General features: G+C 62.1%; 45 protein-coding genes and 4 tRNA genes (2 of these 49 cut by a window edge). 30 read left to right on the top strand and 19 right to left on the bottom strand.

What is annotated here, in order from left to right; genetic code table 11:
* Positions 1–1,514: the 5' end (the start) of an ATP-binding protein gene (locus tag AC1IN8_RS18225; RefSeq protein ID WP_479760021.1), read on the bottom strand. 2,077 nt of this gene lie to the left of the window's left edge; the window shows 1,514 of its 3,591 coding nt (coding positions 1–1,514); its start codon is at positions 1,512–1,514; its stop codon lies off the left edge, out of view.
* Positions 1,515–1,519: 5 nt separating this feature from the next.
* Positions 1,520–2,143: a response regulator transcription factor gene (locus AC1IN8_RS18220; protein WP_319914307.1), complete on the bottom strand. Its 624-nt coding sequence runs from the start codon at positions 2,141–2,143 to the stop codon at positions 1,520–1,522.
* A 586-nt stretch (positions 2,144–2,729) separates the two neighbouring features.
* On the opposite strand from AC1IN8_RS18220, the gene ecpA reads away from it, so the two are divergent.
* The 5 genes from ecpA to AC1IN8_RS18195 all read left to right on the top strand — a co-directional run bounded on the left by ecpA (position 2,730) and on the right by AC1IN8_RS18195 (position 8,863).
* Complete coding sequence (gene ecpA, locus AC1IN8_RS18215; protein WP_342059255.1) at positions 2,730–3,302, top strand: common pilus major fimbrillin subunit EcpA; 573 nt, start codon at positions 2,730–2,732, stop codon at positions 3,300–3,302.
* Positions 3,303–3,362: 60 nt separating this feature from the next.
* Positions 3,363–4,022 carry an EcpB family pilus assembly chaperone gene (locus tag AC1IN8_RS18210; RefSeq protein ID WP_319914309.1) on the top strand — a complete coding sequence of 220 codons (660 nt, stop codon included), beginning with the start codon at positions 3,363–3,365 and terminating at the stop codon, positions 4,020–4,022.
* A 79-nt stretch (positions 4,023–4,101) separates the two neighbouring features.
* A complete protein-coding gene (locus AC1IN8_RS18205) occupies positions 4,102–6,549 on the top strand; it encodes a TcfC E-set like domain-containing protein (RefSeq protein ID WP_479760002.1) in 2,448 nt (815 codons plus the stop codon).
* 2 nt (positions 6,550–6,551) lie between these two features.
* Positions 6,552–8,174, top strand: a complete 1,623-nt coding sequence (locus AC1IN8_RS18200) for a hypothetical protein (protein ID WP_479760000.1) — start codon at positions 6,552–6,554, stop codon at positions 8,172–8,174.
* Between the two features lie 14 nt (positions 8,175–8,188).
* The gene (locus AC1IN8_RS18195; protein WP_479759999.1) at positions 8,189–8,863 is read left to right on the top strand and encodes a fimbria/pilus periplasmic chaperone; all 675 of its coding nucleotides are present in this window, start codon (positions 8,189–8,191) and stop codon (positions 8,861–8,863) included.
* 40 nt (positions 8,864–8,903) lie between these two features.
* Here the strand turns inward: AC1IN8_RS18195 and leuE are convergent, their stop codons facing one another.
* Positions 8,904–9,542, bottom strand: coding sequence for a leucine efflux protein LeuE (leuE, locus tag AC1IN8_RS18190; RefSeq protein WP_319916358.1), 639 nt, complete (start codon positions 9,540–9,542; stop codon positions 8,904–8,906).
* Between the two features lie 222 nt (positions 9,543–9,764).
* Between leuE and AC1IN8_RS18185 the strand changes: the two genes are divergently transcribed.
* Complete coding sequence (locus AC1IN8_RS18185) at positions 9,765–10,985, top strand: MFS transporter (RefSeq protein WP_479759997.1); 1,221 nt, start codon at positions 9,765–9,767, stop codon at positions 10,983–10,985.
* A gap of 186 nt (positions 10,986–11,171) precedes the next feature.
* Here the strand turns inward: AC1IN8_RS18185 and AC1IN8_RS18180 are convergent, their stop codons facing one another.
* Both AC1IN8_RS18180 and ftnA read right to left on the bottom strand, forming a co-directional pair.
* Complete coding sequence (locus tag AC1IN8_RS18180) at positions 11,172–12,356, bottom strand: BaiN/RdsA family NAD(P)/FAD-dependent oxidoreductase (RefSeq protein WP_479759995.1); 1,185 nt, start codon at positions 12,354–12,356, stop codon at positions 11,172–11,174.
* 153 nt (positions 12,357–12,509) lie between these two features.
* Positions 12,510–13,034, bottom strand: a complete 525-nt coding sequence (gene ftnA / locus AC1IN8_RS18175; RefSeq protein ID WP_479759993.1) for a non-heme ferritin — start codon at positions 13,032–13,034, stop codon at positions 12,510–12,512.
* A 209-nt stretch (positions 13,035–13,243) separates the two neighbouring features.
* Here ftnA and AC1IN8_RS18170 point away from each other — a divergent pair, with 209 nt between their 5' ends.
* A complete protein-coding gene (locus tag AC1IN8_RS18170; RefSeq protein ID WP_479760019.1) occupies positions 13,244–15,019 on the top strand; it encodes a GGDEF domain-containing protein in 1,776 nt (591 codons plus the stop codon).
* A gap of 230 nt (positions 15,020–15,249) precedes the next feature.
* Here AC1IN8_RS18170 and fabV read toward each other — a convergent pair whose 3' ends face one another.
* On the bottom strand, positions 15,250–16,437 hold the full coding sequence (gene fabV, locus AC1IN8_RS18165; RefSeq protein WP_479759991.1) for an enoyl-ACP reductase FabV: 1,188 nt from the start codon (positions 16,435–16,437) through the stop codon (positions 15,250–15,252).
* Positions 16,438–16,869: 432 nt separating this feature from the next.
* Here fabV and AC1IN8_RS18160 point away from each other — a divergent pair, with 432 nt between their 5' ends.
* Complete coding sequence (locus AC1IN8_RS18160) at positions 16,870–17,304, top strand: universal stress protein (protein WP_025325220.1); 435 nt, start codon at positions 16,870–16,872, stop codon at positions 17,302–17,304.
* A gap of 191 nt (positions 17,305–17,495) precedes the next feature.
* Entirely contained in the window at positions 17,496–18,509 is a 1,014-nt protein-coding gene (gene trpS / locus AC1IN8_RS18155) for a tryptophan--tRNA ligase (RefSeq protein ID WP_479759990.1), read from the top strand.
* Here the strand turns inward: trpS and AC1IN8_RS18150 are convergent.
* Positions 18,488–19,447 carry a LysR family transcriptional regulator gene (locus AC1IN8_RS18150; protein WP_139437056.1) on the bottom strand — a complete coding sequence of 320 codons (960 nt, stop codon included), beginning with the start codon at positions 19,445–19,447 and terminating at the stop codon, positions 18,488–18,490. The genes trpS and AC1IN8_RS18150 overlap by 22 nt on opposite strands.
* 90 nt (positions 19,448–19,537) lie before the next feature.
* On the opposite strand from AC1IN8_RS18150, the gene AC1IN8_RS18145 reads away from it, so the two are divergent.
* Positions 19,538–20,437 carry a DMT family transporter gene (locus tag AC1IN8_RS18145; RefSeq protein ID WP_139437058.1) on the top strand — a complete coding sequence of 300 codons (900 nt, stop codon included), beginning with the start codon at positions 19,538–19,540 and terminating at the stop codon, positions 20,435–20,437.
* Positions 20,422–20,583 carry a hypothetical protein gene (locus AC1IN8_RS18140; protein ID WP_005326376.1) on the top strand — a complete coding sequence of 54 codons (162 nt, stop codon included), beginning with the start codon at positions 20,422–20,424 and terminating at the stop codon, positions 20,581–20,583. The genes AC1IN8_RS18145 and AC1IN8_RS18140 overlap by 16 nt, the downstream gene beginning before the upstream one ends.
* Before the next feature lie 118 nt (positions 20,584–20,701).
* On the opposite strand, the gene AC1IN8_RS18135 is transcribed toward AC1IN8_RS18140, so the two are convergent.
* The gene (locus AC1IN8_RS18135; RefSeq protein ID WP_479759987.1) at positions 20,702–21,166 is read right to left on the bottom strand and encodes a DUF6314 family protein; all 465 of its coding nucleotides are present in this window, start codon (positions 21,164–21,166) and stop codon (positions 20,702–20,704) included.
* A 42-nt stretch (positions 21,167–21,208) separates the two neighbouring features.
* Between AC1IN8_RS18135 and AC1IN8_RS18130 the strand changes: the two genes are divergently transcribed.
* The gene (locus tag AC1IN8_RS18130; protein WP_319914319.1) at positions 21,209–22,066 is read left to right on the top strand and encodes a carboxylate/amino acid/amine transporter; all 858 of its coding nucleotides are present in this window, start codon (positions 21,209–21,211) and stop codon (positions 22,064–22,066) included.
* 75 nt (positions 22,067–22,141) lie between these two features.
* On the opposite strand, the gene AC1IN8_RS18125 is transcribed toward AC1IN8_RS18130, so the two are convergent.
* On the bottom strand, positions 22,142–23,005 hold the full coding sequence (locus AC1IN8_RS18125; RefSeq protein WP_479759986.1) for a GGDEF domain-containing protein: 864 nt from the start codon (positions 23,003–23,005) through the stop codon (positions 22,142–22,144).
* Between the two features lie 201 nt (positions 23,006–23,206).
* On the bottom strand, positions 23,207–23,920 hold the full coding sequence (locus AC1IN8_RS18120; RefSeq protein ID WP_479760017.1) for a 3-deoxy-D-manno-octulosonic acid kinase: 714 nt from the start codon (positions 23,918–23,920) through the stop codon (positions 23,207–23,209).
* A 140-nt stretch (positions 23,921–24,060) separates the two neighbouring features.
* Between AC1IN8_RS18120 and AC1IN8_RS18115 the strand changes: the two genes are divergently transcribed.
* The 7 genes from AC1IN8_RS18115 (at position 24,061) to AC1IN8_RS18085 (ending at position 31,653) form a co-directional block, all read left to right on the top strand.
* A complete protein-coding gene (locus AC1IN8_RS18115) occupies positions 24,061–25,116 on the top strand; it encodes a glycosyltransferase family 9 protein (RefSeq protein WP_479759985.1) in 1,056 nt (351 codons plus the stop codon).
* 299 nt (positions 25,117–25,415) lie between these two features.
* Positions 25,416–26,042, top strand: a complete 627-nt coding sequence (gene gmk / locus AC1IN8_RS18110; RefSeq protein WP_139437069.1) for a guanylate kinase — start codon at positions 25,416–25,418, stop codon at positions 26,040–26,042.
* 79 nt (positions 26,043–26,121) lie between these two features.
* A complete protein-coding gene (rpoZ, locus tag AC1IN8_RS18105; RefSeq protein WP_005307060.1) occupies positions 26,122–26,397 on the top strand; it encodes a DNA-directed RNA polymerase subunit omega in 276 nt (91 codons plus the stop codon).
* A 131-nt stretch (positions 26,398–26,528) separates the two neighbouring features.
* On the top strand, positions 26,529–28,646 hold the full coding sequence (gene spoT / locus AC1IN8_RS18100) for a bifunctional GTP diphosphokinase/guanosine-3',5'-bis pyrophosphate 3'-pyrophosphohydrolase (RefSeq protein ID WP_139437071.1): 2,118 nt from the start codon (positions 26,529–26,531) through the stop codon (positions 28,644–28,646).
* 222 nt (positions 28,647–28,868) lie between these two features.
* Complete coding sequence (trmH, locus tag AC1IN8_RS18095; RefSeq protein ID WP_139437073.1) at positions 28,869–29,615, top strand: tRNA (guanosine(18)-2'-O)-methyltransferase TrmH; 747 nt, start codon at positions 28,869–28,871, stop codon at positions 29,613–29,615.
* Complete coding sequence (locus tag AC1IN8_RS18090; RefSeq protein ID WP_479759983.1) at positions 29,605–30,645, top strand: alpha/beta fold hydrolase; 1,041 nt, start codon at positions 29,605–29,607, stop codon at positions 30,643–30,645. Before trmH ends, AC1IN8_RS18090 begins: the two co-directional genes overlap by 11 nt.
* A 195-nt stretch (positions 30,646–30,840) precedes the next feature.
* Positions 30,841–31,653 carry a Cof-type HAD-IIB family hydrolase gene (locus tag AC1IN8_RS18085; protein WP_479759981.1) on the top strand — a complete coding sequence of 271 codons (813 nt, stop codon included), beginning with the start codon at positions 30,841–30,843 and terminating at the stop codon, positions 31,651–31,653.
* A 60-nt stretch (positions 31,654–31,713) separates the two neighbouring features.
* Here the strand turns inward: AC1IN8_RS18085 and AC1IN8_RS18080 are convergent, their stop codons facing one another.
* The 4 genes from AC1IN8_RS18080 to AC1IN8_RS18065 form a co-directional block, all read right to left on the bottom strand.
* The gene (locus AC1IN8_RS18080; protein WP_247627625.1) at positions 31,714–32,028 is read right to left on the bottom strand and encodes a hypothetical protein; all 315 of its coding nucleotides are present in this window, start codon (positions 32,026–32,028) and stop codon (positions 31,714–31,716) included.
* Positions 32,029–32,097: 69 nt separating this feature from the next.
* Positions 32,098–33,375, bottom strand: a complete 1,278-nt coding sequence (locus tag AC1IN8_RS18075; protein WP_479759979.1) for a sigma-54-dependent transcriptional regulator — start codon at positions 33,373–33,375, stop codon at positions 32,098–32,100.
* A 5-nt stretch (positions 33,376–33,380) separates the two neighbouring features.
* Positions 33,381–35,795 (bottom strand): ATP-binding protein, encoded by a 2,415-nt coding sequence (locus tag AC1IN8_RS18070; protein WP_479759978.1) that lies wholly within the window; start codon positions 35,793–35,795, stop codon positions 33,381–33,383.
* On the bottom strand, positions 35,792–37,018 hold the full coding sequence (locus AC1IN8_RS18065) for an ABC transporter substrate-binding protein (protein WP_479760015.1): 1,227 nt from the start codon (positions 37,016–37,018) through the stop codon (positions 35,792–35,794). The genes AC1IN8_RS18070 and AC1IN8_RS18065 overlap by 4 nt, the downstream gene beginning before the upstream one ends.
* Before the next feature lie 343 nt (positions 37,019–37,361).
* Here AC1IN8_RS18065 and AC1IN8_RS18060 point away from each other — a divergent pair, with 343 nt between their 5' ends.
* Together AC1IN8_RS18060 and pyk are read left to right on the top strand one after the other, a co-directional pair.
* A complete protein-coding gene (locus AC1IN8_RS18060; RefSeq protein WP_139437088.1) occupies positions 37,362–38,699 on the top strand; it encodes an MFS transporter in 1,338 nt (445 codons plus the stop codon).
* Positions 38,700–38,770: 71 nt separating this feature from the next.
* Positions 38,771–40,249: a pyruvate kinase gene (pyk, locus tag AC1IN8_RS18055; RefSeq protein WP_479759976.1), complete on the top strand. Its 1,479-nt coding sequence runs from the start codon at positions 38,771–38,773 to the stop codon at positions 40,247–40,249.
* On the opposite strand, the gene AC1IN8_RS18050 is transcribed toward pyk, so the two are convergent.
* The 5 genes from AC1IN8_RS18050 to AC1IN8_RS18030 form a co-directional block, all read right to left on the bottom strand.
* Positions 40,239–40,742 carry an RICIN domain-containing protein gene (locus AC1IN8_RS18050; RefSeq protein WP_479759974.1) on the bottom strand — a complete coding sequence of 168 codons (504 nt, stop codon included), beginning with the start codon at positions 40,740–40,742 and terminating at the stop codon, positions 40,239–40,241. The two genes, pyk and AC1IN8_RS18050, sit on opposite strands and share 11 nt — an antisense overlap.
* Positions 40,743–40,919: 177 nt before the next feature.
* Positions 40,920–40,996 (bottom strand) — tRNA-Pro (locus AC1IN8_RS18045).
* Between the two features lie 58 nt (positions 40,997–41,054).
* A tRNA-Leu gene (locus AC1IN8_RS18040) sits at positions 41,055–41,140 on the bottom strand.
* 20 nt (positions 41,141–41,160) lie between these two features.
* A tRNA-His gene (locus AC1IN8_RS18035) sits at positions 41,161–41,236 on the bottom strand.
* Positions 41,237–41,284: 48 nt separating this feature from the next.
* Positions 41,285–41,361, bottom strand: a tRNA-Arg gene (locus tag AC1IN8_RS18030).
* Between the two features lie 258 nt (positions 41,362–41,619).
* On the opposite strand from AC1IN8_RS18030, the gene AC1IN8_RS18025 reads away from it, so the two are divergent.
* The 9 genes from AC1IN8_RS18025 to AC1IN8_RS17985 all read left to right on the top strand — a co-directional run.
* Positions 41,620–42,210 carry a TetR/AcrR family transcriptional regulator gene (locus tag AC1IN8_RS18025; RefSeq protein WP_139437092.1) on the top strand — a complete coding sequence of 197 codons (591 nt, stop codon included), beginning with the start codon at positions 41,620–41,622 and terminating at the stop codon, positions 42,208–42,210.
* A complete protein-coding gene (locus AC1IN8_RS18020) occupies positions 42,207–43,313 on the top strand; it encodes an efflux RND transporter periplasmic adaptor subunit (RefSeq protein ID WP_479759972.1) in 1,107 nt (368 codons plus the stop codon). Before AC1IN8_RS18025 ends, AC1IN8_RS18020 begins: the two co-directional genes overlap by 4 nt.
* Positions 43,314–43,328: 15 nt before the next feature.
* Entirely contained in the window at positions 43,329–46,409 is a 3,081-nt protein-coding gene (locus AC1IN8_RS18015) for a multidrug efflux RND transporter permease subunit (protein WP_202047983.1), read from the top strand.
* Positions 46,410–46,530: 121 nt separating this feature from the next.
* Complete coding sequence (locus AC1IN8_RS18010) at positions 46,531–48,489, top strand: ATP-binding protein (protein WP_139437098.1); 1,959 nt, start codon at positions 46,531–46,533, stop codon at positions 48,487–48,489.
* Between the two features lie 76 nt (positions 48,490–48,565).
* Entirely contained in the window at positions 48,566–49,915 is a 1,350-nt protein-coding gene (gorA, locus tag AC1IN8_RS18005; protein ID WP_479759970.1) for a glutathione-disulfide reductase, read from the top strand.
* 612 nt (positions 49,916–50,527) lie between these two features.
* Positions 50,528–52,207 carry a potassium-transporting ATPase subunit KdpA gene (gene kdpA / locus AC1IN8_RS18000; RefSeq protein ID WP_479759968.1) on the top strand — a complete coding sequence of 560 codons (1,680 nt, stop codon included), beginning with the start codon at positions 50,528–50,530 and terminating at the stop codon, positions 52,205–52,207.
* A 67-nt stretch (positions 52,208–52,274) separates the two neighbouring features.
* Complete coding sequence (gene kdpB / locus AC1IN8_RS17995; RefSeq protein WP_139437104.1) at positions 52,275–54,338, top strand: potassium-transporting ATPase subunit KdpB; 2,064 nt, start codon at positions 52,275–52,277, stop codon at positions 54,336–54,338.
* Between the two features lie 157 nt (positions 54,339–54,495).
* The gene (locus AC1IN8_RS17990) at positions 54,496–55,011 is read left to right on the top strand and encodes a potassium-transporting ATPase subunit C (protein WP_202047987.1); all 516 of its coding nucleotides are present in this window, start codon (positions 54,496–54,498) and stop codon (positions 55,009–55,011) included.
* A 252-nt stretch (positions 55,012–55,263) separates the two neighbouring features.
* Positions 55,264–57,671 carry the 5' portion of a DUF4118 domain-containing protein gene (locus tag AC1IN8_RS17985; protein ID WP_479759966.1) on the top strand. It continues 181 nt past the right edge of the window, so the window shows 2,408 of its 2,589 coding nt (coding positions 1–2,408); its start codon is at positions 55,264–55,266; its stop codon lies off the right edge, out of view.

The following is a 57,671-nucleotide window of genomic DNA, read 5'->3' as shown; positions in this document are numbered from 1 at the left end:
AGCTCATCCGGCGGAATGATGGTGATGACCTTGTCCAGAATGTCCCGCAGTATGGGGTAAGCTGGAGTGACTGCAAACGCGGCACCTATGGGGATGGAATCGAACAGCTCTCCCGTGATGAGCAGGCTGTCGGGAAATTTGCTGTTGACATAGTACTTGGCCACCCGCAGCGGCAGTATGGTCACATCGCATACCTCCGTCGCCACGCAGCGCATGGCGTCCTCAATCGTGTCGAACTGCCGCGTCGTCAGCTTGCCGTATTCAGCTTCGATGGCCTGGGTCGAGATAAAGCCCCTGACCATGGCCACAGTGCCGGTCTTGAGCAGTGACTCCGGGGGGGCCTTCCTGTGACGCAACCCCACCACATAGGAGAGGGGATCGAGGACAAAGGCTCGGCTGAACAGATAGCGGTTCCTGCGCTCCGCAGACGGGCTCAGCACCCCTGCATCCACCTGACCGCTATCCAGCAGCTGGGTCATCTGCTCCGGCGTCCTGATGGGCACTATCTCTAGCTCCACCCCCAGCTTGGCTCGCATGACCTGCAGCAGATCGGCGACCACACCGTGCATGGTGCCGGTGATGTCGTAAAAACTGAGGGGGGGAATGCCGCTGTTCACCGCAATCCGGATCTTCTCCCGCTTGGCCAGCCATTCCCACTGCTCGCGGCTCAGGTCGATCTTGCTGGCACCGATGGAGAGGCCTCCCCCATTCCAGCGTTTGGCCACTTCCGCCCGCTTGCCCTCGAGGATCTCCCCCAGGGCGATATCCATGATCCTCTTGAGCCTCCGCTCCTTTGGGTTGAGGGCAAAGGCAAAACCGGCGGTATCGATATAGAGCGGCTTCAATAATTGAATGCTGCTCTGATAGAACTTGTTGACGATGAAATTGCCGGAGATCATGTCCACCATGACGGCGTCAACCTGACCATATGCCACCGCGGATAATGCACTATAGCGGGACGGGTATATTTTTATCTTGTAGTCCGACAAATAGCGCATGATATCCGTATACGGCAAATAATACTCTGGGACTGCCACCGATTTTATTTCACGCTCTCGTATCGCGATATTTTTATAAATGGCGGGATCATCCGCAATATATTTATCGGTCAACAGGAGCTGCTGCTCCTGTTCATAAGCGTTCGAGGCGCTCAGCATGTCGATCTCCCCTCGCTTGAGCGCCTCGATGGCAGCCGCCCTGGAAGGGTATCCCTTCACCAGGATCTCGATGTGCAGCAGATGGGTCAGCATGCCGACGATGTCGGCTGTCACCCCCTCATAGGCGTTGGCTCGCAGGGTGATGTCCATGGGGGGATTATCGGGTCTGGGCACCCCCAGGATCAGCCGCTCGCGCTCCTGCAACCAGCGCCACTCCTCCCCATGCAGCGGTAGAGGGCTGGCATCCAGATATTCCCCGCCATCCCGCGAATAGACCTGGAGCAGTGGCTCTTCCTGCGCATTGGCCGACAGCGGCCACGCACAAAGCAGAACAAGGAAGAACAGCAGGGATTTCATCGCGATCACAGCAGCTTCTGCCGTCTGGCCAGACTGATCAGATCGACGATGTTGGTGATGTTGAGTTTCTTCATCAACCTGGTCTTGTAGGTGCTGACGGTTTTCTCGCTCAGCAGCATGCTTTGGGCAATCTGCTTGTTGGCGTGGCCCTGGCAAATCTGCAACAGCACGCTCATCTCGCGGGAAGAGAGAGTCGACAGCAGATCTTCCCGATCGACCGTATGGGCATGCCTGGCGCCGGCGATGACATCACGGGGGTAATAGAGTTGCTGCTTCTCTATTTTTGCAATCGCATCCTTCAGCAAGTACAAATCATCCAGCTTGGACAAGAAACCCTCGGCACCGGCTTGCAGACACCGCACCATAATATGGTGGGTGGATTGTGCTGACAGCACCAGAATCTTGGCGTCAACATCCAGCATCTTGATTCTTTTAATCACTTCGATGCCATCGAGTTGCGGTATTCCAATATCAAGAATAACGATATCAGGTTGGGTGTTCCTGGCCATGGCGATAGCATCGACACCATTATCAACCTCACCTAAAACATGATGTTCGTCCTGTTTCAACAACATGTTTACGGCCATTCTTATTGCTGGGTGATCATCTACTATCAATACCTTCGCCATATATAGATCCATTATTCAGCCCTGTCCGACGAGCATATTAACTACAAATCAGGCAGCTACACCATACAGTCAACTTTTGTTCTCGATATGTTAAATAAATATAGAAATGGTACTTTCAAGTTAATCATGATTATAGCTTCATTTAATTTCTATATATTTATCAATATATTGCACTTTGATTGATCCGTATGGAGCTCGACCATTGCCGGATGGCTCCCTTTCTTTAACTCCCCCCACCCTTGGTTTCTTCATCGCCTTCGGCTCATGAAAAAAAGCCCTAAAAAAACATATAAATCAAATACATGAGGTGCAACAAACCCCTGAAAGAAAAGGAAAATAAATAATTTTATCAAGCAGGTACCCCATCACCCTTTGGGATTTTTCCTACACACCATTCGGTCGATCCGGACAGCACCGATCGCTATCTTAGTCGACGAAAAAACGAGCTGGTCCGCGGAACAACATATTCCAGGTCCGGCTGCCACTCTTGGTCAAATCATCGCCAAGGTGGCAAGGCATGCCCCTGACGGGCAAGGAACCAACCGGGTGGTCAATACCATCCAGAAGATATGTAGGAAATATCGTAATGAAGAAGACTCTGATTGCTCTGTCCGTGGCCAGCCTGGGCCTTGCCGCCACCGCTCACGCCGCCGTAGAAGCGTCCGCCGTCGCGACCTGGCAGGCCACTGCCAAGAAAGACACCACCTCCGAGCTGGTCGTCACCCCGCTCTCCAGCCTCTCCTTCCAATATGCCGAAGGGATCAAGGGATTCAACACCGTCAACGGCCTGTTCGATGTCGCCATCAAGGGGGATGCCAGCGCGACCGACTTCACCCTGAAGGCGAAGAAACTGAACGGCACCCTGAATCACCTGGGCGGCGACTCCACCGTCGACGTGGGCGTGCTGTGGGGCGGCGCACCGGTCAGCACGACCGCCTATACCACCCTGATCGACACCGCCGCCGGCATCACGGGGGGGAATCTCTCTCCTCTTGCCAACGGCTTCAAGAATGATGCCGAGCGCGTCACCGCACAGGGTTCCTTCACCTTCAACATCGAGAGTGCCACTGCCAACGGCACCCCCACCACCTTTGAAGCCCTGCCGGACGGTCTGTGGAGCGGCGAAGTCAACGTCGAGTTCATGGCGAACTGGAGCTAACTCATCCACCGCGTACCATTGGGGGCCCTGCGGGGCCCTTTGTTCTCTTAGGGGCACATCATGAACCTGAAAATTGCAGCGATATGGCTGCTGCTCATTCCCGGCATCAGCCAGGCGATCAATGTCGGCGCCGTCACCACCTTCATCGATGCGGGCAGTCAGGAGGTCGCCAAACAGATTGAAAATGGTAGCGACCAGGCCAGATTGGTCACGATCAGCGTGACACGCATCACCTCACCGGAAGAGGGGGGACAGGAGATCCCCATGGAAGTCAGCGGCGAGCTGATGTTGTCACCCAGTCGACTGATGCTGCCCGCCAATGCCAGGAACAACGTGAGGTTCTTTTACAAGGGCCCGCAGGATGACAAGGAGCGTTACTACCGCATCCGCTGGCTGGACACGGCCCTCTCCGTCGACGATCAGCGCAACGAACACCGTCAGGCGGTTGCCACCACGTCCGCCCAGATAGGCACCATTCTGGTGGTGACACCACGCCAGCACCGATTCGCCTATGACCTGAAGGACGACACCCTCACCAACCGGGGGAATGCCTCCTATCGCACGGTGGCGTATGGCCCCTGCCTGAAAGGCGAGGAGCTGTGCAAGGAGACCTACTACGACCTGCCGGGCAAGCAACGCCGGTTCAAGCAGGTCAATATGCGTGATCCAAAGAGCCACCTGGGGCTCTGGCTGGGTCAGGAATTCGTCGTCATCAAGTAACCCCCAATAACGGTATCGCCCCACCCTCTTGCAGGGTGACGCCCTCCCGTTGTCTACATCCGGAACCATGGTGCTCGAAATGTTGAAAAAAGCCTGGCTGTTGCCGCTCTCCTGGCTGATTGCTATGTCAGCCTCGGCCAGCACTGCTGCCCCTCTCAAAATCGCCAACGTCATCATTCCTGCCAGTTTTGCCAAGGCACTGGAAGAGGGGCTGGCGGTACCGGTGCGCCTCCGATACACGGATGAGGACAACAGGATCGACACCCTGACCGACGACACCATCGGCAATGCCACCCTGCTGCTGCAAGATGGCAAGCTGCACTTGTTGCACCTTGATTTCAGTGCCGGCCAGCAGCAAGGCGTGCTGAACGACGCCCTCACCACCCTGCTCTCCAGCCAGCAAAAGCGCACTTTTTCTGCAGAAGGCGATTTGCAGATCGACGCCGATGCCAGCATGCAGCTGGACCTTGTCGCCATGCTGCTCACCATCCGGGTGTCACGGGACGCCTTTGGCCAGGCCAGGCAACCTGACAACCGCGTCACACTGACCCCGACGGTGGACACCTTGACGGGCGTACAGCGCTACAACCTGGGCTACTCCTTCATCAACAATCCCCAGAGCGGCCACCACGACTCCAATTTCCTGCAACTGGAGAGCATCGTCGGACTCGGCGCGCACCATGTCGCCCTGGATGCCTCCCTTTACAACCTGGGCGAGCCGGAACAGAGCGGCGATATCTACCGCGCCATGTACGAATGGGATCTCGATGATCGCCGCATCGCGGCGGGCATGGTGTCAACGTGGGACTTGCAGACCCTGGGGGTAGTGACGGGCCTGACCACGGGCCGCCTCTACGGCGCATCCTATGGCAACCAGGCACAATCTCGAAAACAGGCAACCAACGAATCGACCACCCCGGTGCAAGTCTTCATGCCCGCCAACGGCGAGGCCAGGGTCTATCGGGATGAGCGCCTGATCGGCCTGCAAAACCTGGCTATCGGCAACCAGCACATAGATACCTCTTCGTTCCCCAACGGGGTCTACAACGTCACGGTCGAAGTCTATGTCGACGGCCGCCTGACCAGCACGACCACCCAGCGTGTCACCAAGCTGGGTGGCAACCTGGGGTTTACCCGGGAGTGGGGATGGCAGTGGTGGGGGGGCATGATGGAGAACAGCCAGAGCAGCGGCGATTCCCCCCTGCTGGGCCTGTCGCTGGCGCGCTCGCTGGACACCCTCGACGTGGCCACGACGACCTATGCTTTCAGGGGCGCGGCCGCCGGCGAGGGGCGCGCCAGCTGGCAGGTTACGGATCGCCTCGGCACCCAGGTGCAAGGCATGCTGGCCACAGATCACTCCTGGCGGCTGGCCTCCAGCCTCTCCCTGCAGGCCCATGACAACGCCTCCCTGTGGGTCAGCCAGGAGAAACTGAACGCGGGCGATACCCTGGGAGTGGGTGAAACCGAGCTCTACTCCGCCGGCATCACGCTCAATCTGGGTGGCTGGGTCAGCGGCCTGGGCCAACTGACCTTCAACACCACGCACGACCGTCAGATGAACAGCGATCGCAGCTATGCGGATTACTACCAGCACCTCTATGCGGGCCGATACGGCAACCTCTCCATGCGCGCCAGCCTGCAGAGTGACAGCAGTACCCTCGATGGATTCAGCAACAAGAGCATCACCCTGGACTACTCCATCCCGTTCGACAATCTGTTCAGCTTCGGCATGAGCAGCAACGAGCAGGGCCAGACCACGGCCAACCTCAGCTATCAGAAGCGCATGGAGGGGGCCATCAACCTGGCAACGCTGAATGCCTCCCGCATGATGCACGGCAGCGACACGCACAATATGGCGCTTTCCGGCACCCTGGGGTTCGAGAACAGGGTCATCGGCGGCACCATGACGCTGGGTCGCGGCCACGGTGGCGACATGAATGGCAACCTGATTGCACGAGGTGCCCTGATCACCACGGAGAATGACGTGGTCGCATCCAGCCGGAGCTCCTCAGGTTCAGGCCTCATCATCAATACCGGCATCCACCGCGACGGACAGATGCTCGCCAAGGTGAATGGACAGGACTACCCCCTGCAAGGGGAACAGACATTCCTGGCACTCCCACCCTATCAGGAGTACGAGGTGGAACTGCTCAACAGCAAGACGGGCAAGGACAGCTATGACATCAACACCGGCAAGCAGCGCTACACCCTGTTCCCCGGCAACGTCGCCACCCTGGATGCCGGCAGCAGCATCAAGGAGATGGTCACCGTGTTCGGCGTACTCAGGGCTGAAGACGGCTCGCTGCTTGCGAATGCCCGCATTGACAACCACATCGGCACCACGGTGACCAACGAGGCAGGCGAATTCTCCCTGGATGTGGACAAGGCCAATCCCATGCTGACTTTCCGCCGGGGAAGCGACTTCTGTGAAGCCGACCTGGATCTTGCACAACACACGGGCGCAGCCTGGGTCGGCGTCGTGACCTGCCAGGGACTGCCCACCTATGCCATGGTGAGAGAATATTGAACATGAACATCACACACAGATTGCTGCTGGTCATTGCACTTGGCGCCGGCTGGGCACAGCAAAGCAGTGCCGCTGTATCCAAAACCGTCTGGCCGAATGCCGCGCTGCGCCATTTTCTGTTTATTGAAAATCAGGAAGACAACAACCTGTTTGTTGCGCCGACCGATGGTCTGGATCCTCGCCTGACCGGCGCAAATGCCTGGACCTCGCTCAAAGGCAATGGTCAGGTGAGCCTGGCGTACGTTGATAACGGATACAACACCGATATCAACAACTGGAACGTCGATATGTGGGAAAACGGCCCTATTCGCCGCCCTTATGTCAACCAACGCTGCATCATGACTTATACCCGTTGTGACCCTGATACAGCGGAGGCAGTCAACAAACCGGCCGTCGTTGATGATCTCGGCTTCTTCGGCCTCATCGGGGCATCTGCTGGTTGGGGTCATGGCAAATTGAGTTCGAGTTTCTTTGACTATCTTCGGACCATGCCTGTGGGAGCCATCTTGAACAGGGAAATGAACCTGTGCATGACCACATTCAAATATGACGCGGCAGCCGGTGAACGCTGTATCAATCAAAACAGTGGCTACTGGTATGTGAGAAACATGCAGCACAAAAAAGCAGGACATCTTCGCTTCGTACAAACCAATGCGATAAGCGAAGTCATTGTGGACAGCAATGGGACACCCTATGTTTTGCCCGGTTCACAAGGCTGTGAGAATTACAGGCTGGGCACCCGAGATGGGATTTTGTGTCGTTTTCTTGATTACAACTTCAACGAAGATGGCAGCCAGAACTACACCGAGCCCTATATGTATACCAATGTCAGAAACAGCTCGCTGAATAGCGCCATTGGTGCTGCGGATCTGCAAATGAGCGCAGATTTGAAAAATTGGGCAAACAAAGGTTCTCGCTACAACATCAGCTATTTAAGAGGGCAGCCCTCGGTTTATCTTTTCTTGTCCAGCAATTTCTTCAAACAAGTTGTGAGACTGGGACTGCAAGATCAACTGACTCGCAGTCTGATCAACTTCAACATGAAGAATGGCTATGCCCCCGAGAGTGGATACTATGAATTCAGCGGCACAACAGAAATTCATATCAAGCCACGGGACTTCAGCGTTTCCATTTTATCTTCGGAAGGCGTCAGCAACCCTTACAGGGAGGGTCAGGTCGGAAAAGATATTCTGAGCTTCTCATACAATATCTCTGATAGCGGCCCCATCAGTGCCGACATGCTGGAAATTTCCATTTCACAGGACAGAGGTTCGCCTTATCAGGGACATTGCACCTTCTATCCTGCTGGCTCGTCTGCACCCGAACAGGCCGTCCCCATACCCACCAGGCTGGTATTCGATTCGGTGGCTCATGGTGCGGCTTCACGGCACACCATTCGCTGCGATCGCACACCGGTGGATATTCGCACCCTGGGTATACAGGACAACCAGCCGCCGCAGGAGTGGAACGATCCCGTCAACGGCCAGGGCATCACCCGGTTTTACAAGCTGGCGCTGGAGTTCGACCTGACCGATCCCATGGTGCAGCGCACCATGGGCGACGAGATGTGGGAAGGTGAGGTGGAGCAAAGCGGCACCATCACCATCAAGGGGACCTGGCGCTGACCATGGAGCACATTATGCATCGTCTTCTTTGGCCCTTGCTGGGCGGCCTGCTCGCCTCACAGGCCGCCGCCCTCGACATCGGCGCCATGACTCTTGCCATGGCGCCAAAGCAGGAGTTCATCACCCGAACCCTGACCAACAACAGCGCCTCGCCCAAGCTGTACGACATACAGATGGAAAAAATCAGCGACCCCACGGCCAGGGGCAGGACACTGCCCACCGTCCCCGGTGAGCTGCTGTTTGCCCCCAAGCGTTTCACGCTGCACTCCAGACAGGCCCAGAACGTCAAGTTCTACTACAAGGGGCCGACCGATGACCATGAGCGTTACTACCGCATCACCTTCACCGAGTCACCGGCGGCCCAGGTGGATGACGGCAGTCAGACGCAGCACCGGGGAACCGTAGAGGTGAAGCTGGCCCTGCAGTCCATTCTGGTGGTGCGCCCGCGTCAGTCACGTTTTGAATACCAGCTGGATTCGGCACAGAGCAGCATCACCAATACCGGCAACACCTATTTCGAATTCATGGTCAAGCAAGGTTGTGAGCAGCCGGACAGCGAGGCAGACAGCAAATACCTGTTGCCCGGCGAGACCTACCAGAACCCGAGGATCGGCCAAGCAGGCAACCAGAAGCTGATCGTCTACCAGTCTCGCTTCATCCCGGTCGGCAAGGATTGCTGGCCAGACTAGGTGACCGGCACCGGGCAACCTGGGTCAGCAACCCCGAAGGTCAGGAGGAGATCGTCGCCAATCTGGCCGCGAAGCCCATGAAGAACAGACCTATCAGGCCATTGCCCAGCCGGGCAAGCCCCTGTTTACGGCGAAAGAAGCTAGCCACCAGGGTGCCGCCGAAGATCAGCAGGGTGAGATAGACGAAGCTCATGGCTTCCAGCATGCCGGCCAGCACCAGGTAGGAGATCCAGGTGTGGGCATAGCTGAAGTCGATGAACTGCACGAAGAAGGAGACGTAGAACAGGATTGCCTTGGGGTTGGTGAGGCTCAGGGTGAGGGCCTTGGAGAAATAGCGCTCCCCCAGCTCCACCGCAGACTCCTGCCCTTCGCGCCTGGCAATGAAGTTGGCATGGAGGATCTTCACCCCCAGATAGAGCAGGTAGATGGCGCCGAGATAACGCACCAGAGTAAACAGCAGGGGGGTGGTGCGAATGAGGGAAGCGATCCCCAGATAGGCACAGAAGATGAGGATGGCGTCACCGACGAAGACCCCGAGGGCGGCGCGATAGCCAGGCCCAATGCCCCGCACCGCGGCGGTGCGCAGCACATAAATCGAGTTGGGGCCCGGCGCTATGATGATGAAGAAGAGGCCCACCAGATAGGTCCAGACGTTGATGACTCCCAGGCTTTCGAACATGTTCCCTCCATGGCGGACGATGGGCCGGATAGCGGCGGCAGGCTTTCTATACTAATCCGCCACGCGCCAAGCACAAGATCTGACCTGCCATCCCCACACCTTCAGGATGCACGGCTGGCACGCCGATCGAGAGCAGCCCCGGCGTTCGCCCACTTTGGTTATGTCCAGATGCACCGGGATAGGGCATGGTAGAGGGAGTGTGAAACCGCAGATACCTCATCCATGGACAAGACCCTGAGTACCGACACGCCGATCGCCGCCCCGCCCTCGGCCGACCCCCTGAACACCACCACTTATCCGGTGATTGCCGCCATCAGCTTCTCGCACCTGTTGAACGACATGATGCAATCGGTGCTGCTGGCCATCTATCCGCTGCTGAAGCTGGGGCTCGATCTGTCGTTCACCCAGATAGGGCTCATCACCCTCACCTACCAGTTCACGGGCTCGTTGTTGCAGCCGCTGATCGGCCTCTACACGGACCGCAGGCCCATGCCGTATTCGCTGCCCCTCGGCATGGGCTTCACCCTGATCGGCTTGCTCTCCCTGTCACAGGCGGGCAGCTTTGGCGCCGTACTGCTGTCGGCCATGCTGATCGGCATGGGCTCCTCCGTCTTCCACCCGGAATCCTCCCGGGTCGCCCGCATGGCGGCCGGCAACCAGCCGGGCCTGGCCCAATCCCTGTTCCAGATCGGTGGCAACCTCGGCTCGGCCATAGGTCCGCTGCTCGCCGCGCTCATCATAGTGCCGCAGGGACAGGGCAGCGCCGCTTGGTTCTCGCTGTTCGCCCTGGTGGGCGTCATGGTGCTCTGCCTGGTCGGGCGCTGGTCCAGCCATCACGGGGCCAACTTCCACAAGCGGATGAAGGCCCATGCCGGCAGTGGCCTGAGCCGCCGCCAGATCGGCTGGTCGCTGGCCATCCTGGGTCTGCTGATGTTCTCCAAGTTCTTCTACATGACCAGCCTGAGCAGCTATTACACCTTCTATCTGATGGACAAGTTCAGCCTGTCCCTGGATAGCGCCCAGTTCCATCTGTTTGCCTTCCTGTTCGCCGTCGCGGCGGGCACAGTGCTCGGCGGGCCGGTCGGTGACCGCATCGGCCGCAAGCGGGTGATCTGGATCTCCATCCTGGGGGTCGCCCCCTTCACCCTGCTGCTGCCCCACGTCGACCTGTTCTGGACCTCGGTGCTCTCGGTGATCATCGGCCTCGTCCTGGCGTCGGCCTTCTCCGCCATCCTGGTCTACGCCCAGGAGCTGGTGCCCGGCAAGGTCGGCACCATCTCCGGCCTCTTCTTCGGCTTCGCCTTCGGCATGGGGGGCATAGGCGCCGCCCTGCTGGGTCAGCTGGCCGATGCCACCAGCATAGAGACCGTGTACCAGCTCTGCGCCTACCTGCCGCTCATCGGCTTGCTGACCGCCTTCTTGCCGACTCTTAGAAAGGGATAACGGGCCACCCCGCGAGGGATAGCACCCATAAAAAACGCGGCCTGAGAGGCCGCGTTGGACGTTGATGAGAACAAGGGTACGTCAGCAGTACTGATCAGCCACCCAGCCGGAGGGGATGACAGACCCACTGGAAGTTGTCACTACTGAGCCCGTGATCGTGGTCATCGACGACACCGGGCTGCATCATCAGCAGTACTGGCCAGCTACCCAGCCGGAAGACCAGGCCCACTGGAAGTTGTAGCCACCGAGCCAGCCGGTCACGTCCACCACCTCGCCGACGAAGTAGAGACCGGGCACCTTGCGCGCCTCCATGGTCTTGGAGGAGAGCTCCTTGGTATCCACCCCCCCCAGGGTCACCTCGGCGGTGCGATAGCCTTCGGTGCCGTTCGGCAGTATCTGCCAGTCCCCCAGCAAGGTGGCCACCGCCTCCAGCTCCCGTTCGTTGTACTGACGCATCGGCTTGCTGTGGAGCTGCCCCAGCTCCACCAGCTTGTCGACGAAGCGCTTGGGTAGCTCGCGCCCCAGCACGGTTTTCAGCTCCTGGGCCGGATGGGCCTGGGCCCAGGCCTTGAGGGCCGCAGGGATATCCAGCTCGGGCAGCAGGTTGATGTGGATCTTCTCCCCCGCCAGCCAGAAGGAGGAGATCTGCAGGATGGCGGGGCCGGAGAGACCGCGATGGGTGAACAGCATGGCCTCCTTGAAGCGGGTGCCATCCTCGGCGGTCACCGCCACCGGCAGGCTGACCCCGGCGAGATCGGCGAACGCCTCTTTCTGTTCCTGATGCAGGGTGAAGGGCACCAGACCGGCGCGGGTGGGCAGCACGTTGAGGCCGAACTGCTCCGCCAGCTTGAAGCCGTACGGAGTGGCGCCGAGTTTCGGCATGGAGAGGCCGCCGGTGGCGACCACCAGCGACGAGCAGGCGATCTCCCCCTTGCTGGTGTCGAGCAGGAAGCCGTCATCCGTCTTGCTGACGGAGAGGATCTCGGTCTGGCACTGCAGGGTCACCCCGGCCCAGTCACACTCGGTGAGCAGGATGTCGACGATATCCTTGGCGCTTTCGTCGCAAAAGAGCTGGCCCAGGGTCTTCTCGTGGTAGTTCAGGCCATGCCTGTCCACCAGCTCGATGAAGTCCTGCTGGGTGTAGCGCGCCAGCGCCGACTTGCAGAAGTGCGGATTGCCCGAGAGGAAGGCGTGGGGACCGGCCTGATGGTTGGTGAAGTTGCAGCGACCGCCGCCGCTGATGAGGATCTTGCGCCCCGGTTTCTTGGCGTTGTCCAGCAGCAGCACGGATCGCCCCCGATAACCGGCCTGGGCCGCACACATCAAGCCGGCCGCCCCGGCTCCGATCACCACCACATCCACCTGCTTCATCATCACTCACCCATCAAAAGAAAAACGGCCCCTGCTAAGGGACCGTCATCGCATCCGGCAGAAACCACAGCGGCGGTTTCATGGCTGCATCAATCGAAAACGGCCCACGAGGGGGCCGTATTGTACTGGCTGAACACTAAGTGTCCACGACTATCAGGCGTTGCCGTCCATGATGCTGGCAGGGGCACCCTTGACCAGCTCGGCCAGCTCCTTGTCGATGAAGTAGAGACCCTTGCCATCTTCCCCCACCAGCGACAGGCGATCGACGATGCTCTTGAACAGCTTCTCCTCTTCGTGCTGCTCGGCCACGTACCACTGCAGGAAGTTGAAGGTGGAGTAGTCCTGGGTGGTGAATGCCACATGGGCCAGGCCGTTGATGCACTTGGTGATGTGGTACTCGTGCTCCAGGGTGGTACGGAAGATGTCCCCCAGCGAGTTGAACTCGTGGGGAGGGGCATCGATGGCCCCCAGCAGCGGCATGCCACCGGTTTCGCTCACGTAGGTGAACAGGCGCTCCATGTGCTGGCGCTCCTCGGCGGCGTGCTTGCGCAGGAAGGTGGCAGCCCCTTCGAAGCCCTTGTCCTCGCACCAGGCGCTCATCTGCAGGTAGAGATTGGAGGAATAGAATTCAAGATTAATCTGCTCGTTCAACTTCTCGATCATGGCTTTGGCCAACATGATGATTCTCCACTGTGATTTGGTCACGATTGTCGCCACTGTTGCAGCCTGACGCAACCAGATACGACGGTCAGCGCTCGCAGTTGTGACCCGGCTTCACCTCATCCTGTCACCCATACGGTTATAGAGAAGCAAAGAAACATGGTGTAGGTAGCGTCAGCCATTATGATGGCGCCAGTGGTCGGGGAAAGGATTCAATGAGATTCATTATGGCACTGGCGCTGCTCTGGATAACCCAGTTGCAGGCCACTCCCTCCTTGCTGGAAGAGGCTGAATTGCAGGCGGCGCGGGATCCCGTCGGCTATCTGCAGCGCCTCGACGCCAGCCCGCAGCAGGACATGGAGCTGTTCCATGCCAGAGCCCTTGCCCAGGCCGCCCTGGGACGCTACCAGCAGGCCCTGCTGGACAACGCCCGCGCCCGCGGGCTGGCCAGTGCCCAGCAGGAGAGCCAGCGCCTGCTCGACTTCAGATTGCAGCAGATTGCCCTGACCCTGGATACCGAGGCCCCCGAGCAGGCTCTCCAGCTACTGACCCAGCTCAGGCCGGCCATCCTGGGCCATCTCCAGCAGGAGTCCGAGTGGCATGCCCTCAATGGCCTCGCCCTCTACCGTACCCAGCAGATGAAGGAGGCGATCGCCGAGCTCAAGACCGCCTTCCAGCTCAAGCAAAAAGGGCCAAAAAGCGCCCTCTCCACCTTGCAGTGTGCCCGTCTGATGATGACCCTTGGCAACCTCTATGCCGATCTCAGCCTCCACCGGGAGGCCGAGAGCTACTATCAGGATGCCCTCGGGCAGATGGTGCGACTGAACGAACCCAACAGTCAGGCCATCATCCAGGCCAACATGGCACGACTCTACATCGACATGGGGCGCCCCGATCGGGCGAGCGAGCTGCTCGAGACCCTGCTGGCCACCCCCGGGCTCTCGCCCCATTATCGCGCCATCGTCCTCGGCTACAGGGCCATGGTGTTCAATGCGCAGCGAGACTGGCACTCCGCCTGGCAAAGCCTGGAGGAGGCGCAGGCCATCTATGAGGGGCTGGGTTATCCCCAGGCCGCCTCCCGGCTGACCGAGATCCGGGCCAGAACCCTGCAGGGACGGGGGGAGACCCAGCTGGCCTTGCAACTGCTGACGAATCAGCCAGGCCCGGTCAGCATAGAGGGCAAGGCGATGCAGGCCAGGCTGCTGGCAGACCTGGGACGCTACCCCGAGGCCTATGGTGTCATGACCCGCTACATGCAGCACTACAGGCAGCACTTCAACCAGACCCTGAGCCAGCATGCCGCCGCCTTCCAGGTCGAGATGGACCTGGCCCGCAGCGAGGCCAGCAACCTGGCGTTGCAGCAGGAGAACGAGAACAAGCGCCAGCAACTGCTGTATCAGCAGAGTGCCCGCTACTACCAGCTGATGCTGGTCGTCCTGCTGATCGGCGCCCTGATCCTGCTCGGGCTCACCACCCACAGACTGCACCGCAGCTCGCGCCATCTCTACAAGTTGGCCACCTTCGATCAGCTGACCGGGCTGCCGAACCGGCGCGCCCTGCTGGAGCAACTGGAGCAGCAGTGGCAGCTGGATGCGCCACTGACCCTGCTCATCATCGACATCGACCATTTCAAGCAGATCAACGACAGGCACGGCCACCAGACAGGTGACCAGGCCATACGGCAACTGGCCCGGGAGCTGAAGAGCTGGGCGCCGGATCTGCAACAGGTCGGGCGCTGGGGAGGGGAGGAGTTTCTGGTAGCCATGACGCAGGACGGCGCCACTTGCTGGCGGCTGGCCGAACAGCTCAGAAACCGGATCGCCTACCTGGCCGCCCCCCACATGACCATCAGCATAGGGGTGGCGGAGCGCTCACCGGACGATGACAGCCTCAGCCAGCTGATCCACAGGGCCGACATGGCCATGTACCAGGCCAAACGTCAGGGGCGCAACCAGACCATACTGGCTCCGGCCCCCAACCAGCCTGCCTGCAACGTCGCCTGAGGCTGAAGGCCTGAGGCCATAACGCCTCGAACATCAGACACCAGGGGCGCAACCAGACCATATTGGCTGGCTCCGGCCCCCAATCAGCCAAGCTGCAATGTCGCCTGAGGCTGAAAGCCTGAAGCCATAACGCCTCGAACATCAGACACCAGGGACGCAACCAGACTATATTGGCTGGCTCCGGCCCCCAACCAGCCTGCCTGCAACGTAGCCTGACACAGGCACCTGACTCAGGGCAGCAGCTCGGTCAGGGAGGCTACATCCACCGGCGCCCCATAGTCGACGCCGGGCAGCTCGAAGCCGTTGAGCTGCATGAAGTCCTGGCGCAGCCCGGCGAAGTCCCCCAGGGCGTGGAAGTTGTCCGGTGTCACCTTGGACCAGAGCGCCGAGACGGCGGCCTGCACCGCCGGATCCAGCTCGTGGTCATCCATCCGGATCAGGCGGTTGCCGTCGGCCACCACCCCATGGGGCCCGTACATCTTGGTGGCAAACAGCCGCTGCATCTGCTCGATGCAGCCCTCGTGCACGCCCCGCTCCTTCATCACCCCCATCAGCAGGCCGAGGTAGACAGGCAGCACGGGAATATAGGCGCTCGCCTTGGTCACCAGCGCCTTGCACACCGACACCCAGGCGTGACCGCCGAGTTCGGCCAGCTGCAGGTTGATGGTCTCTGCGGTGGCGTGCAGGTGCTCCTTGGCGTAGCCGATGGTGCCGTCCCGATAAAGGGGATAGGTGGATTCAGGGCCAATGTAGGAGTAGGCGACTGTCTGCACCCCTGGAGCGAGACAATCAGCCTGCTGCAACGCCTGCAGCCAGAGCTGCCAGTCTTCGCCCCCCATCACGGTGACGGTATCGCGGATCTCCTCCGGGGTCGCGGGTGCCAGGGATTGCTGCACCAGGGTATCGCGCTCCAGATCCAGCCCCCAGCCGCTGAAGGGCTGGCCCGTGGTCTTGAGCACCGAGCGCACCTGGCGACCATCCGGCAGCACCCGAAGGCCGCTCGCCAGCGAATAGATCACCAGATCCACCTGCCCCAGTTGCTGGCGGATGGTGTCGATAGCCTGCTGGCGCATCCCGTCGGAGAAGGCATCACCAATCAGGTTGATGGCGATACGTCCCTCCTGCTCTGCCGCCTGGCGAAACCAGATGTTGTTGTACCAGCCCGCGCTGCCGAGCCCCTTGTCGGAGGGCCCGCGCTCGAACGAGATGCCCAGGGTATCGGCGCCGGCGCCGAAGGTCAGCGCGATGCGCGACGCCAGCCCGAAGCCGGAAGAGGCCCCCAGCACCAGCACCCGTTTCGGCCCGTTGAAGGGGCCCGCCCCCTTGACGCTGGCGATCTGCTGCTGCACGGCGGCGCGGCAGCCGATGGGATGGCAGTTGCGGGCAACGCAGCCCTGGATCTGGGGATGAATGATCATGAATGAATCTCCAAGGGATCGATGGAATACGGGGATCGGCCGCAGCGAGCGTCGGCAGCATCGCCACGGGAATTGGCTAGAGCATAACCAAGAAGCCGGGGATTACCTTGATGTCGGGTGGCATAGGGGCAAGAAAAGGGGGCAGAAAAACAAGAGGGAGCACAAGGCTCCCCAAAGCGTTATTCAGATGCTTTTTGTTGTGTTGTGTTCATTGCGAAGCACGGGCACATCCTATTCCCCTCACTCAGTCGGGGCAATAGAACGGCTGTGATCGGCTTCAAACTCCTGTTCAAAATATATGCAATCCTTTATCCGCAATGGCAACCAGGGAGTACGGGCTTGCCATGCAAATCCTGAAACTGTGGTGACATCGCCGTTTTAGTTTCAGCGGACATTGGTATAGTGAACCCAGGATCAGTGAGGAGAATTCCCATGAGTGGAACCTATTACAAGCACATACTGGCGGCGATCGACCTGTCGGAAGACAACCGCAAGGTGATCGACAAGGCGGTGGACAGAGCCCGTTCCAATGGCGCCAAACTGTCGGTGATCCATGTGGACGTGGACCTCAAGGATCTCTACACCGAGATGATCGATATCGACATCGACAACGTGCAGGATCAGGTGATCGCCGAAGCGAAAGAGAAGCTGGAGGCCTTCCTCGCCTCGGTGGACTACCCCATAGAGAAGAAGCTGGTGATCTGCGGCGATCTGAGCGAGCGGGTCAATCAGGCGGTCAAGGATTACCAGATAGACCTGCTGGTATGTGGCCACCGCCAGAGCTTCTGGAGCCTGCTCACCTCCAGCGCCCGCCAGCTGATGAATACGGTACCCTGCGATCTGCTGGTCGTGCCCTTGCAGAAGTGATCAAACAGGCGTAGCTTGATTTGCCATGAACATGACCATCGTCAATCACAACTACTGGTGGTGCTGCTTATAAACAGGCGGCACTGCTTTTCTATGTAATTTTTCCCAAAGAAAACACCGTGACCGCCGAGAGGCGGTCATTGTTTTCATCCCTTTGTCGCCTCCCGGCCCACCCCACTGGAGAGAGTGACATGCACAACCCCGTTATCCTGACCGGCGATCGCCCCACCGGCAAACTGCACATAGGCCACTACGTCGGCTCCCTGCGCCAGCGCGTCGAGGCCCAGCACCATTACCGCCAGTTCGTGATGATCGCCGATCTGCAGGCGCTGACCGACAACGGCCACAACCCGGCCAAGGTGACAGATCACGTGCTGGAGGTGATGGCCGACTACCTGGCCGCCGGCCTGGATCCGGCCAAGACCACCTTCTGCCTGCAGAGCGCCCTGCCCGCCCTCGCCGAGCTCACCACCTATTACCTCAACCTGGTCAGCGTCGCCCGACTGGAGCGCAACCCCACCGTCAAGGCGGAGATCCAGCAGAAAGGGTTCGAGCGCAGCCTGCCGGCAGGTTTTCTGGTCTATCCCGTCAGCCAGGCCGCCGACATCACCGCCTTTCGCGCCACCCATGTGCCGGTGGGCGAGGATCAGCTGCCCATGCTGGAGCAGACCAACGAGATAGTGCGCCGCTTCAACGCCCTGGTAGGAAAGGAGGTGCTGACCGAATGTCAGCCCATCCTGAGCGATACAGGGCGTCTGCCCGGCATCGACGGCAAAGCCAAGATGTCCAAGTCCCTCGGCAACACCATAGAGCTCGGCATGTCGGCGGAAGAGATCAAGCAGGCGGTGTTTGCCATGTATACCGACCCCAACCACCTCAGGGTGAGCGATCCGGGCCAGGTCGAAGGGAATACTGTGTTCGCCTATCTGGATGCCTTCCACCCGGACAAGGCGCTGGTGGCCGAGATGAAGGCCCACTACCAGCGCGGCGGGCTGGGAGACATGCGCTGCAAGCAGCTGCTGAACGACTGCCTGCAGACCCTGCTCACCCCCATGCGGGAGCGACGTCAGGCGGCCATCGCCGACAAGGAGAAGCTGCTGCGCCTGTTGCAGCAGGGCACCTTGCAGGCCCGCGCCCTCACCGACGAGGTGCTGACAGAGGTCAAGAGCGCCATGGGGCTGGACTACTTCGCCGGGTTGCGCTGAGTCGGCGCCCCCAGCGCGTCGGCACCGTAACGCTCGAAGGCGAGCCGGTGCAGCAGCCCCTTGAACCAGCCGATCGCCTCGTCATGGGCGCTGAGCGGGTGGCCCGCCATCAGGTAGACGATGGGAATGGCGGGCTCCAGCTGATGGAGCCGCAGCGGGTAGTAGCGACAGAAGTGGCGCCCTATCATCTCGGGCACCACCACCAGATAGCGGCCGGTCGCCATCAGCTGCGGCACCGCCATGAAGCTCGGCAACCTGACCCCCAGCTCCCGCGCCACCCCGAAGCGGGCCAGCCAGAGATCCACCATGGCCTGGCTGTGCCCCCAGCTGGAGGTGTGGATGTGGGGGCGGCTCACCAGCTCGTCCGGCCCCAGCTCATCGGGCAGCGCGCTGCCGAGCGGTGACAGGCAGACCAGGGGATTGCTGAACCACTCCTCGCGCCACAACCGGGGCGAGAGGTGGTTGGCGCCGGCGAAGCCGATCACCAGATCCAGCTCCCCCTTCTCCAGCTCCCGCTCGTAGTCGCTGTCCGCCAGCTCGCACACCTCCAGCCGGCAATGGGGCGCCTGCTGCACCATGCGCTCCACCAGGGTCGGCACCAGGCCGTGCTCCACCGAGCCCGGGGTGGCGATGCGAAACACCCGCTGGGCGCTGGCGGGCTCGAATCCCTTGGCCTGGCGCAGGCCCTGCTCCAGCATGGCAAGCGCCTGGCGCACCGGCCCGGCCAGGGCCTTGGCGCGCTCGGTGGGCATCATCTCCCGCCGGCTCATCACGAACAGGGGGTCGTCCAGCGCCTGGCGCAAGCGCCCCAGGGCGTGGCTGACGGTGGACTGGGAGAGGTGGAGCCGTTCCGCTGCACGGGTGACGTTGCGCTCCTGCATCAGCATGTCGAACACATTGAGCAGGTTGAGGTCGAGGCGGGAAAGGGGGAGTTCCATCGATATTGGCCATAGTTGAATGACGACAATTCATTTTTGGCATAGTAGCAGATTGCATAGAATGCGCGGGCGAATTACACGGAGATTAACATGCGTAGCTATCTGTTATTGCTGGCGATTGGCCTGTTGTGGGGCTCCCAGTTCATTTTCATGCATCAGGCCGTGACCGAACTGCCCCCCATCATGGTGGCGGCCGGTCGTGCCCTGTGCGGCAGCCTGACCCTGGGTCTGCTCTGCCTGTTCATGCGCCTCAAGAGCGAGCACACCCCCTGGCGTACCTATATGCTGATAGCCCTGCTCGATGCCACCATCCCCTTCATCATGGTGGCCTGGGGTCAGCAGTATGTGGACAGCGCCATCGCCGCCGTGGTCATGGGTTGTATCCCCTTTGTGACCATTCTGGCTGCGCCCCTGTTTATTTCTGGTGAAAGAATCACCAAGGGCGGTCTGCTCTCCGTGGTCATCGGCTTCGTCGGCGTGCTGGTGCTGTTCTGGCCGAAACTGGCCAACGGCATGAACGCCGGTCTGCTCGGTGCCATGGCCATACTGTTCGGCGCAAGCTGCTTCGCCATCGGCCTGCTGATGATCAAGCGCTTCGCCAAGGACCACCCTGTGGTGGTGGCCCGCAACATACTGATCTCGTCAGCCATCCAGCTGCTGCTGGCCGCTCCCTTCGTCACCGATCTGAGCGCCCTGACCCTGCCGAGCCAGCAGGCCATCGGCGCCGTGACAGTGCTGGGTGTGTTCTGTACCGGTCTGGTCTACTTCCTCTACATGGCGCTGATCCAGAAGGCGGGCCCGACCTTCGCCTCCTTCAGCAACTACCTGGTGCCGCTGTTCGGCGTCATGCTGGGTGCCCTCTTCCTCGGCGAGCAGGTGCACTCCACCACGGCCGTGGCACTGGCGCTGATCCTGGGCTCGGTCGCCCTGAACCAGTGGGCACAGCAGCGTCGTGCCCGTCGGGAGGCCAGCCTATGTCAGGCATCCTGACCACACTCTGCGGCGGTCTGGTGCTGATAGCCGGCTGGCAGTATCGCCACCGGCTGGCCGGACTGCTCGGCCTGCTGATGCTGACCCTGCCCTGGTTCTTCGACAGCAAGCTGCAGGCCATGCTGAGCTATGCCCTGAATGCCTGAATGCCATCTCTGAATGTGTGACGAGAGTGTATCTCTCCTGTTTTTGGGACCGTTTTAAAAAAAACCTCCGATTTGTCCCCGCTACCGGCGCTCTGCGCCGGTTTTTTTATGCCGGGTTTCAGCCCTCCGAGCAGTAGCGGTAGCTGAGCCGCTCGTTCTTGCGCGGCCCCGTGATCTGCCAGGCGAGCAGAAAGCCGTCCTCGGTCGGCGTCAGTTCCGCGCTGTAGTGATCCTGGCCGCACAGGTGCGCCTCGGCGGTGAGCCAACGCCCGTCTCCCTGGGGCAGCAGCTCGAACAGCAGCACCGGCGCCTGGTGGCGAAGGTGGGAGAGGCGGATCCCCCGCTCGCCGCGCTGCCACCAGAAACTGTTGTGCATGGTGAGCACCCGGCCATGGGGCGTGGTGTAGCGCCCCAGCTCAGTAAACAGCCAGCCTCCCTGATGATCGGTCACCCGCACCTCTCCCTCCCCACGGCCGTTCCAGTCGGTCGCGGAGCCCGTCCCGTTGCTAGCCTCGAAGGCAAACACACCGATCTGTGGCAACTGCCCCCATAAACGCTGGATCGCGCTTTCCAACTCGGCCATCATAGCGCCCTCCAAATTGACAACTGACGACAATTCAATCACATGAACTACTTGATAGGGGTTACCCTGCTCTGGTCCTTCTCCTTCAGCCTGATCGGGGTCTACCTCGCCGGCCAGGTGGACGCCTACTTCTCGGTGCTGACCCGCATCGTCCTCGCCAGCCTGGTGTTCCTGCCCTTCCTGCGCCGCCGCTGGCTGCGCCCCGATCTGGTGGCCAAGCTGATGGCGCTCGGCGCCATCCAGCTCGGCATCATGTATCTGTTCTATTACCACTCCTTCCTGCTGCTGACGGTGCCGGAAGTGCTGGTGTTCACCATCTTCACCCCCATCTACGTCACCCTGATCCACGATCTGCTGGAGGGGCGTTTCAAGCCGACCTACTTGTGGGGGGCGCTGCTGGCGGTGCTGGGGGCGGCCGTCATCCGCTTCGACGGCCTGACCGAGAGCTATGTGATGGGATTCCTGGTGGTGCAGGGAGCCAACCTCTGCTTCGCCCTGGGCCAGGTGGGCTACAAGGTGCTGCTGGCGCGAGAGGCGCAGCAACCGCCCCAGCTGGCGGTGTTCGGCTGCTTCTATCTGGGGGCCCTGGTGATCGCCCTGCCCGCCTGGTGGCTGCTGGGCCAACCGCAATACCCGACGAGTGGATTGCAGTGGGGCATACTGCTCTGGCTGGGGGTGGGGGCATCCGGACTCGGCTACTTCCTGTGGAACAAGGGAGCCACCCTGGTGAGCAGCGGCGTGCTGGCCATCATGAACAACGCCCTGATCCCGGCCGGTCTGCTGGTCAATCTGGTGCTCTGGGGCAAGGATACGGATCTGTTCAGGCTCAGCCTAGGCGCCCTGCTGATGCTGGCCTCCCTCTGGGTCTGCCAGCGTCAGCCGGCGCGCAGCGCGGACTGACGAACCACCAGGCCTGCCGATGCAGGCCTCCTTTGAACTACAGGCGTCGGCGGGTGAGTGAGCGCTGACTAAAAATCAGCCAACCACTGTGTTGCGTTCCCGCCTGGCCTGGCCGTGGCAGGAGGCCAGCCGGGCCAGCAGGTGATCGAGCTGCTCGGCGCTCTGGCTCTGCACCAGGCCTATGCTGACGGTCACCGGCCGCTCAGGCAACAGGCTGGCATCGGCGATCTCGAGACGCAGCCGTTCGGCAATCTCGAGGCCGCTCAGCCGATCTGTCTGGGAGAGCATCAGGATGAAACCGTCCTCGTCCCAGCGGGCGAAGGGATCTTCCCGCCGCAATTCGCGGCGCACTATGCGGGCCAGCTTGGCCAGCATGGCGTCGCAGGCGGCCTCGCCAAACAGCTGCAATATCTTGCTGCGGTGATCCACGGTGAACTGCAGCAGGCAGAAGCTGCCGCTCTCGCTGGTCAGCCGCTCGTCCAGCAGCGACTCGAAGTGACTGCGGCTCTCGAGCCCGGTGAGAGGGTCGGTGTCGTGGCGATCGTCCAGCTGGGGCATAATCGCGTCCAGATGGCGCACCACCCCCAGCAGCTGGCCTCGTTCGTCGCGGCGCACCCGCTCTTCCAGCCGGATGTAGTGGCCCTGATGGTGCAGGATGCGGTACTCGAGCCGCAACCCGCTGCTGCGCCCCTCCCGACAGGCATCGATGGCCTCCCCCAGGCGGGGCCCGTCATCCGGGTGCACCCGGGCCAGCCAGCCGAGATCATCCAGCTCGTTCCCCACCAGACCCAGCAGTTGCAGGCAGGAGGGATCGCGCCTCAGGCCCTGTTCGACCGACCAGGTCCAGATCCCGGCCTCCAGCATCGCCATGGCTTCTGCCTTCAGCGTCACCTCAAGCGGGGTAATGACCTCAACCCCGGGAGTCTCATACCTTTCCATCACGCGCCTCGAAACCGGATCTGACTGTCTGCCCAGACAGCAACACTCAATAAGTAACATTGGCGATTGCGCCGAGCAACAGCGTCAACTCGCTTTTCCCTGGTGCCCTTTTATCCGCACCAGCCGCTCCCTCAGCACATCTTGCCCTGATAGCCCGCCATCTGCGCCTGCCAACCTCCAGACACGAAGTGGAGGCCGAACTCAACCCGTCTTGCCCTGATAGCCCGCCATCAGGGCCTGCCAGTTCTCCGGCACGAAGTGGAAACTGGTGTGCAGCTGCGACTCCTTGTTGAAGGAGCGCAGCAACCGCTCCAGATTGGCCTGCTGCCAGCTGCCGGGGGAGCGGATAGCCCCCTTGTCAAAATCGATCACCCACACCTTGCCCTCCTTGTCGAGCAGCAGGTTGTGGCTGTTGAGGTCGGCGTGACAGACCCCAACCTCGTGCAGCCGGCGCACCGTCTGACCCACCTTGTGCCACACCTCGTCGGCGAGCGTCCCCTGCTTGAGCAGAGCCACCAGATCCTTGGCGCCACGGATGCGCTCGATCAGGATGTCGGCGCGATAGAAGGGCCCCTGCTTGACCATGCGGGCCGCGAACGGCCGCGGCACCGGCAGCCCCTGCTCGCTCAGCTGGGCCAGCAGACGGTATTCGGCCATGGCGCGGCTCGATTCGACCCCTTCGAACCAGAAGCGATCCCGTACCAGCTTGCCCACCATGCCGCCGCGATAATAGTGGCGCAGCACCAGGTGGCGCGACTCGTCCTTCACGAACCAGGTCACTCCGCGGCCTATGGCGGAGCCCACCACCTGCCGATGGGTCTGCCACCAGGCCGGATCGAATAACGCGGGGGAAGGGTCGCGGAAGGCGCCTTCGGCATACCAGCAGATCTGGTTGTGGGCGGTCTGTGTCAGCATCATGAGTATTCCGGTCGATAGTGGGGCGCAATGCATCCCGTCATGGGGACTGTGCCGGTCGGGCAGCTGGCGCAATTTTACAATCCACAAGGGAGTTTGCATAATGCCATCCATCCATTTTGCCACCATTGCGCCACATCATGCCGCTGTTCCAAACGCCGCCCTCCTCTATCTGCATCCTGCGGCTCTCCGCCATCGGAGATTGCTGCCATGCGCTGGCGCTGGTGCGCGTCATCCAGCGGGCCTGGCCAGAGACTCGCATCACCTGGGTAACCGGCAAGATTGAGGCGACCCTGTTTGCCGATCTGCCCGGGGTGGAGGTGATCCCCTTCGACAAGAGCAAGGGCTGGCGTGGCTACCGTGATCTCTGGCGCACCCTCAAGGGCCGCAAATTCGATGCCCTGCTCCACCTGCAGGCTGCCCTGCGGGCCAGCATCGCCACCCTGGGCATCAGGGCCAAGATCAAGCTCGGGTTCGACAAGGCGCGGGCCAACGACGGTCAGTGGCTGTTCACCAACCATCAAGTGGCTTCCCCCGCCTCCCCCCATGTGCTGGATGGCTTTCTCGCCTTCGCCAGGGAGCTCGGCATCCAGGATCTGACCCCGGACTGGCAGCTGCCCATCAGCGCCGAGCACCAGGCCTGGGCCCGGGAGAAGATAGACGGCAAGCCGACCCTGCTCATCTGCGCCGCCGCCAGCAAGGCGTTCAAGAACTGGACCGCCGAAGGCTATGCCACCCTGGCGGATCACGCCGCCAGCAAGGGGTTTCAGGTCTATCTCTGCGGCGGACCGGCCAGGCTGGAGCGGGATCTGGCCGCCGACATCCAGCGCCTGAGCCAGAGCAAGCCGGTGGATCTGGTGGGGCAGACCAACCTCAAGCAACTGCTGGCACTCATCAAGGAAGCCAGCCTGGTGCTGGCCCCCGATACCGGCCCCACCCACATGGCGACCCTGGCGGGCACGCCGGTGATCGGCCTCTACGCCCATCACAACCCGGATCGCACCGGCCCCTATCTGTGCCGCGAACACGCGGTCAGCGTCTATCGGGAGTTGATCGAGCAGGAGACCGGCAAGCCGCTGGCGGCACTCGACTGGCGTACCCGCCTCAAGGATCCGGACGCCATGCGCAAGATCACCAGCGAACGGGTCATCGCCGCCTTCGATCGGCTCTGTGCCGAGCACCAGCTGCCGGGCTGAGGGGCAACTCGGAAATTCCGAGCCCTGAGGCAGGGATAATCTGATGGCCCGAACCGGGTGCCGGGGGCAGAATAGCGGCCGATGTGGGTAACGCTCCCGCAGCAAGCAACGAATACTTTGATCGGCTGGAATATGATTCCGGCCGTTTTTTTATCCGCCCCCATCTGCTAACATTCGCCGCCTTTACAACCTCCTGACTCTGATTCTTCCGCGTTTTGCGAGCGACTGTCTCCCTTTCGGGCACATGACGGCAGCCTCTGCTACAACCAAAACACGGGTCATCGCTTAAAGGTACAGACATGGCGCAACAAGGCACTCTCTATATCATCTCCTCCCCGAGCGGGGCCGGTAAGTCCAGCCTGCTCAATGCCTTGCTGACCCAGCACAACGACGCCGGCAAGATGCAGCTCTCCGTCTCCCACACCACCCGCGCCACTCGCCCCGGCGAAGAGCACGGGGTGCACTACCACTTCGTGCAGGTGGAAGAGTTCAAGGCGCTGATCGAGCGCGGTGATTTTCTGGAGTGGGCAGAGGTGTTCGGCAACTACTACGGCACCTCCCGCGCCGCCATCGAGGCCTGCCTGGCTCAAGGCATCGACGTCTTCCTCGACATCGACTGGCAGGGCGCCCGCCAGATCCGCGAGCAGATGCCGACCAAGTCCATCTTCATCCTGCCCCCGAGCCGGGAAGAGCTGGAGCGCCGCCTGATCGGTCGCGGCCAGGACAGCAGCGAAGTGATCGCCGGCCGGATGGCGAAAGCCATTGCCGAAATGGTGCACTACGACGAGTATGACTATGTCATTATCAATGAAGACTTTGAGCAGGCGCTGTTCCAGCTCAGGGCCATCATAGAGTGCCAGCGGCTGGAATTGCGCCAGCAGCAGCAGGCCCAACAAAACTTGCTGCAACAGCTACTGGCAGAATAGGCCAAAAACAAGTAAACTTTTGCGTCATTTTTAAACACTGCTTTTTCAAACACAGAAAGCCCAAACACTGGAGTCCTGCATGGCACGCGTTACTGTAGAAGATGCTGTAAAACAGGTAGGTAACCGTTTTGACCTGGTGCTGGTCGCCGCACGCCGCGCCCGTCAAATCGCGGTACAAGGCAAAGATCCCCTGGTCGACGAAGAGAATGACAAGCCGACCGTGATCGCCCTGCGCGAGATCGAACTGGGTCTGGTCAACAACCAGGTGATGGATACCCAGGACCGCTACGAGCAGCAAGAGCAGGAAGCCGCCGAGCTGGCTGCCGTTGCTGCCATCGCCGAAGGCCGCGGTTAAGTTATTTCTCATGGTCGGCGCCCGCCCGGGTGCCGACTGTTCTTCCCATTTACAACCGCTCGAAAACCTCGCAAACTCGAGGGCATACCCTCAATTCCACGGATTGTCGTTTCACCGCTGCGGGGACTGTCTTGTATTTATTTGAAAACCTTAAAGAAATAGCCAGTTCCTACCTGCCTCCAGAGCAGGTTGAGAAGCTCAGGCAAGCCTATGTGGTGGCCCGTGACGCTCACCAGGGACAGATGCGTTCCAGCGGCGAGCCCTATATCACCCACCCGGTTGCCGTTGCCCGCATTCTCGGCGACATGCGACTCGATCACGAAACCCTGATGGCCGCCGTGCTGCACGACGTCATCGAAGATACCCCGGTCACCAAGGACGATCTCGCCGAGCTGTTCGGCAACGCCGTCGCCGAGCTGGTATCCGGCGTCTCCAAACTCGACAAGCTGAAGTTCCGCGATCGCAAGGAAGCCCAGGCCGAAAACTTCCGCAAGATGATGATGGCCATGACCCAGGACATCCGGGTCATCCTGATCAAGCTCGCCGACCGCACCCACAACATGCGCACCCTGGGCTCACTGCGGCCTGACAAGCGTCGCCGCATCGCCCGGGAAACCCTCGAGATCTTCGCCCCCATCGCCAACCGCCTCGGCATTCACACCATGAAGAACGAGCTGGAAGAGCTGGGCTTCGAGGCGCTCTACCCCATGCGCTCGCGGGTGCTGCGGGAATCGGTGCGCCGCGCCCGCGGCAATCGCCGCGAGATCATCGACTCCATCGAGAGCGAGATTGAGGGCCGGTTGCGCGAGGCCGGCATAGATGCCCAGGTCAGCGGTCGCGAGAAGAACCTGTTCTCCATCTACAACAAGATGGAGAAGAAAGAGCTGCAGTTCCATGAGGTGATGGATATCTACGCCTTCCGCGTCAGGGTGAAGGACATAGACACCTGCTACCGGGTGCTTGGTCAGATGCACAGCCTCTACAAGCCCCGTCCCGGCCGTTTCAAGGACTACATCGCCATTCCCAAGACCAACGGCTACCAGTCCCTGCACACCTCACTGGTGGGGCCGCACGGGGTGCCGGTGGAGGTGCAGATCCGCACCGAGTTCATGGATCAGATGGCCGACAAGGGGGTCGCCGCCCACTGGGCCTACAAGCAGGATGGCGACAGCTCGGGCACCACGGCCCAGATCCGCGCCCAGCGCTGGATGCAGAGCCTGCTGGAGTTGCAGCAGAGCGCCGGCAGCTCCTTTGAGTTCATCGAGGGGGTCAAGACCGACCTCTTCCCGGACGAGATCTACGTCTTCACCCCGGAGGGCCGCATCATGGAGCTGCCCGCCGGTGCCACCCCGGTGGACTTCGCCTATACGGTGCACACCGACATCGGCCACGCCTGCGTCGGCTCCCGGGTCGACCGCCACCCCTACCCCCTGAGCAGTCCGCTGCACTCGGGCCAGACGGTGGAGATCATCACGGCGCCGGGCGCCCGCCCGAACGCGGCCTGGCTCAACTTCGTGGTGACCACCAAGGCGCGCTCCAAGATCCGCCAGTTCCTCAAGAACCTGCGCACCGAAGAGTCTGTGGTGCTGGGTCGCCGCCTGCTCAACCATGCCCTCGGCGCCAAGAACATCGAAGACATCCCCGAGCCGCGCATCAAGCAGGTGCTGGCCGACACCAAGCACGAGAACCTGCAGGGGCTGCTGGCCGATGTGGGCCTTGGCAATGCCATGAGCGTCATGGTGGCGCGCCGCATGCTGGGTGACGAGTTGCCGCCGGAAGAGCAGCCGAAGTCCAGCAGCAAGAAGATGCCCATCAAGGGGGCCGACGGCATGCTGGTCACCTTCGCGAACTGCTGTCGCCCGATCCCGGGGGATGCCATCATCGCCCACATCAGCCCGGGCAAGGGACTGGTCATTCACCAAGAGTCCTGCCGCAACATTAAGGGCTACAGCCGCGAGCCGGACAAGTACCTGCCGGTGCAGTGGGAAGTGGACAAGGAGCAGGAGCAGGAGTTCCGCACCGGCATCAGCATCGAGATCGTCAACCACCAGGGTGCCCTGGCGGAGCTGGCCAACGTGATTGCCGCCACCGGCGCCAACATCCACGCCATCAGCACAGAAGAGAAGGATGGCCGGGTCTATCTGGTCACCCTGCTCATCACCACCAAGGGCCGCATCCACCTTGCCAACATCATGCGCAAGATCCGGGTGATGCCCAACGTGCTCAGGGTGAGCCGACAGAAGAACTGATCACACAGGCGGCGCGAGCCGCCTGCTGCTTTTCAAGAGACACTCATGGCCCCATGCAGCAGCCCACCTGCCTTGTTGCGTGCACCAGCCTCACGACATAGAAACCGATATGACTCCTGAACGCTTTAAACGGATCTCCGACATGCTGGCCCAACGCCAGCTCGATCTCACTGTCTGCATGCCTGGAAAGACGTCCACAAGCCTCACTCGATAGAAACTGACATGACACCTGAACGCTTTAAACGGATCTCCGACATGCTGGCCCAGCGCCAGCTCGATCTCACTGTCTGCATGGAAGAGGTCCACAAGCCTCACAATCTGGCCGCCATAGTGCGCACCGCCGATGCCATCGGCATCCACCGGGTCCACGCCGTCTGGCCCAAGACTTGGATCCACAAGCGCAAGGGCACCGCCCGCGGCAGCCAGAACTGGGTCGACGTCAAGCTGCACCCGGATATCGGCAGTGCCGTGGCCGAGCTGAAAGCCTCCGGCATGCAGATCCTGGCGACCCATCTCTCGGAGAGCTCGGTGGATTTTCGCGCCATCGACTACACCAAGCCGACCGCCATCCTGGTCGGCCAGGAGAAGCACGGCATAGGGGAAGAGGCGCTGGCCCTGGCCGATCACCATATCGTCATTCCCATGGTGGGCATGGTGCAGTCCCTCAACGTCTCGGTGGCCGCTGCCGCCATACTGTACGAAGCCCAGCGCCAGCGCGAGCTGGCCGGCTGCTATCAGCGCGGCTGCCCGCTCGACCTGGAGGAGCAGAACAGCATACTGTTCGAGGGGGGCTACCCCATCTATGCCCAGCTCTGCAAAGAGAAAGAGATGCCCTATCCCCAGCTCGGCCCGGCCGGCGAGATCCTGGCGGACGAAGCCTGGTGGCAACGGATGCAGCTGACCCGCAAGGGCTGGGCCGCACAACAGGACGACCCCCTGGATATGGAGTATCCAACCGATGAAATTTAACGCTCTGCCCCTGCTGGCCCTGACCCTGTTTTCTGCCGGAGCCCTTGCCGTGACCAATCCCTATCAGCTGACCACGGAAGCCGAAGTCCCTGCCCTCCATCAACAGACCCTGCCCGACTTCTGGCGCCAGCACGCCGTCGAGAGCGCCTTCAAGGGCAAGGACGGGGTCACCATCCGCTATGCCGCCCTGCGCCAGGCCAAGGTGGACAGAGCCATACTCCTGGTCAACGGCCGGGTCGAGAGCTACCTCAAGTATCAGGAGCTGGCCTGGGATCTGTGGCGTCAGGGCTACAGCCTCTACCTCATCGACCACCGCGGCCAGGGGCTGTCGGATCGCCTGCTGGCCGACAAGGAGAAGGGCTATGTCGCCGACTTCGACGACTATGTGCTGGATCTGAAGCAGTTCCATGACGAGGTCATACTGGCGGACAAACCCGCTAAGCTGTTCCTGCTGGCCCACTCCATGGGCGGCGCCATCTCGGCCCGCTATCTGGAGCGCTGGCCGGATGATGTCGAGGCGGCCGTGCTCTCCTCCCCCATGATGGGCATCAACCTCGGCGGCCTGCCCAAGTGGCTGGCCCAGGGGCTGGCGGCCACCATGGATACGGTCGGCAGCTGGCGGGGCGAGCCCCCCTATGGCCCGGGCCAGACCGGCTATGTCGCCCATGAATTTGCCGACAACGGCCTGAGCCACAGCGAGCCCCGCTACCAGGCATTCCGCCAGCTCTATGAGCAGCATCCGCAGATCAAGCTGGGCGGGGTGACGGCCCACTGGATCCGCGAGGGCATCAAGGCCGGGGATGCCGCCATCGCGGAGGCAGACAGGATCAAGACGCCACTGCTGCTGATCCAGGCCGGGGAAGACGGCATTGTCGATAACCAGGCCCAGGACAGCTTCTGTGCCCGGCTCCAGTGCGAAGGGGGCAAGCCGCTGCGGATCGAGGGGGCCTGGCACGAGCTGTTCATCGAGGCCGATGCCCAGCGCCTCCCTGCCCTGACCGCGACCCTGGACTTCTTCGCCCGCTTCTAGTGGCCGGTTGTGTGACGTGCCAGGGGTGTGGCCAGCGTCCCGTGTCCAGCATGGCGTCACTTGCCACCCAGGCACGGTCTGTACCGGCACGGCAACAGGCCCGGGGACTGGTTATTTTTTGGATCCCTAAATAAATGGGGTCACACCGGACGCTGGGGTACACTGCCCCGGCGTTCCACTGATGCCGAGGTAATGATGTTCAAGGTAGTTGTGTCCGATCTCGATGGTACCCTGCTCAACGGGCAGCACCAGATCTCCTCCCGCACCCGGGATACCCTGCACCGTCTGGTGGATCAGGGGATCAAGTTCGTGGTGGCCACCGGCCGTCACCATGTGGATGTGCGCAGCATCCGTGATGCCCTGGGGCTGGATATCTACCTCATCACCTCCAACGGCGCCGTGGTGCACGACAAGCAGGATACCCTCGTCTTCAACCAGGCTCTGCCGAGCGCGGTGGCAGCCGAGCTGATCGCGCTGGAGCGCGACCCCTCCATCCACATCAACGTCTACTACGGCGACGAGTGGCTGGTGGAAGAGGAGATGCCCTGGCTGCTGCAGTTCCATCACGACTCCGGCTTCAGCTATCGCCTGACCGATCTCGCCAGCCACCCGCTGGACAAGATCAACAAGGTCTTCTACATCGGCGAACACGAGAAACTGCTGCAGATAGAGGCAGAGCTCAACCAGCGTTATGGTGATCGGATCAATGTCACCTTCTCCCTGCCGGATTGCCTCGAGGTGATGCACGCCGGGGTCCACAAGGGCAATGCCGTGCGCGCCGTGCTGGAACAGCATGGGCTTGAGATGTCCCAGGCGGTCGCCTTCGGTGATGGCATGAACGACTTCGAGATGCTGAGCATGGTGGGTCGGGGTGTGGTGATGGGCAACGCCCATGATCGCCTCAAGCTGGCCCTGAGCGAACACGACAGAACCCTGAGTTCGGATGAGGATGGCGTCGCCGTCTATCTGGAGCAGCTGTTCGCCATCGATCAGACTGGCGCGGCCTGATCTCCGCCATCATGGCGATCTCCCCCGGGATCGCCATGGCACTATAGGCGCGCGAGCGCCTCATCGCTTGAAACTGTGGTTGCACTCCTTGCACCAGTACTGCCGGGAGATCTGCCGATCTAGGGTGCGACCCAGCCATAGCCCGACCCCACCACCGGTTGCACCGCCGACCAGGGCGCCGCTCAGGGCACCCGCGATGGCGCCTATGGGTATCCCCACGCCACCCAGCGTGGCCCCCAGCCCGGCCCCGATCTTGGCAAAGGTCGCCGCACAGGCATAGCCCCCCGCCGCGCCACAACCCAGGGCACAAGCCCGACCGACCCGTTCATCCTCTACCTTCTCGACTCCCTGGCTCATGCAGTGTGGGCATCTCATGATGTTCTCTCCCGTCATCCAGACAGCCTCAGTATCGGCCAGGGTCGTCCCATTGGGAAACCCCGCACCTCAGCCGCGAGGCTTGAACTGCTCCTTCTCGAGATTGTGCTTCTTCATGCGCAGATAGAGCTTCTTGCGCGGGATGCCGAGGTAGCTGGCGGCCTCGCTCACCCGCCCGGAGAAGAGGAACAGGGTGTCCTCTATCACTCGCTTCTCGTACTCCTCCACCAGGTCGTCGAGGGGCTCCCTGGCGCTGGCGGCCGGGATGGCACGCTCGACCCCCGCCAGCTTGATGATGCCCACCGCATAGAGCTCGGCCACGTTGCGCAGCTCCCGGATGTTGCCCGGCCACCGATGGCGCTTGAGCGTCTCCAGGTAGGCGCGATCCACCTGGGGGGCGGGCCGGCCGATGCGCTTGCAACCCTGATGGAGGAAGGCGCGAAACAGCGGGATGATGTCGCAGCTGCGCTCCGCCAGCCGGGGCAGCTTGAGCCGCACCTGGGAGAGGTAGTAATAGAGCTCCGGCATCAGCTGGTGGCTCTCCACCAGTTGCTCTGGCGCCTCGTCAAACAGGGCGAGGGTGCGTTGCTCCTTGTCCCCCTTGCGCTCCTGCTCCAGCAGATGGCCCCCCAGCCAGCGCTGGCACTCAGGCGTCAGCCTGGCGGGCGCATTCAGCACCAGGGTGCCGCCACGACTGAGCGCCAGGCTCTCTTTCAAGGCTGCAAGCTCGGGGGCCGCGGCGCAGTCGTGCAGCTGCAGCCTCTGCTCCTTGCGGGCGCCTATGCGGTGCAGCAACTCGGCCAGGGTATGGCGGCCGGTGCCAGGCTCCCCCTCCAGCATGAGATCCTTGTCGGTCTGGGCCAGCTGGTTGAGCTGATGACGCAGGGCGACGATCTGGGGGCTGGTGCCGATCAGCTGATGCTCCACGGCCGTCTGGATCTCGCCGCGCCTGGCCAGTACCTCCCGCCTGTGCGCCATGGCGCGCGTCAGCAGATCCAGCAGGGCCTCGGGGTGCAGCGGCTTCTCCAGAAAATCGAAGGCCCCCTGCTTGACCGCCCTGACCGCCAGGGGGATGTCCCCATGCCCGGTGATCAGGATCACCGGGATCTCGGCATCTATCTGCTGCACCTGAGCCAGCAGATCCAGGCCATTCATCGCCGGCATGTAGATGTCTGACACCAGCACGCCGGGCCACTGGTCGTCGAGCAGGGCCAGTGCCTGCTCAGGATCGGCGAGCCCCCTGGGTTTGTAGCCCGACAGGTTCAGCAGATGGCAATAGGATTCCAGTACATCTTCGTCATCATCCACCAGCAGCACATCGGTGGGGCGACTACGGGTCAACAGCATGGTTCTCACTCCCGCGCGTCATCATAGGCAGACGTCATCGGCAGCGCCGATGGGTCGACGGTAAACTCCAGCACCACCATGGCACCGCCCTCCAGGGCAGAGGCCAGCCCTATTTCACCGGCGCAGCGCGCCAGCAGGGAGCGGCAGATGGTCAGCCCCAGTCCCAGCCCCACCTCCTTGGAGCTGGTGAAGGGGGTAAACAGACTGGGCAGTATGGCCTCGGCGAAACCGGGGCCACTGTCACACAGGGCGATGCGCACCCGCGCACTCCCCCGCTCGAGCAGTATCAGCCGCAGCTGGCGCGACTCCCGCCCGGCGATGGCATCGAGGCCGTTCACCAGCAGGTTGACCAGCACCTGCTCCACCAGACCGGGGTCGCCCTGGATCCAGAGCCCGGGGGGCAGCTCGTTGTGCAGCTGGCAAGCCTCGCGCCTGGCGCGGTTCTCCACCAGCAGCAGGGACTGTTCCGCCAGCTCGTGCAGATCCAGCCGGCAGAGGGCGTCGAGCTGTGGCGACTTGCGGGCAAAGTTGCGCAGCGCCGTGATGATGCGGTTCATCCGCTGAGCGAGCCGCTCTATCTTGTCCAGCTCCTGGCCGAGCCGCTGGCTCTCCCCGGTCGCCAGCGCCATCCGGCTGGTGTAGAGGTAGGTCATCATGGCCGACAGCGGCTGATTGAGCTCATGGGCCAGGCTGGTCATGGCCTGGCCGACCACCGCCATCTTGGCCGCCTGGATCAGCTCGTCCTGGGTCTGCAGCAGGTTGCGCTGGGCCTGCTCCCGCTGGGTCACCTCCTCGGCCAACCGCCGGTTGTTCTCGGTCAGCTCCCGGGTACGCTCCGCCACCAGCAGCCCCAGCTCCCGGGCGGTCAGCTCCTGGCGGGTCACATCCGTGATGGTGATGATGAACTTGGATCGTCTGGCCTGCTCGAAGCGGCGGAAGTTGAAGTGCAGGTAGCGTATCTGCCCCGCCAGCTCGATGGCCAGGGTGCATTCGCTGCTGCCGAAGCGCTGCAACGGCTGATCGGGCTGGAACTGGGCCGCCAGCACGGCGCAGCCCTCGCCGGGGAACAGCTGCCACAGCGGCTGCTCCGGCGCGATGGAGCTCTGCTGGAACAGGGTCAGGGCACTCGGGTTGACTGACTCTATGGTCCCGTCCTGATGACAGGTGATGAGGGAGGCCTGGGTGTTGTTGATGAGGTTGAGGGCATTGCTCTTCTCCATCTGCTGCAACTGCTCGCAGAAGCTGCGCAGGCTCTCCCCCAGGCGGCCAATCTCGTCCCGCCCCAGGGTGCGGATCGGTTGATCCAGCTGCCCGGCGGCGACCCTGGCCAGATCCTGACCCAGGATGTCCAGGCGCCGGATCAGCCGCCGCCCGATCAGCACCACCAGCACCAGGCCCCCGATCAGCACAGAGAGGCTCAGCCCCACCAGGATCACCGTCTTGCCGGTGGCCACCATGCGATGGCTGTCATGGCTCAGGGTGCGCAGCGCCTGGTTGGCCTCGGTCACCACCCGGCTCACCCTGGCATGGTAGCGGGAGACGGATTCATCCAGCTGGGGGCGCAGCGCCTCCAGCCGTTGATGAGTCCGCACGTCGGCGGCAAGCAGCTGTTGCAGCTGGCCGCCGGGTTTGACCAGGGTGACTATCTCTTCGAGGATCTGGCGATAGCTCACCGTCGAGGGGTAATCGGCGAGACGGGCCGTCAGGCCGTCGATCTCGTCGATCTTGTAGCCGATAAACAGGAAGGCGCTCTCCAGATCCTGCTGATAACGCTGCGCTATCACCTCCTCCACCAGGCCCTGCAGCTCGTTCTCCTTGAAGGTCAGATCCTGCAGGGCGGAGAACTCCTTGATCACCTCAGCCAGGGTCTCCCGCTGCTCCTGGTTCGCCACCATGCCGGTCAGGTGCCACTCCACCTCCTGCAGCAGGGGGGCTACCTCCTCGACCAGATCCTGGTGCAGCCAGGCGCTGCGCTTTCGCATCTGGCTCAGCATCTCCTGATGATCCAGCTGCTGGCGCAGGTAGCCGGCGTGGCGTTCGACCCGCTCGCCGAGCTCGGCGAAGGCCTGGCGCTGGCTGGGGGTTTCCCGGTTGTCCGGGCTGCTGGAGAGGGCGGATTGGCGCATCTGCCGCAGGGTCACCGATACCTGGCGGGAGAGCCGCTGGAAATCCCCCAGGGTGGGTGCGTCCCTGAGCTGGGCCAGTTGCAGCAGCAGGCGGGAGCTGGCCCGTTCCAGCCGGTAGGCATCATCGATGGCCGGCAGACTCTCCTCGACGATCAGCCCCACCTGGCGGCCCAGCCTGTCCCACATCACATAGGCCGTGCCCCCCATGGCCAGGGCCAGGACAAGGATGGCCACGAAGGAGAGCCTGAGCCGCCGCCCCAGGGTACCGGGCCAGCGCAGCCGCCAGCGCCTCACGGTTTGGCCGCCTGTTCCACCAGCACCATGGCGGCCGCCAGATTGTCCCGGGTGAGCTGACGCCACCGATGTTGCAGACGCTCGGCCTGGGGATTGGGCCTGTCCTGCTCGTAGATGGCATCAAACAGCGCCAGGGTGGCCGGCTCCCGCGCCTCCGCCTCGCTCAGGGGGGGCGTGCTGGCCAGGGCCCTCGCCTTGGCCAGCAGGGCGGCCCGCTCGACATCCCCTCCGGCCTCCGCCTCGGCGAGGCCCTGCCAGGTGAGTCGCAACTTGGGCAACTGCTGGGTGATGGTCTGATCGAACAGCGCCTTCAACAGGTTGGCACGACCATAGAGCAGCGCCTTGTCGATCACGAACTCGGTCTGCTGCGCCAGCTTCGGCTCGGTGAGCGTCACCTTGGCCATCTCCGAGGTGCCGACTATGGCCTGCCCCTCGGCGGAGAGCAGGTAATCGATGAAGTGACCGGCCAGCGCCGATTGCCGGCTGCTGCGGGTCACCGCCAGGTAGGTCGGCAATATGGCCGCCTGTGGCAGGGGGGTGAAGCCGATGTAATCGAAGCGGGCCTTGCTGGTGCGGGCGTAGCTCTCGATCACCAGGCCAGCCCCCGCCAGCCCGCGGCTGATGCCGTCGCTGACCCCGAAGCTGCGGGCCGTGATGGCGGACAGGTTGCCGCCGATCTGCATCAGCATGGCCCAGCCCTGCTGCCAGCCATATTGCTGCAGTATGCTCTCCACCATCATGTGCGTGGTGCCGGACTGGGAGGGGGAGCTCATCATCACATGGCCCATGAAGGCGGGGTCGGCCAGGCTCTGCCAGCTGGTTGGCACCGGCAGCCGGTATTTTTCCAGATAGCGCCTGTTGTACATGATGCCGATGCCGGAATAGCCGACCACGGCCACCTTCTCCTCCAGCCCCATGGTATGCGGGCTCAACCAGGCGGGGGCCCGGCTCTTGATCGGCAATTCTGTCAGCAGGCCCGCCCTGTCCAGCGAGTGGAAGAAGGTGGGGGACGAGGAGAGCACCACGTCCACCGGGGCCCCGTCGGCCTGGGTCAGCAGCCGCAGGGCGGGCAAGGTGCGCCTGTAGATCACCTCGACCATGACCCCGGGGTTGGCCTCGGTGAACCCCGCCACCATGGCCCTGACCGGGCTCTCGGAGAAGGAGGTCAGCACCGTCAGCGAGGCGGCACCGGCCCCGTTGCAGAGTCCGCCACAGATCAGCATCAAGATGGATAGCAGTCGGCAATGGGTACGCATAACGGCTGGCTGACTCCCCGTGGTCATCGAATGTGTGCGAACGATCAAAGATTCGAGATCCGGTCAAAAACACCCGGCCGGGGCCATGGGCCGGATCTGACTCATTCCCCCTCCTCCTCCTGGCTTATTGTCTTTGATCCCGCATGGGCGGGCCAGACGAAAGCTGCCATTTCTGACTCAGGAAAGCGGCCCCTTGAGTCACAACTGACCCGAAAAGCGCGTTTTGTAAGGGTCCGAACAGGCTCCCTAAGATGGCGGCGACAGTCAGAGCCTCTCTGCACTTCCGCTACCCACCTTCACGGAGCACAACATGTTCAACTTCTTCAAGACGCGAGCCGACCTACCGGTCATGGACGCCTCGCCGGACAAGATAAGATCCATCTATCGCAAGTATCAGTGGCAGGTCTTCCTGGGTCTGGTACTGGGCTACGCCATGTTCTACGTGGTTCGCATGAGCCTTAACGTGGTCAAGAAGCCCCTGCTGGATGCCGGCATAGTCACCCTGGACGAGCTGGGGGTGATAGGTTCCGCCTTCCTGTTCACCTATGCGGTCGGCAAGTTCTCCAACGGCTTCCTGTCGGATTACGCCAACATAGGCCGCTTCATGTCGGTCGCCCTGGGCGCCTCCGCGGTCTGCACCATCCTGATGGGCATGAACACAGCCACCTTCTTCCTGGTGCTGATGTGGGGCCTGAACGGCTGGTTCCAGTCCATCGGCTCGGCCCCCTCCTGCGTCTCCATCTTCCAGTGGTTCTCCCCCAAGCAGCGCGGCTCCGTCTATTCCATCTGGGGCGGTTCGCGCAACATAGGTGAAGGCATCTCCTGGATCCTGACCGCCACCGTCGTCAGCTACTTCGGCTGGCAGGCCGGCTTCATCGGCGCCGGCATCGCCTCCGGTATCGCCGCCATCCTGATGTACCTGGTCCTGAAGGATCGCCCGCAGACCTATGCCCTGCCGGAGCCTGCCGTCGCCTTCGGCGAAGAGCCCGAGATCGCCAAGAAGGTCGAGCCGGCCGAGATCCGCCGCGCCCAGCTGTTCATTCTCAAGCAGCCGGTGGTCTGGCTCATCGCCGCCGCCTGCGCCTGCATGTACATGTCCCGCTATGCCATGAGCTCTTGGGCCGTGCTCTATCTGCAGGAGCAGAAGGGTTACAGCCTGATCGATGCCGGCTTCGCCATGTCCGCCTACCCCATCGCCGGTTTCATCGGCGCCATCCTGGCCGGGGTCATCTCCGACAAGCTGTTCAACGCCAACCGCCACATTCCGACCCTGCTGTACGGCCTGGCCAACATCGCCGGCATGTGCCTGATGTTCTGGGGCCCCCAGAGCCGCATGATGGATGCCGTCGCCCTCTCCCTGATCGGCTACTCCATCGGGGGTCTGGTGGTGTTCCTGGCCGGCCTGACCGCCTGCGACCTGATGCCCAAGACGGCAGTGGGGGCGGTGAAGGGCTTCATCGGTCTGTGCTCCTACATCGCCGCCTCCGGCCAGGAGCTGGTCTCCGCCGCCCTGATCGAGACCAGCGTGGTCGACGGAGTCACCCACTATGACTTCAGCAGTGCCCAGTACTTCTGGCTCGGAGCCTCTGTGGTCTCCATGCTGCTCGCCATGACGGTGTGGAATGCCAAGAAAGTCGTCAACTACTGATGCCTGCTCGCAAAAAAGGTGGTCGCTTGACCACCTTTTTTGTTTCCTGCACTACCCAAGAGAGTCACCCCATGCGTAAAACCAAGATTATCGCCACCCTGGGCCCGGCCAGCTCCTCCTGCGAGATGGTGGAGAAGTTGCTGCTCGCGGGCGCCAATGTCTTTCGCCTCAACTTCTCCCACGGCAGCCACGAGCAGCACAGGCAAGTCGCAGGGCGGATCCGCGAGGTCGCCAGCCGGCTCGGGCTGCACATCGGCATACTGGCCGACCTGCAGGGCCCCAAGATCCGGATCGCCAGCCTGGCGGCGGGCAGCATTCAGCTGAAGCCGGGAGACGGCTTCATCCTGGACGCAGATCTGGATCCCGCACAGGGCAACCAAGAGAGAGTCGGGCTCGACTATCCGGCACTGGTGGCGGAGGTCGGGGTCGGCAACATACTGCTGCTCGATGACGGTCGCCTGCAGTTCAGGGTGGAGCGGATTGCGGGGACCGAGGTGCACACCCGGGTGCTGGTCGGCGGTACCCTGTCCAGTCGCAAGGGGATCAATGTGCTCGGCGGTGGCCTGAGCGCACCGGCCCTGACCGACAAGGACAGGGCCGACATTCTCCTTGCCCGGCAGATTGACGCCGACTTCGTGGCCGTCTCCTTCCCCCGCAGCGCGGCGGACTTGCAGGAGGCTCGCCAGCTGATCCGCGCCACCGGCAGCAGGGCGGCCATCATCGCCAAGGTGGAGCGGGCCGAGGTGGTCGCCTCCATCGAGGCCATGGACGAGATCATTCATGCCGCCGACATCATCATGGTGGCCAGAGGAGATCTCGGGGTCGAAATTGGGGATGCCAGGCTGCCCGGCGTGCAGAAGACACTGATCCAGCGTTGCCGCTTGCTCGGTCGGCCGGTGATCACGGCGACCCAGATGATGGAGTCCATGCTCGCCAGCCCCATGCCGACCCGGGCCGAGGTGCTGGATGTGGCCAACGCCGTGCTGGACGGGACCGATGCCGTCATGCTCTCGGCCGAGTCGGCCGCCGGCCACTTTCCCGTCGAGGCGGTGGAGGCCATGGCCCGCATCACCCTGGGGGCCGAGCAGGACGGGGGCGGCGGGCAGCCACCCTGGCTTCAGGGCAGCACACCCCAGGTGCAAGCCGGTCATCACAGGGCGCTGACCACCCTGACATCCAGCCTCGGCCTGGACAACACCTGCGGCATCGCCATCCTGACCAAGGGGGGCCAGGCCGTCACCGCCATCTCCCGCGGCGCGCACCAGGGGCCCATCTGGGCGCTCTCAGATGATCAACCACTGCTCAACCAGATGACCATACTGCGGGGGGTCAGACCGTTCCACTATCTGGACGAGTCACCCCGGCACCTCCACTGCCCCCTGGTCGAGACGCTGCAACGGGCGGATCAACTGCACGGCATCCAGACCCTGCTCATCAGCCGGCTGGATGCACTGGAAGGGGCCGGTCCCGAGGATGTCTGGCGTCTGGTGCCCCTGCCCGCGGTCCAGCGCGGATCCCGTCAGGAGTCGAGGGACAGCCTCATCCGCTGAGGCCAGGCAGCCCAAGGCGATCCAGCAGGCTGCCGGTCGGCGTCCAGGTGAAGCTCTGATTGGCACCACCGTAGCACTCGGCCAGCCGCAGCGGCACCGCGGCTCTGTGGCGGCGACCAGCCACATCCAGGCAGAGTGAAACCTGCCGGTTGAACAGTCTATCCCCCTGCCACTGCCATTGACGGCTGTCGTCCTGGCACTCTCCCACGGCGAGGCCGTCCTTCCCCCTGGCGATCAGGCAACCCTGCGCCAGCTGCAAGGCCCCCGCATCCCAGCTGAACAGCTGGCGTGGGCTCTGATCGCAAGGCTGGGTGAGCAGGCTGCCCTGCTCGCCCAGGGCCACGCAGAAGCCGCCGTCGGTCACCAGGGTGGCCGGGGGCTCCGCCGTTGACCTGGGGGCGGCCCCCAGCAGAAGGTTCTCTGGTCTCGGCTGCAAGGCACAGCCGCCGAGCAGCAGTGCCATCAGGGCGAACAATCGGATGTGAAGGGGCATGATGGTGCATAGGCCTGTGTCTGAATGGGTCGCGGGTGTCCACTCTTCGGGTGGCTCCCGGCCAAGCATAACGAACTCGAGGCGAACAGGCGCCAGCAGAAATGTAAGAAGAGGTGACAGAGGCGCGACGGACACGCAGAAAAGCAAAAACCCCGCCGAAGCGAGGTTTTCAGAATGTGGTCGGTGATAAAGGATTCGAACCTTTGACCCTCTGGTCCCAAACCAGATGCGCTACCGGGCTGCGCTAATCACCGATGGGTATATCCAAAATACAAAGATGACCATGTGGTCATCTTCGTCATACAGCAAGTATGGTGCGAAGAGAGGGACTCGAACCCTCACACCCGGGGGGCACTAACACCTGAAGCTAGCGCGTCTACCAATTCCGCCACCTTCGCATACCTGACAAGCTGTAAAATGGGGTGGCTGATGGGGCTCGAACCCACGACAACCGGAATCACAATCCGGGACTCTACCAACTGAGCTACAGCCACCACAGCTGTTTTGTTCCACAACAACGCCCGCTTAACTGGCGCACTTGATGGTGCGCCCGACAGGATTCGAACCTGTGACCTCTGCCTCCGGAGGGCAGCGCTCTATCCAGCTGAGCTACGGGCGCTACGCTGTCGAACGGGGCGCATTATTGATGATGGCGCCCACCTTGTCTACTCTTTTTTTATCTCCATGATTCAAGTGTCTGTTTTTCAATCTTTTCGTACACTTTTATGCCTCTTCTTCAGACGTTCGGCCAAAAACGTCCTCACTCGGCCCACTTTTGGATCCTCTTCTGACAGTAAAGTGGCCGGCATCCCTTGACTTGCTTTCTTCTCCACCTAGAATGAATGAACGTTCATTCACTCGCCAAAGCCTGATCATCATGGATAAGAAAGAACGGATTTTCGAGGCAGCGCACGAAATCCTCGGCGAGCAGGGCTTCTACGGCCTTTCCATTGCCGCGGTTGCCAAGAAAGCCAAGGTAGCGGCAGGCACCATCTATCGCTACTTCAGCGACAAGGATGATCTTGTCCGCCAGCTTTATCAGCACACCATTCTCAAGTGTCATCCCTTGGTCATGGAAGATGTGCAGATAGAAGAGGTGTCCTATCGGCAGTATCGACGCCTCTGGCTCAATATCGACGCCCTCTTTGCCAGCCACCCCAATGTACTTAAATGCAAATTGCAGTACGAAAGTTCTCCATTGGGGGCTGAATTGGAGAGGGATCCGGTCATAATGGCGACATGGGCCCCACTTGAGCGTTTCTTCGAACAGGGACGCCAGCAGGGTCTGTTCATCGATTTGCCCGTTCTGGTGCTGGAGGCCCTGAGTCTGAGCAGCGTGGTCAACCTGGTACAACAACGCCAGGCTCACGAATTTGAGTTGACGCAAGAACAGTTGGAAACGGTCATCCGGGCCAGCTGGAATGCCATTTTAAACCCTAATTATTCCATCACAGGAGCCTGTTCATGAAAAAGTGGATGGCCATCATGTTGCTGATAGCACTCGCCCTGTTCGGCAGTGTCATCGGCTTCAATATGTTCAAGCAGAAGAAGATTGCAGAGTTCATGACCAATCGACCCGAGCCCGAGTTCCCGGTGACCGCCATGGTGACCAAGGCGCAGGACTGGGTCCCCACCATAGAGGCGATCGGCTTCATCGAGCCCAACCAGGGGGTCACCCTTTCCAGTGAACTGGCTGGCACCATAGACAACATCAGTTTCGAATCCGGGGCTCAGGTCAAGGCGGATCAACTGCTGCTGAGCCTGGACTCCAGCGTGGAGAAGGCCAACCTGAACTCCTCCCGGGCCAGGCTGCCTGCGGCTCGTGCCAAGTTCGAGCGCTACCAGAACCTGTACCAGAAGAACTCCATCTCCCGGGATCAGTTGGATGACGCCGAAGCGAGTTACCGTTCACTGGAAGCGGACATCGAGAGCCTGAAGGGCACCATAGCCCGCCGCGAAGTCCGCGCCCCCTTCGGTGGCGTCGTGGGTCTGCGCAACGTCTTCCTCGGCCAGTATCTGGAACCCGGTACCGAGATAGTGCGACTGGAAGACACCAGCGTGATGCGCCTGCGCTTCACCGTGCCCCAGACCGACATCTCCAAGATTTCCCTCGGCCAGACCGTCAAGATCAACGTGGATGCCTATCCCCAGACCCAGTTTGACGGTCAGATCACCGCCATCGAGCCGGCGGTCAACTACCAGAGCGGCCTGATCCAGGTGCAAGCCAACATCCCGAACAACGGCGGCCAGCTGCGCTCCGGCATGTTCGCCCGCGCCAGCATCATACTGCCCACGGTGAAAGACCAGATCGTGATCCCGCAGTCTGCCATCTCCTTCACCCTCTATGGCGAGAACGTCTACGTCATTCACGAGGCAGACGGAGTGAAACGCGCCAAGCAGGTGGTGGTCAAGGCGGGTGAGCGTCGCGGCAATGATGTCCATGTGTTGTCCGGCATCAAGGCTGGCGATCAAATCGTGCTGTCGGGTCAGGTTCGCCTGAGCAACGATACCAAGGTGCACGTGGTCGAGAATGATGCCCTTGCCGTTCCGGCACAAACCCCGATGCTGTAAGCGCGGAGATCTGCGATGCGATTTACTGACATATTCATAAAACGGCCGGTGCTGGCGATCTCGCTCAGCTTCCTGATAGCCCTGCTGGGCTTCCAGGCCATCTTCAAGATGCAGGTGCGGGAATATCCCGAGGTGATCAACACCGTCATCACGGTCAACACCAGCTACTATGGCGCCAGCTCGGATCTGATCCAGGGCTTCATCACCCAGCCGCTGGAGCAGGCGGTCGCGCAAGCCGACAACATCGACTTCATGACCTCCTCCAGCCAGCTGGGCAGCTCCACGGTGACGGCCTACATGAAGCTGAACACCGATCCGAACGCCGCGCTGTCCGACATCCTGGCCAAGGTCAACTCGGTGCGCTCCCAGTTGCCCAAAGAGGCGGAAGACCCCTCGGTCACCTCCTCCACGGGCTCCACCACTGCGGTGCTCTACATGGGCTTCACCAGCCCCGAGCTCAACTCCAGCCAGATCACCGACTACCTGGAGCGGGTCATCAAGCCCCAGCTGTTCACCGTGGGCGGGGTATCCAAGGTTGACCTCTACGGCGGGGTCGAGTTTGCCCTGCGGGTGTGGCTGGATCCGGCCAAGATGGCCGCCTTCGACCTGACCTCCAGCGACGTGATGACTGTGCTCAACAGCAACAACTATCAGTCGGCCACCGGTCAGGCCACCGGCTATTTCACCCTGTTCAACGGCAATGCCGAGACCCAGGTCAGCAATACCGATGAGCTCAAGCGTCTGGTGGTGGCGACCCGGGATGGCAAGGTGATCCGTCTCTCCGACATTGCCAAGGTGTCGCTGGAGAAGAGCCACGACATCTATCGCGCCAGCGCCAACGGCCGCGAGGCCGTGGTACTTGCCATCAATGCCGCGCCGACCGCCAACCCCATCAACATCGCCCACGATGTGCTGGAGCTGCTGCCGAGCCTGAAGAGCAACATGCCGAGCACCATGCAGGTCAACATCCTGTATGACTCCACCATCGCCATCAACGAGTCCATCAACGAGGTCATCAAGACCATACTGGAAGCGGCCGCCATCGTACTGGTGGTCATCACCCTGTTCCTCGGCTCCTTCCGGGCGGTCATCATCCCGATCATCACAATCCCGCTGAGTCTCATCGGCGTGGTGATGATGATGGACATGTTCGGTTTCTCGATAAACCTGATGACACTGCTCGCCATGGTGCTCGCCATCGGTCTGGTGGTGGATGACGCCATCGTGGTGCTGGAGAACGTCGACCGACACATCAAGGAGGGGGAAGAACCGTTCCGGGCCGCCATCATAGGGACCCGGGAGATCGCCGTGCCCGTCATCGCCATGACGGTGACCCTGGCTGCGGTATATGCGCCTATCGCCCTGATGGGAGGCATCACAGGCTCCCTGTTCAAGGAGTTCGCCCTGACCCTGGCGGGGGCCGTGTTCGTCTCCGGCATCATAGCGCTGACCCTGTCGCCCATGATGTGCTCCAAGATGCTCAAGGCCAACGAACAGCCAGGCAAGTTCGAGAGCACAGTGCATCACCTGCTGGATCGGATGACGGCCCGCTACGACAGCATGCTGCATGCGGTCATGCAGCGCCGCATCGTGGTCATCCTGTTCGCCGTCATCGTGTTCGGCAGCCTGCCGCTGCTGTTCAAGTTCATCCCGAGCGAGCTGGCCCCGTCCGAGGACAAGGGGGTCATGGCCGTGCTGGGGACGGCACCGTCCAATGCCAACCTGGACTACATCGAGAACACCATGGCGGACGTGAACAAGGTGCTGGATGACCAGCCCGAGATCGCCTACTCCCAGGTCTTCTCCGGGGTGTTCAACGCCAACCAGGCCTTCGGCATCGCCTCCATGGTGCCCTGGAGCCAGCGTGAGGCGAGCCAGAAAGAGGTGCTGGATCGAGTAGCCGGTCTGGTGAAGGACATCCCCGGGATGGCCATCACCACCTTCCAGTTCCCCGAACTGCCAGGTGCCTCCAGCGGTCTGCCCATCCAGTTCGTCATCACCACCCCGAACAGCTTCGAGAGCCTGTTCCTGATCGCGGGTGAGATGCTGGCGGCAACCCAGGCCAACGGCCAGTTCGTCTATTCGGATCTCGATCTGAACTACGACTCGGCCACCATGAAGATCAGCATCGACAAGGACAAGGCGGGTGCCTACGGCATCACCATGCAGGACATCGGCATCACCATGGGCACCATGATGGCGGACGGCTACGTCAACCGGATCGATCTGGATGGCCGCTCCTACGAGGTGATCCCCCAGGTGGAGCGCAAATTCCGTCTCAACCCGGAGTCCATCAAGGGTTATTACGTGCGCGCCGCCGACGGCAAGTCGATCCCGCTGGGCAGCCTGATCAAGATTGAAGTGGTTGGCGAGCCCCGCGCCCTGCCCCACTTCAACCAGCTGAACTCCGCCACCATAGGCGCCGTACCGGCACCCGGCGTGGCCATGGGGGACGCGATCAACTGGTTCAAGGCCACCGCCGAAGAGAAGCTGCCGCAAGGCTATCGCTACGACTTCATGGGGGAAGCCCGCCAGTTCGTGACCGAGGGCAATGCGCTCTACGCCACCTTCGCCCTGGCCCTGGCCATCATCTTCCTGGTGTTGGCGATCCAGTTCGAGTCGGTGCGTGACCCCCTGGTGATCATGGTGTCGGTCCCCCTTGCCATCAGCGGGGCCCTGATTGCCCTGGCATGGGGCCTGGCCACCATGAACATCTACTCCCAGGTGGGCCTCATCACCCTGGTGGGTCTGATTACCAAGCACGGTATTCTGATCTGCGAGGTGGCGAAGGAGGAGCAGCTGCTGCACGGCATGAACCGGATGCAGGCCGTGATGCAGGCTGCCAAGGTTCGTCTGCGCCCCATCCTGATGACCACGGCGGCCATGATCGCCGGCCTGATCCCGCTGCTCTATGCGGCGGGTGCGGGGGCGGCCCAGCGCTTCAGCATCGGCATCGTCATCGTGGCGGGTCTGGCCATCGGCACCCTGTTCACCCTGTTCGTGCTGCCGGTGATCTACACCTTCCTGGCCTCGGAGCACAAACCGCTGCCGGAATTCGACGAGTCCATTCCGGCCAAGGCGAAAGGAAACCATTGATCCTCAGCCAACAGCAACAAGGCCCCGAAAGGGGCCTTATTTTTATCCATTTCATGACCCACGACATGAGTCCATGAAGCAGTTAAACTAGGCCGTTCGCAATCCAGACCGCAAGGATGCCATGTCAGGAATCTTCTCCAGGGCCATAGGCCTTAACGGACTCTCTTATCGTCTGCTTTCCTACATTCTGATCTGCAGCACTGTGCTGGCGCTGGTCATCACGGTGCTGCAGCTCGCCTGGGATTACAACAAGGACGTCACCGTCATCGAGGCCAGCATCGACCAGATCGAGGCCTCCTTCCTGCAGCCCATCTCCGCCAGTCTGTGGAACCTGGATGAAGAGCAGGTCAAGGTGCAGATCGAAGGCATCATGAACCTGCCCAACATGCAGTTCGTCATGGTCAAGGAGATGCTGGGCAACTCGGAAGTGCCGCTGCTGACCCAGGGGGTGGAGCAGGCGCGATACGACATCTCCCGCGAATTCAGCCTCACCTATCAGGGCGAGGTGGTCGGCAAGCTGTTCGTCGCCGCCACCCTGGATCAGGTCTACCAACGGCTGATCGAGAAGTCGGTGCTGATCCTGGTCAGCCAGACCATCAAGACCCTGGTCGTCTCCCTCTGCATCCTGGTCATCATCTATTACCTGGTGATCCGCCATATCAACCGCATCGTCAGCTACGCCCAGAAACTGAGCCTGGATCGGCTGGCGGTGGAGCTGACGCTGGAAGGGCGTCCCCTGCCCCGCAAGCACCCGGACGAGTTCGATGCGCTGGCCGCCACCCTCAACCAGATGCGCACCCGATTGAACGACGAGTTCAACGCCCGCCATCAGGCGGCGGATCAGCTCCAGCAGGAGCGGGACTTCTCCGCCACCCTGATCAACTCCGCCAACATGGTCATCTGCTGCATGGAGCCGGATCTCAACATCGCCAGCATCAACCCGGCCGCCATACTGCTCACCGGCTATCACCACGAGGAGTTGCTGCAGCACAACTGGCTGGATCTCTTCGTCAGCGAGGAGCAGCGGGCCGAGCTGGCGGCCACCCTGGCGGATCAGGGCTCCCTCGAGGACAGGGAGATCACCATGCATGACCAGCAGGGCAGCGAACTCGTCCTGCAGTGGACCTTCGCCCCCTTCTACGAGGGGCCGAATCTCAAGTATCTGATTGGCTTCGGTTACGACATCACCCCCCTCAAGAAGGTGGAGCGGGAAATCATACTGTTCAACGAACAGCTGGAAGGCAAGGTGGCGGAGCGTACCCGCAGCCTGAGCGATGCCAACGACCAGCTGGGCAAGGCCTATGACGATCTGAAACAGGCGCAGCAGACTCTGGTGGAGTCGGAGAAGATGGCCTCCCTGGGTTCGCTGGTGGCCGGCGTGGCCCACGAGATCAACACCCCCATCGGCATCAGCGTCACGGCCTCCTCCTATCTGCAGGAGCGGGTGGCCGACTTCAAGCAGCACCTCGAGGCCAAGCAGCTGTCGCGCACCTATCTCAACGAGTTCACCCAGAACCTCGATGAGTCGATGCAACTGCTGCAGGGCAACCTGAGGCGGGCCTCGGAGCTCATCGCCAGCTTCAAGCAGGTGGCGGTGGATCAGTCGTCCGAGGCGCGCTACAACTTCAGCCTCGCCGACAACCTGCATCAGGTGGTGGTCTCCCTCGGCTACAAGCTGAAGAAGGCCCAGTGCGAGGTCGACATTCAATGCGATCCCAAGCTGGCCATCTACTCCTTCCCCGGCAGCTTCACCCAGATCTATTCCAACCTGATCCTCAACTCCATCCATCACGGTTTCGACGGCTGGGACAGGCCCAAGAAGATCACCATCAGGGTGGAGCAGCAGGGTGACGAGCTGGTCATCGACTACAGCGACAACGGTCGCGGCATCCCCCCGGAGATACTGCCGCGCATCTTCGATCCCTTCGTCACCTCCAAGCGGGGCCAGGGTGGCAGCGGGCTCGGCACCCACATCATCTACAACCTGGTGGTGCAACTGCTGCGCGGCCGCATCCATTGCGCCAGCGAACCTGGCCAGGGTGCCCAGTTCCATATCCGCCTGCCGATCCGGCAGAACTGAACGCCGGCTCTTGTGAGCCGGCCACTTTGTCCCCATCATGCTGTGATTGCATTCTTAACGAGCGGAGAACCTCGCAATGGCACAGCATTTTGACTATATCGCCATCGGCGGCGGCAGCGGCGGCATCGCCTCGGCCAACCGGGCTGCCATGTATGGCAAGAAAGTCGCCCTGATTGAAGCCAAAGAGCTGGGGGGTACCTGCGTCAACGTCGGCTGCGTGCCGAAGAAGGCCATGTGGTATGCCGGCCAGATCGCCGATGCCCTGAGATACGGGGCCGACTACGGCTTCGACACCACCCTCAATCACTTCAGCTGGGCCAGGCTGGTCGAGTCCCGTCAGGCCTATATTGGCCGCATCCACAAGTCCTACGAGAACGTGCTGGGCAAGAACCAGATCACCGTCATCAAGGGCTTCGCCCGTTTCGTCAGCAGCAACACCATCGAGGTTGATGGCGAGCAGTACAGCGCCGATCACATACTGATCGCCACCGGTGGCCGCCCCGAGGTCCCGACCATACCGGGCGCCGAACTCGGCATCGACTCCGACGGCTTCTTCGATCTGCAAAGCCAGCCCAAGCGGGTCGCCGTGGTCGGTGCCGGCTATATCGCGGTCGAGATCGCCGGCGTGATGCAGGCGCTTGGCTCCGAGACCCATCTGGTGGTGCGCAAGCATGCGCCGCTGCGCAACTTCGACCCCATGATCCACGAGACCCTGGTGGAGATCATGGCCCAGGAAGGGCCCAGGCTGCACACCCACGCCGTACCCAAAGCCGTGCTCAAGAACGCTGACAACAGCCTGACCCTGCAACTGGAAGATGGTCGCCACCTCACGGTGGACTGCCTGATCTGGGCCATCGGCCGCGTGCCGGCCACCGACAACCTCAATCTGGCCGCCACCGGCATCACCCTGGACGAGAAGGGCTTCATTCCCACCGACACGTTCCAGAACACCGCCGTCGCCAACCTCTATGCGGTGGGTGACAACACCGGCCGCATCCAGCTCACCCCGGTGGCCGTCGCGGCCGGCCGTCGCCTCTCGGAGCGGCTGTTCAACAACAAGCCGAGCGAGCACCTCAACTACGATCTGGTGCCGACCGTGGTGTTCAGCCACCCGCCCATCGGCACCATAGGTCTGACCGAGCCGGAAGCCATCGCCGAATACGGTGAAGATCAGGTCAAGGTCTACCGCAGCCAGTTCACCGCCATGTATTCGGCCCTGACCCAGCATCGCCAGCCCACCCGGATGAAGCTGGTCTGCGTCGGCCCGGAGGAGAAGGTGGTCGGCCTGCACGGCATCGGCTTTGCGATGGACGAGATACTGCAGGGCTTTGGCGTCGCCATGAAGATGGGGGCCACCAAGGCGGACTTCGACAACTGCGTCGCCATCCATCCGACCAGCGCGGAAGAGTTTGTCACCATGCGTTGAGGCTGGGGAACAGGGAGACAAAGCTCAAACCGACAACTGCGTTGCCCCTTCCCACCCCACCAGCGCGGAAGAGTTTGTCACCATGCGCTGAGGCTGGGGAACAGGGAGACAGAGGTCAAACCGACAACTGCGTTCCCCTTCCCACCCCACCAGCGCAGAAGAGTTTGTGACCATGCGTTGAGAGCCGCTGGCAACGGTATAAGCCTCGCTCTCCAAACCCGGCCCAGGCCGGGTTTTTTGATCCCTCCCCACCCGATTCCCTCTGAAACCGGCGTTCTTTACGCCGATTTTACGCTCCCCCAATGCCCCTTTATGGCGCCTTTACGCCCGTTTTACATACCCTTTCAGCGTCAATGACACCAACGGAGTCGATATGGATATGCATCGACTCTCGACGCTAATTATCTCAACGGAGTCGTTATGAATTGGCTATATCTGCTGCTGGTCCTCGCCCTGATGGGTTACCTGATGCGTGCACTGACGCATAGCCACGAGTGAGGGACTTGAAGATGCGGCAAGTAATTATCCATCCGGTAGCCTGCAAGCAACCGGGCCTCACGGGCTATCCAATGCGTGCACTGATGCACTGCGACCACGAGTGAGGGATCTGATATGTGGCAAGAAATAATCTATCCGGTGGCCTTCGTGCTGCTGGTCCTGCTGCCGGCACCCCTGCTCGGCAGCTATATGTATCGCGTGTTCGAGGGCAAGAGTCGCTGGCTCGCGCCGGTCGAGCGCGCCACCCTGGCCTGCTGCGGCACGGACGGACGGGAGCAGGACTGGAAGTCCTACGCCCTCAGCCTGCTGGCCTTCAACGGTGCCGGTTTCGGTCTGCTGTTCCTGATCCTGATGGCCCAGGGCCTGCTGCCCCTCAACCCGCAACAGCTGCCGGGCCTGAGCTGGCAACTCGCCTTCAACACCGCCGTCAGCTTCATGACCAACACCAACTGGCAAGCCTATTCCGGTGAGGCCAGCCTCTCCTACTTCAGCCAGATGGTGGGGCTCACCACCCAGAACTTCGTCTCCGCCGCCACCGGTGCCACCGTCGCCGTCGCGCTGTTCCGCGGTCTCTCCCGCCAGCAGACCATACACCTTGGCAACTTCTGGCAGGATCTGGTGCGCTTCTGCCTCTACGTGCTGCTGCCCATGGCGTTGATCATGGCGCTGCTGCTGGTGTGGCAAGGGGTTCCCCAGAGTCTGTCGGCCTATCTGCCGTTCCATGCCCTGGAAGGTCAGGAGCAGCTGCTGCCGCTCGGCCCTGCCGCCTCGCAGATCGCCATCAAGCAGCTCGGCTCCAACGGCGGCGGCTTCTTCGGCGTCAACTCGGCCCACCCGTTCGAGAACCCGACCGCCCTCTCCAACTGGCTGGAGATGGTCACCCTGCTGACCATTCCCGCCGCCCTGGTCTGCACCCTGGGCCGTTACGTGAAGGATTCCGGTCACGGCCGCGCCATCCTCGTCGCCATGACGCTGCTGTTCGTGATGGGGCTCGGCCTCTCCGTCTATCAGGAGTTGCAACCGGATCCTGCGCTCGCCCAGCTCACCACCCAGGCAGGCAACTGGGAAGGCAAGGAGAGCCGCTTCGGCCCCGTGCTCTCCAGCATCTGGGAAGTGGCGACCACTTCGGCCTCCAACGGCTCCGTCAACGCCATGCACGACAGCTTCACCCCGCTGGGTGGCATGGTCGGCATGATCAACATGCTGCTCGGTGAGGTCATCTTCGGCGGCGTGGGTGCCGGTATCTACGGCATGATGCTGTTCGTGCTGCTGACCGTGTTCCTGTGCGGCCTGATGGTCGGGCGCACGCCGACCTATCTCGGCAAGCGCCTCGGGATCACCGAGATGAAATGGGTGGTCGCCAGCATGCTGGTGATGCCGGTCGGGGTTCTGGTGATCGGCGGGGTCACACTGCTGATGCCGGATGCCGCCACCATCATGGGTCACGATGGCCCCCACGGCCTGTCCAGGTTGATCTACAACTACGCCTCGGCCGCCGGCAACAACGGCTCGGCCTTCGGGGGCTTCGCCGCCGCGGACAACTGGCAGTGCGTCGCCATCGGTCTGGCCATGCTGCTCGGTCGCTTCGGCTACATTATTCCGGTACTGGCCATCGCAGGTCAGCTCTCGCGCGCCTCCCAACAGGATGCTGGCGAGGGTGACTTCCCCATCCGCGGTCCGCTGTTCATCACCTTGCTGATCATCACAGTGCTGCTGATAGGCGGTCTCTCCTTCCTGCCGGTACTGGCGCTGGGCCCCGTCGCCGAGCATCTCCTGATACTGGGAGCACTCTGATGACCCTGTTCATGTCAGTCACTTTACCGATGCCAATGACCGAACATCTGATGCTGGGAGCATTCAAATGAGCAAGTCCATCTCCATCCCTGCCCGCACCGAAAAGGTGAAGGGCAAGGGCAAGAAACAGACCTCACAAGTCGTGCAGGCCATGATCGAAGCCTTCTATCGCTTCAACCCCAAGGCGCTGTTTGGCAGCCCCATACTGTTCACCCTCTGGCTGGCCGCCGTGATGGCGACCGTGGAGTCCCTGCTGGGCCAGCCCCTGTCAGGGGTCACCCCCAGCCTGGCCTGGCAGCTGACGGCCTGGTTGTGGCTGACCCTGTGGTTTGCCAACTTCGCCGAAACCCTGGCAGAAGGCCGCGGCAAGGCGCGGGCCGACAGCCTGAAGGCGGGCATGAGCCAGCTCCAGGCACGCAAGGTGCGGGATCCGAAAGATGGCCAGGGCGAATGGGTCGCGGCCACCAGCCTGCAAAAAGGGGATCTGGTGCTGGTGCGCAGCGGCGAGATGATCCCGGCCGACGGTGAAGTCGTTGCCGGTATCGCCTCCGTCAACGAGGCCGCCATCACAGGTGAATCCGCCCCCGTCATCCGCGAGTCCGGCACCGACCGCAGCGGCGTGACCGGCAACACCACTGTGGTCTCCGACGAGATCTGGGTCCGTGTGACCAACAATCCCGGGGAGAGCACGCTCGACCGCATGATAGCGCTGGTCGAGGGGGCCAAGCGCCAGAAGACCCCGAACGAGATGGCACTCGATGCCCTGCTGGTGGGTCTGACCCTGATCTTCCTGCTGGTGGTCGCCACCCTGCCCTGGTTCCTCGACTACAACGGCACCCAGGTACCGCGCCTCTACCTGCTTGCACTGTTCATCACCCTGATCCCGACCACCATAGGGGGCCTGCTCTCCGCCATCGGCATCGCCGGCATGGACCGGCTGGTGAAGCTGAACGTGATCGCCAAGTCAGGTCGTGCCGTGGAGGCCGCCGGTGACGTGCGCACCCTGCTGCTGGACAAGACAGGCACCATCACCTTCGGCAACCGCATGGCCGACGAGCTGATCCCTGCTCCCGGTGTCGATCCCTCCCTGCTGGCCCAGGCCGCCATGCTGGCCTCCCTCGGCGACAACACCCCCGAGGGCAAGTCCATCCTGACCCTGGCCGGCAAGAGCATGGCCAAGCCGAGCCAGCTCGAGAGCGACAAGGTGATCCCCTTCAGCGCCGAGACCCGGTTGAGCGGTCTGGATCGCAACGGTCATCAATATCGCAAGGGGGCCGTGGATGCGGTGCTCAACTACCTCTCCCTCGATCGCAAGGGAGTGCCCGAGCTTATCCTGAAGGCGGTCGACAACATCGCCCGTCAGGGCGGTACCCCGCTGCTGGTCTGCACCCACGAGCAGTTGCTGGGGGTGGTGTACCTCAAGGACATCATCAAGCCAGGCATCAAGGCCCGCTTCCAGATCCTGCGTCACATGGGGATCCGCACCGTGATGATCACCGGGGACAACCCGCTGACCGCCGCCGCCATCGCCGCCGAAGCCGGGGTGGATGACTTCATCGCCGAGGCAACCCCGGAGAAGAAGCTGGCCTATATCCGTCAGGAGCAGGCCGATGGCCGCATGGTCGCCATGTGCGGTGACGGCGCCAACGACGCACCGGCCCTGGCCCAGGCGGACGTGGGGCTGGCCATGAACGAAGGCACCCAAGCCGCCAAGGAGGCGGGCAACCTGGTGGATCTGGACTCCAACCCCACCAAGCTGCTGGACGTGGTGCTGGTGGGCAAGCAGTTGCTGGTCACCCGGGGTGCCCTGACCACCTTCTCCATCGCCAACGACGTGGCCAAGTACTTCGCCATACTGCCGGCCCTCTTCATCGCCGCCTACCCACAGCTGGGGGCACTGAACCTGATGCAACTCGGCAGCCCAGAGAGCGCCATACTGTCGGCCATCATCTTCAACGCCCTGATCATAGTGGCGCTGGTACCGCTGGCGCTGCGGGGGGTCAACGTGAAGGGCTCTGCCGCCAGCCTGCTGCGCCGCAACCTGTTGATCTATGGTCTCGGTGGCCTGGTCGTGCCCTTCATTGGAATCAAGTTGATCGATCTGGTCATCACAGGCCTGGGGCTGGTGTGATGAAAACGCCGCACGATGGTATCCACAGCCTGATCGTGCCCCCATGCATGGGCATCAAGTTGATCGATCTGGTCATCACAGGCCTGGGTCTGGTGTAACCACATAACGGGTGCAAGCCTGGCCTGCACCCCATCAATCTGTTTGGAGCAAGAAAATCATGATAGCAATCAGAACCCTGCTGACCCTGACCCTGCTGCTGGGTGTCGGCTACCCCCTGGCCGTCACCGGACTGGCCCAGCTGCTGTTCCCCTGGCAGGCCAACGGCAGCCAGCTGACCGATGCCAAGCAGCAGCTGATCGGCAGCGCCCTGCTAGCGCAAAAATTCGAGCGGGCGGAGTACTTCCACTCCCGTCCCTCCGCCAGCGACTTCACCACCATAGGCAGCGGCGCCAGCAACCTGGGGATGAGCTCCCCCCTGCGCAGCGAATTTGCCAAGGCACAGGGTAATTACCAGTCCCCCGCCATGCTGACCCGCTCAGGTTCGGGCCTGGATCCCCACCTGCCCCTGGATGCCGTGCTGGCCCAGGTGGAGCGCGTCGCCAAGCAACGCGGGCTGGATCCCGCTTCCCTGACGGAGCAGGTCAAGTCGTCGACACAAGCTGGTATCCTTGGCCCCCAGGTGGTCAACATCCTCCAGTTGAATCTGTTGCTCGATCAGCACAAGGACGCATGATGGCGCGCTTGGCTGGCCCGAGTTGGAGGGCGACCCAGATTTTCAAACCGAGCCGGCAGTTGCTCCATAAGGATGATGATGCGTGATGTGGTAAAAGCGGGTGCCTTGCTGGCAGGCATGAAGCAGGAGCACGGGAATGCGTAATGAGGTTAAGGCGGGTGCCTTGCTGACAAGCATGAAGCAGGAGCACGGGAATGCGTGATGAGGTACAGGCGGGTGCCTTGCTGGCAAGCATGAAGCAGGAGCACGGGAATGCGTGATGAGGTTCGGGCCGACGCCTTGCTGGCAAGCCTGGAAGAGGAACACAAGGGCAAGCTGAAGGTCTTCCTCGGCGCTGCCCCCGGCGTAGGCAAGACCTACGCCATGTTGCAGGCGGTGCGGGAACAGGCCAAGGAAGGGGTCGACATTCTCATCGGCGTGGTCGAGACCCACGGGCGCCAGGAGACCCTGGCGCTGCTCGACAAGCTCGCCATCCAGCCACGCAAGCTGCATCACCACCGCCAGCAACGACTGGAGGAGATGGACCTGGATGGCTTGCTCGAACGCAAGCCATCCATCGTAGTGGTGGATGAACTGGCCCATACCAATGCTCCCGGCAGCCGCCACGAGAAACGCTGGCAGGATGTGGAGGAGCTGCTCGGCGCCGGCATAGACGTCTACTCCACCCTCAACGTACAACACCTGGAGAGCCTCAACGATCTGGTGTGGCAGCTGACCGGGGTCAGGGTCAAGGAGACCCTGCCCGATCAGGTGCTGCTGGAGGCGGACAGCATAGTCCTCATAGATCTGCCCCCCAAGGAGCTGCTCGGTCGGCTCAAGGAGGGCAAGGTCTATGTGCCCCATCAGGCCAAGGCCGCCCTGCAATCCTTCTTCTCCCTCAACAACCTGACCGCCCTGCGCGAGCTGGCGATGCAGACTGCCGCCAGCCACGTGGAGGGGGATCTGCAACTGCAGTGGCAGGCGGCGGGCAAGACCACGCTGCCGCTGCGGGGCAAGCTGATGGTCTGCCTCGGGGATCAGCACGGCTCTGCCCTGGTGCGCTACGGCCACCGCTTCGCCCAACGCCGCCAGCTACCCTGGCTGGTGGTACACATCGACAGCAAGGGGCAGCGCTCCCCTGAGCTGGAGCAGGCGCTGGCGCTGGCCTCTCACCTCGGCGCCAAGGTGCTGACCCTCTCCAGCCCGGCGGTCGCCGATGCCCTGCTGGAGACGGCCGAACAGCAGCAGGTCTCGCAGCTGTTGCTCGGCAAGCCCCACAACCCGCCCTGGCGCCGCTCCCTGGTGCAGCACCTGCTGAAACAGGCACAGGGATTCGAGATCACGCTGGTGGACACGGAGAAGAACAAGCCAGGACTGAGGCTGCAACCACTCCACCCCAAGGACATTCGCCAGAGCCTGCTGGCCATCGCCATTATGGCGGTGACCTCAGCCAGCGCCTGGGGGCTCTCCCACTGGCTGCCGCCCGCCTCCCTGCCGCTGCTGTTCGTGCTGGGGGTACTCGCCACTGCCCTCACCACCAGCCTGGTGCCCGCCATCCTGGCGGCCGTGCTGGGATTCGTCGCGCACAATCTGCTGTTCACCGCCCCCTACTTCTCCCTCAGCGTCGCCAGCCACAGCGACCTGCTCACCCTGTTCGTGCTGCTCATCGTCGGCATGACGGCGGGGCGGCTCGCCTCCCGCCAGCGCCAGCAGCTGGTAGGCTTGCGCGAGACCCAGCAGCTCGGCAACGCCCTGCTCTCTCTCAGCCAGGGGCTGGCCACTGCCAGCAGCCCGGTGGAGGTGCTCAGGCAGGGTACCCAGGCCATCTCCCTCGCCCTGGGGCAGCCCGTGTTCGCCCTGGGTGAGGAGTACCAGTACAGAGCCGGAGACGAGGTGCGGGCACCGGGCCAGACCGACAAGGCCGCCATCGACTGGTGCCTGGCCCAGAAGCAGAGCGCCGGGGCCCACACCGCCACCCTCAATGCGGCCGAGGCCCAGTACCACCACCTCACCGATGAACTGGTGCTGGGGATACGGCTGGCCAGCCCGCTCGCCTCCTCCGCCGAACATCAGTTGCAGGCGCTGCTCACCGACATCCGCGCCGCCTTGGCGCGGATCGATCTCAACGAGCGGCTGGCCGACAGCCAGCTGCAGGCGGAGACGGATCGGATGCGCGCCGCCCTGCTCTCCTCGGTCTCCCACGATCTGAAGACGCCGCTCGCCACCATCATGGGGGCAGGCAGCACACTGCTGGAATACGGTGACCGGATCAGTGCCGAGGATCGCAACGAGCTGCTCCACTCGGTGCAGGAGGAGGCGCGCCGCCTGCACAGCTATGTGCAGAACCTGCTGGACATGACCCGCATCGGCTCCCCGGACTTCCAGCTGAAGCGGGAGTGGGTCGACCTCGCCGACCTGGTGGAGAGTGCCCGCAAGCGGCTGGACTCCTCCTGGCGCCAGCACAAGCTGCTGATCCACTTCGATCAGCAGATCCCCCAGCTCTATGTGCACGGTGCCCTGATCGAGCAGGTGCTGGTCAACATCCTCGACAACGCCTCCCGCTACTCACCAGCCGGCACCCCCATAGAGTTCAAGGTGATGCTGGCGGATCCCGACCTCATCATCGACATCATCGACATCGGGGTCGGCATCGCAGAATCGGATCGGGACAAGATCTTCAA

This window comes from Aeromonas sp. 130281 (genome assembly GCF_056642115.1).
This window is presented reverse-complemented; position numbering and strand designations above follow the sequence as displayed.

Excerpts from the sequence above, each read along its gene's own strand:
- AC1IN8_RS18205 (WP_479760002.1), top strand. The coding sequence starts at position 4,102 with ATGTTGAAAAAAGCCTGGCTGTTGCCGCTCTCCTGGCTGATTGCTATG.
- gorA (WP_479759970.1), top strand. The coding sequence starts at position 48,566 with ATGGCACAGCATTTTGACTATATCGCCATCGGCGGCGGCAGCGGCGGC.
- AC1IN8_RS18195 (WP_479759999.1), top strand. The coding sequence starts at position 8,189 with ATGCATCGTCTTCTTTGGCCCTTGCTGGGCGGCCTGCTCGCCTCACAG.
- rpoZ (WP_005307060.1), top strand. The coding sequence starts at position 26,122 with ATGGCACGCGTTACTGTAGAAGATGCTGTAAAACAGGTAGGTAACCGT.
- AC1IN8_RS18210 (WP_319914309.1), top strand. The coding sequence starts at position 3,363 with ATGAACCTGAAAATTGCAGCGATATGGCTGCTGCTCATTCCCGGCATC.
- AC1IN8_RS18050 (WP_479759974.1), bottom strand. The coding sequence starts at position 40,742 with ATGCCCCTTCACATCCGATTGTTCGCCCTGATGGCACTGCTGCTCGGC.
- AC1IN8_RS18220 (WP_319914307.1), bottom strand. The coding sequence starts at position 2,143 with ATGGCGAAGGTATTGATAGTAGATGATCACCCAGCAATAAGAATGGCC.
- AC1IN8_RS18160 (WP_025325220.1), top strand. The coding sequence starts at position 16,870 with ATGAGTGGAACCTATTACAAGCACATACTGGCGGCGATCGACCTGTCG.
- AC1IN8_RS18085 (WP_479759981.1), top strand. The coding sequence starts at position 30,841 with ATGTTCAAGGTAGTTGTGTCCGATCTCGATGGTACCCTGCTCAACGGG.
- AC1IN8_RS18185 (WP_479759997.1), top strand. The coding sequence starts at position 9,765 with ATGGACAAGACCCTGAGTACCGACACGCCGATCGCCGCCCCGCCCTCG.
- AC1IN8_RS18200 (WP_479760000.1), top strand. The coding sequence starts at position 6,552 with ATGAACATCACACACAGATTGCTGCTGGTCATTGCACTTGGCGCCGGC.
- AC1IN8_RS18015 (WP_202047983.1), top strand. The coding sequence starts at position 43,329 with ATGCGATTTACTGACATATTCATAAAACGGCCGGTGCTGGCGATCTCG.
- AC1IN8_RS18025 (WP_139437092.1), top strand. The coding sequence starts at position 41,620 with ATGGATAAGAAAGAACGGATTTTCGAGGCAGCGCACGAAATCCTCGGC.
- AC1IN8_RS18115 (WP_479759985.1), top strand. The coding sequence starts at position 24,061 with ATGCCGCTGTTCCAAACGCCGCCCTCCTCTATCTGCATCCTGCGGCTC.
- AC1IN8_RS18075 (WP_479759979.1), bottom strand. The coding sequence starts at position 33,375 with ATGCTGTTGACCCGTAGTCGCCCCACCGATGTGCTGCTGGTGGATGAT.
- ecpA (WP_342059255.1), top strand. The coding sequence starts at position 2,730 with ATGAAGAAGACTCTGATTGCTCTGTCCGTGGCCAGCCTGGGCCTTGCC.
- pyk (WP_479759976.1), top strand. The coding sequence starts at position 38,771 with ATGCGTAAAACCAAGATTATCGCCACCCTGGGCCCGGCCAGCTCCTCC.
- AC1IN8_RS18065 (WP_479760015.1), bottom strand. The coding sequence starts at position 37,018 with ATGCTGATCTGTGGCGGACTCTGCAACGGGGCCGGTGCCGCCTCGCTG.
- AC1IN8_RS18170 (WP_479760019.1), top strand. The coding sequence starts at position 13,244 with ATGGCACTGGCGCTGCTCTGGATAACCCAGTTGCAGGCCACTCCCTCC.
- AC1IN8_RS18125 (WP_479759986.1), bottom strand. The coding sequence starts at position 23,005 with ATGGAAAGGTATGAGACTCCCGGGGTTGAGGTCATTACCCCGCTTGAG.
- AC1IN8_RS18130 (WP_319914319.1), top strand. The coding sequence starts at position 21,209 with ATGAACTACTTGATAGGGGTTACCCTGCTCTGGTCCTTCTCCTTCAGC.
- trpS (WP_479759990.1), top strand. The coding sequence starts at position 17,496 with ATGCACAACCCCGTTATCCTGACCGGCGATCGCCCCACCGGCAAACTG.
- AC1IN8_RS18020 (WP_479759972.1), top strand. The coding sequence starts at position 42,207 with ATGAAAAAGTGGATGGCCATCATGTTGCTGATAGCACTCGCCCTGTTC.
- AC1IN8_RS18145 (WP_139437058.1), top strand. The coding sequence starts at position 19,538 with ATGCGTAGCTATCTGTTATTGCTGGCGATTGGCCTGTTGTGGGGCTCC.
- AC1IN8_RS18010 (WP_139437098.1), top strand. The coding sequence starts at position 46,531 with ATGTCAGGAATCTTCTCCAGGGCCATAGGCCTTAACGGACTCTCTTAT.
- AC1IN8_RS18150 (WP_139437056.1), bottom strand. The coding sequence starts at position 19,447 with ATGGAACTCCCCCTTTCCCGCCTCGACCTCAACCTGCTCAATGTGTTC.
- AC1IN8_RS18140 (WP_005326376.1), top strand. The coding sequence starts at position 20,422 with ATGTCAGGCATCCTGACCACACTCTGCGGCGGTCTGGTGCTGATAGCC.
- gmk (WP_139437069.1), top strand. The coding sequence starts at position 25,416 with ATGGCGCAACAAGGCACTCTCTATATCATCTCCTCCCCGAGCGGGGCC.
- kdpA (WP_479759968.1), top strand. The coding sequence starts at position 50,528 with ATGTGGCAAGAAATAATCTATCCGGTGGCCTTCGTGCTGCTGGTCCTG.
- AC1IN8_RS18120 (WP_479760017.1), bottom strand. The coding sequence starts at position 23,920 with ATGCTGACACAGACCGCCCACAACCAGATCTGCTGGTATGCCGAAGGC.
- AC1IN8_RS18080 (WP_247627625.1), bottom strand. The coding sequence starts at position 32,028 with ATGAGATGCCCACACTGCATGAGCCAGGGAGTCGAGAAGGTAGAGGAT.
- kdpB (WP_139437104.1), top strand. The coding sequence starts at position 52,275 with ATGAGCAAGTCCATCTCCATCCCTGCCCGCACCGAAAAGGTGAAGGGC.
- ftnA (WP_479759993.1), bottom strand. The coding sequence starts at position 13,034 with ATGTTGGCCAAAGCCATGATCGAGAAGTTGAACGAGCAGATTAATCTT.
- AC1IN8_RS18090 (WP_479759983.1), top strand. The coding sequence starts at position 29,605 with ATGAAATTTAACGCTCTGCCCCTGCTGGCCCTGACCCTGTTTTCTGCC.
- AC1IN8_RS18180 (WP_479759995.1), bottom strand. The coding sequence starts at position 12,356 with ATGAAGCAGGTGGATGTGGTGGTGATCGGAGCCGGGGCGGCCGGCTTG.
- fabV (WP_479759991.1), bottom strand. The coding sequence starts at position 16,437 with ATGATCATTCATCCCCAGATCCAGGGCTGCGTTGCCCGCAACTGCCAT.
- AC1IN8_RS18135 (WP_479759987.1), bottom strand. The coding sequence starts at position 21,166 with ATGGCCGAGTTGGAAAGCGCGATCCAGCGTTTATGGGGGCAGTTGCCA.
- trmH (WP_139437073.1), top strand. The coding sequence starts at position 28,869 with ATGACACCTGAACGCTTTAAACGGATCTCCGACATGCTGGCCCAGCGC.
- AC1IN8_RS18060 (WP_139437088.1), top strand. The coding sequence starts at position 37,362 with ATGTTCAACTTCTTCAAGACGCGAGCCGACCTACCGGTCATGGACGCC.
- leuE (WP_319916358.1), bottom strand. The coding sequence starts at position 9,542 with ATGTTCGAAAGCCTGGGAGTCATCAACGTCTGGACCTATCTGGTGGGC.
- AC1IN8_RS17990 (WP_202047987.1), top strand. The coding sequence starts at position 54,496 with ATGATAGCAATCAGAACCCTGCTGACCCTGACCCTGCTGCTGGGTGTC.